Raw genomic sequence first — 55,894 nt, 5'->3', positions numbered from 1 at the left:
GCCGGTCCGGACAGGCCGATCCGCTCAATGGCCTCGATACCGGCGTTGACCACCGGTGACTCGTCCCCGGCCGCGGCGGACCCGTGGAAGATCAGCACTCGTACATTCGCGTCGCCGGGCGGCGACTTGACGGACATCGTTGTCAGGGGTGGTTCCGGGGCCGGGCGCGCGCCCGCGGCGGGCGCGGACAGCAGGCCGGCGACGAGCGTTCCGCACGCCACGGCGGTCACCCGGATCCGTTTTCTCTTGCTCAACCCTCGTAAGTGCATGGGCACCTCCTCGGTCACAGCGACAGCGCCAAGGAAGCTAGACCCCATTTGCACGACTCGCCAATAGCTATGACCGCAATGGCACGAACTTTGTCCTGGGTGTGGAGAAACGGCGGAACCCCCGGTACCGTCTCACAGGTTCATCACAGGCTCGTCTTCTTCATCGTCGCAAATTCCGTACCAGGGCGGGGAGTTCGGCATGGACAGACGCGGGTTCAACCGTCGGGTGCTGCTGGGCGGCGCCGCCGCCGCGACATCGTTGTCTCTCGGTCCGAGGGCCGCGGGCGCCGACGGACCGGCGAGGACCGCGCCGCCGGGGGGAGCGGTCAGACACCTCAAGCTGTTCGCGGAGAGGCTCGCCGACGGGCAACTCGGCTACGGCCTGGAGAAGGGGAAGGCGACCATCCCCGGGCCGCTGATCGAACTCGACGAGGGCGACACCCTCCACATCGAGGTGGAGAACACCCTGGACGTGGCCGCGAGCCTGCACGTCCACGGCCTGGACTACGAAGTGTCCAGCGACGGCACGAGGTTGAACCGCAGTGACGTCGAACCCGGTGGCACGCGCACCTACACCTGGCGCACCCACGCCCCCGGCCGCCGCGCCGACGGCACCTGGCGTGCCGGCAGCGCGGGCTACTGGCACTACCACGACCACGTCGTCGGCACGGAACACGGCACGGGCGGCATCCGCAAGGGTCTGTACGGGCCGGTGATCGTCCGGCGCAAGGGCGACATCCTGCCCGACGCCACCCACACGATCGTCTTCAACGACATGACGATCAACAACAGACCCGCCCACTCGGGTCACCAGGGCCCCGACTTCGAGGCGACGGTGGGCGACCGGGTCGAGTTCGTGGTGATCACGCACGGCGAGTACTACCACACCTTCCATATGCACGGTCACCGCTGGGCCGACAACCGCACCGGCCTGCTCACCGGCCCCGACGACCCCAGCCAGGTCGTCGACAACAAGATCGTGGGCCCGGCCGACTCCTTCGGCTTCCAGGTGGTCGCGGGGGAGGGGGTGGGCGCCGGCGCGTGGATGTACCACTGCCATGTGCAGAGCCACTCCGACATGGGGATGGTCGGGCTGTTCCTGGTGAAGAAACCCGACGGCACGATCCCCGGCTACGAGCCGCACGCGCCGCACGAAGCGCGGAAGTCGCAGGAGCCTCGTGGGACGGACGAGAGCGGCGACACTCACGAGCACTGAGGGGCCGAGGGGATGAGCTCGATCCCGGCGCGGGGAGACCGGGGAACCGTCCTGTGCGCGAAGAGGTCGGAGAGCGCTCTCATCGGGGCCGCACGCCGGAGCTATCCTGATCCGCAGCCGGCCAGGAGGAGCTCCGAAGTGACCGAGACAGCTTCGCGTCCCACGCTGGAGGCCGTGGCCGCACGGGCCGGGGTCTCCCGGGCGACCGTGTCGCGGGTCGTCAACGGCGGGGACGGGGTCCGGGAGCCGCTCGTCGAGCGGGTCCGGCGGGCCGTGGAGGAGCTCGGCTACGTCCCCAACCAGGCGGCGCGCAGCCTGGTGACGAAGCGGCACGACGCGGTCGCCGTGGTCATCGCCGAACCCGAGACGCGGGTATTCGCCGACCCTTTCTTCGCGCTCCAGCTCCGCGGTATCAGCAAGGAACTGACGGCCCACGACAACCAGCTGGTGCTGCTGCTCACCGAGGGCCGCGACGACCACGCCCGGGTCGCCCGCTACCTCGCCGGCGGCCATGTCGACGGGGCACTGGTCTTCTCGCTGCACCTCGACGACCCGCTGCCCGGCCTGATCCAGGGCGCCGGTGTCCCGACCGTCTTCGGCGGCCGCCCGGGCTGGAGCGACGGCACGCGGGACGTGGTCTACGTCGACAGCGACAACCGCGGCGGCGCCCGCGAGGCCGTACGCCTTCTGGCCGGCCTCGGCCGTACCCGCATCGCGCACATCACCGGGCCCCTCGACCAGACCTCCGCGGCGGACCGGCTCGACGGATACCGGGAGGTCATGGGCGACACCGACCCGCGGCTCGTCGTCGAGAGCGACTTCACCCCCGGCGGAGCCGAACGGGCCATGCGGGAGCTCCTCGACCGCTGCCCCGACCTGGACGCCGTGTTCGCGGCCAACGACCTCGCCGCCTCGGGGGCCCTGCGCGTCCTGCGCGCACACGGGCGGCGCGTGCCGGAGGACGTCGCCGTGGTCGGCTTCGACGACATGCTGCCCGTCGCCGAACAGAGCGACCCGCCGCTGACGACGGTCCGTCAGGACATCGAGGAGATGGGCCGGATCATGGCCCGCCTCCTGCTGCGCCGACTCGACCGACACGTCGCCGACGAGGAACCGAGGGGCGTGGTCCTGCCCACCACTCTGGTGCGCCGCGCTTCGGCCTGACCGGGCCCGGCCCCTCCTTCTCGGGCCGGGCCGCTCTTCTCCACATCCTCCCGCACCGCCTCACATTTCCTGCGGCACGCTCCTGATCAGCGCGAAGCGCGCCCCATACGGGTCGGCGAGCCTGGCGATGCGGCCGACGCCCTCGACGTCCGTGGCGGGCATCCGCACCGTGCCGCCCAGCTCCTCCGCCCTGGCCACGACCGCGTCCACGTCGGCGGTTTCGAAGTACGGCAGCCAGAAGGCGCCGGCCCCGGCCTCCGTGGGATCGTCGGCCAGCGGGACGATGCCGCCGAACATCGCGTCCTCCCCGGCACCCGCCGGGTTGAGGCAGGTGTAGGTGCCGCCGGGGAAGGGGGCGGCGGACGTCTCGAGGCCCAGCGTCGCGTGGTAGAAGGCGGCCGCCGCGGCGACGTCCGGCGTGTACAGCTCGACCCAGCACAGCGAACCGGGTTCGCCGGCCACGTCAACGCCCGCGATCCGTCCCGGCTGCCAGAGGCCGAACGGCACGCCCGCCTGATCGGCGAGGACCGCCATCGTGCCCTGGCCCATCACGTCCATCGGCGCGAGCAGGACCCTGCCGTGCGTCTGCTCCGCCGCCTTGGCCGTGGCCTGCGCGTCCGGCGTCCGGAAGTAGACCGTCCACGACGGCGGGCCCTGCGCGGGAGTGGTCTGCATGCCGCCCGCCACGGTCCTCCCGTCCAGCTGGAAGAAGCCGTAGCCGCCGGCATCGGGCCCCGCCGACCGGAACCGCCAGTCGAAGAGAGCACCGTAGAAGGATGTGGCGCCGTCGATGTCGGACGTACCGACGTCGATCCAGTTGGGAGCGCCGTTGACGAAACGGGTGGTGAGCATCATTGCCCTCCTCGAAGGGGTCCCGTTCTCTGCTCTGCCGAGTCTCGCACCGCCCACTGACAATCGCTGCCGGAGTACGGCCACGGGCGCGAACGCGTCGCACGGTCACGGCCGGTCCACGGGGAGACGGCCGGTGCTCGTTCCGTGTCCGTGAGTGTGCCGAGGCGGGCCGAGTGTGCCGAGCCGTGCCGCGCGCCGCCGTGCGCCGGGGTGGCGACAGGAGCATCATCGGGCGGCCGGAGCCCTTGCGACGCCGCGTATATCCGGCGTTGATCGAACGTTTTGCGCCGCCGGGCACGATCCTGGCCATGCACACCGACACGATTCCGACACCCGACCTCGGCTGGCAGCGGGAGGCGCTGTGCGCACAGACCGGGGCGGACTTCTTCTTCCCCGAGCCCGGCAGCTCGGTGCGTGAGGCCAAGCGCATCTGCGGCATGTGCGAGATGCGTACCGCCTGTCTCGATTACGCCCTGGCCAACGATGAGCGCTTCGGCGTCTGGGGCGGCCTGTCCGAGAAGGAGCGCCTGAACCTCCGGCGCACGGCACGCTGACCGTGCGGTCACGGAGACCGGTGCGGTCGCGCCGACCTCTGTGGGAGCGGCGACCCCGAAACCGAGTGACCGCGTCGCGGGGGTGCGGTTAGGATCCGGGGGCGCGTCCGGACGTAGCGCAGAGGCAGGCGCACCACCTTGCTCAGGCGAATCACGCCGGTTCGAATCCGGCCGTCCGGACACGTGCGCGGTCCCGTAGAGCAGAGGCAGACTCGCCACCTTCTCAGGGTGGATACGCCGGTTCGAATCCGGTCGGGACCACGGTACGGCGAACACGGGGCGGGCGGGGCGGGGACGGATGGCCGAGGAAACCCAGGGGGCGGCGTTCCACGCGTCGGTCACCGAGGAGGAGCTGGCGGCCTTCCACCACGTCGTGGGCAAGCTGCGCGCGCTGCCCGTCGACGATCCCGCACGGCTGCGGGCCGAGCAGGTCGCCGCGTCCTTCGCCCGCGACGGACGGCTGCGACGGCGCAAGGAGCGGGGCGCCGAGGTGGCGGCCGCCGACGCGGCGGCGATGGCGGCGACCGCGACCGGTGCCCTGGACCGGCGCGAGGACGCTCCCCTGGCGGACGCGGGACCCGGAGGCCGCTTCCACCGGCCGCGCACCTGCTACGTCTGCAAGTCGCCCTACCGGGAGGTCGACACCTTCTACCACCGGCTCTGCCCCGCCTGTGCCGCCGACAACGCGGCCCGCCGTGCGCTGAGCACCGACCTGAGCGGGCGCCGGGTCCTGCTCACCGGCGGCCGGGTGAAGATCGGCTTCCAGCTGGCCCTCATGATGCTGCGGGACGGCGCGAAGACCGTCGTCACCTCCCGTTTCCCGCACGACACCGTCCGCCGCTTCCGCGCCGAGCCGGGCAGCGCCGCATGGCTGGACCGGCTCACCGTCGTCGCCGTCGATCTGCGCGACCCGCGCCAGGTGCTGGGCCTGTGCGAGGAACTGCGCCAGGAGGGCGAACCGCTCGACATCCTCGTCAACAACGCGGCGCAGACCGTGCGTCGCCCGCCGGAGTCCTACGCCCTGCTGGCCGCGGGCGAGTACGACGCGCTGCCCGAGGGCGCGCGCCGGGCGCCCGGGTTCACCCCGATGCGGATGCTGGAGGGCTTCGGCGGCTCCGTTCCGGCGCTGCCCGCCGCCCTGCGCGAGGCCGACGAGGCCGGACTGCTGCCCGATCCCTCCCCGGAGAACTCCTGGTCGGCCCGGCTCGGCGCGCTCGACCCGGCCGAGCTCCTGGAGACGCAGCTCGTCAACGCCCTCGCGCCCGCGCTGCTGTGCGACCGGCTGCTGCCGCTGCTGCTGGCCTCCCCGCACCCGCGCCGGTACGTGGTCAACGTGACGGCCGTCGAAGGCCGGTTCGCGGTGCGCAACAAGATGCCAGGGCACCCCCACACCAACATGGCCAAGGCCGCCCTCAACATGCTCACCCGCACCAGCGCGGCCGCTCTCGCCGAGCAGGGGGTGCACATGTGCGCCGTGGACACCGGCTGGATCACCGACGAGAACCCGGCGCCGAAGAAGGCCCGGATGGCGGGAGCGGGCTTCCGCACCCCGCTGGACATCGTGGACGGCGCGGCACGCGTGTACGACCCGATCGTGCGGGGCGAGGCCGGCCACCCGGTGTCGGGCGTGTTCCTCAAGGACTACCGGGAGGCGCAGTGGTGAGCGAGGAGAACGCGGCGGGGCCGCAGCCCGGGCCGGGACCGGCCGGATTCGCCGGAGTGCCCCACGTCGTGCCCCGCCCTCTCGCCGAGCTCGCCCCGCTGCTCGACTGGCTGCGCGCCGGTCGGCCGGCGGGGGAGCGGCTGGACTTCGCCGCGGGCACCGCGCTGCCCGACGGGCGGCTCGACCTGTGCAAACAGGCACTGGGGGCCGAGGGCGCGGCCCTGGTCGCCGAGGCCCTGGCCGACGGTCCCTCCCCCGTACGGCATCTGCTGCTCGGCACGGACGCCCTGGGGGACGACGGCGCCGCCACCGTGGCCGGTACGGACGCGCCGGTCGAGACGCTCTACCTCGGCTGCAACGGCATCACCGCGGGCGGCGCCTGCCGCATCGCCGACCAGTTGCGCGCCTCACCGCAGGTGGTCACGGGGGTGTGGCTCAAGCGCAACCCGCTGGGTGGTGGCGGAGGGCGGGCCGCGGCCGAACTCATCGAGTCCGCCCGGAGGTTGCGCACGCTCGACCTGGTGCAGACCGGACTCGACGCGGCCGGCGTCACCGTACTCGCCGACGCGCTGCTGGCCGCAGCGGGCAACGGACGCCGGGTCGAGCGGCTGTTCGCCGGCGGCAACCCGCTGGGCGAGGTAGGCGCGGAGGCGCTCGCGGCCGTGATCGCCGCCGGAGCGATCGACGAACTGTACGTGTCCGCCGCCCGGTTGGGCGACGCGGGCGCACTCCTTCTCGCCGACGCCCTGGAGCGGGCGCCGTACGGACGCCTTACCCGGCTGTCGGTGGCGAGCAACGGCGTCGGACCCTCGGCCGCCGCCCGGCTGGTCGGCGCGGCCGCCGTCGCCGGTGTCACGCTGCTGGACCTCGGCCGGGTCCGCGCGGCGGCCGTCCTCGGCGCCGCGGACAACCGGCTGGACGCGGCGGCCGCCGAGACCATCGGGCGGGCGCTGTCGGCCGGCGAACACCGCCTCGCCCACCTCGTCCTGCGCCACACGGGGCTGCGCAGCCGCGAGGCCCACCGCATCCTCGACCACGCGCCCCGCGCGGCCACGGCCACCCGGTTCGTCCTGGGCCAGGGCATCGCCGCCAGTGTGAAGCGGCGCCTGGCGGCCCTCAGCGCCGCCGTTCCGCCCCCGGCCGTCCCGGCCGACGTGGCGGCCGTACGCAGCGTGCACCGCACGGAAGCGCCGCAGGCACCCGCGGAGGACTGACCCCCGTCCGCCGCCCTGCCCGCTCAGCGCGGTCACGTCTGTTCAGCGCCGCCCTGCCGGCTCAGCGCCGCATCCCCACCGCCGTCGTCGGGATCTGGTGGTGGCACTTGGTGTAGAGCCAGGACGCCACCGCCGACTCGGTCAGCCCGAAGTTCAGCAGCGCGGCCTCCTTGAGCCGCCGTGCCTCGGTGACCGCCCCGGGAGCCGCCGGCCGGTACGCCTCCAGCGCCCTGCGGTCGGACAGGTCGACCACCGGCGGACGCCGCCTCCCGCGCTCCCCGTACCCCATGTCGAGCCCCCCCGTGCCCTTTTTGCCGCGCTTCCCCCAGTGCCTCATTGGTAGCAGGCCCCACTGACATCGGGCCAAGGCATTACGCTCTGGGCAAGGGCGGGGTCGTAGCGCAGAGGCAGCCGCACCGGTCTCCAAAACCGGATCACGCTGGTTCGAATCCAGCCGCCCCGCCCCCCTCGGACGGCATGTGCCTCAGGCGATGGCGCCCGCCGCCGTCACGAGTTCCGGCGCCGTCCCGTGGAAGGTGCCGATGAGCTGCGCCAGCACCGCCCAGGCCTCCTCGCGGCCGCCCAGGTGATCCCGCACGAGCGGGCGCAGGGCGTCCTCGGCGTCACGGACACGTGCCGGGAACAGGACATGGCCCATCCGGGCGCGGCTCGCCCGCGGCCGCTCCCGCCGGGGCAGGCCGGTCCGTGCCCGTATCCGCTCGGCGGTGTCCTCGTCGGCCAGGCCGAGCAGGAAGCCGACCGCCTGCCGGTCCGTGTCGCTGTAACGCATGGCGGCATGATGCCGCAGGCCGCGAACGGCCCGCACCGGGAAATCGGTTCCCTGTGCGAGCCGTCGGGTGAGCGGGTCGTACGGTCAGCCCGCGGCGCGGGCCGCCATGCGGGCCTTGCGTGCGGCCAGTTTCGCGTCGAACTTCGAGGCCTCCTCGTCCAGGCCGCCCATGTACAGGCCGAGTTCCTCCTGGGCCTTGAGGCCCTCGGGGCCGAGGCCGTCGATCTCCATGACCTTCAGGAAGCGCAGCACGGGCTGGATGACGTCGTCGTGGTGGATGCGCAGGTTGTAGATCTCGCCGATCGCCATCTGCGCGGCGGCCCGCTCGAAGCCGGGCATGCCGTGGCCGGGCATGCGGAAGTTCACGATGACGTCGCGCACGGCCTGCATGGTGAGGTCGGGGGCGAGCTCGAAGGCGGCCTTCAGCAGGTTGCGGTAGAAGACCATGTGCAGGTTCTCGTCGGTCGCGATGCGCGCCAGCATGCGGTCGCAGACCGGGTCGCCGGACTGGTGGCCGGTGTTGCGGTGCGAGACGCGGGTCGCGAGCTCCTGGAAGGACACGTACGCGACCGAGTGCAGCATCGAGTGGCGGTTGTCCGACTCGAAGCCCTCACCCATGTGGGCCATGCGGAACTGCTCCAGCTTGTCCGGGTCCACCGCGCGCGAGGCGAGCAGGTAGTCGCGCATCACGATGCCGTGCCGGCCCTCCTCGGCCGTCCAGCGGTGCACCCAGGTGCCCCAGGCGCCGTCCCGGCCGAAGAGCGAGGCGATCTCGTGGTGGTAGCTGGGCAGGTTGTCCTCGGTGAGCAGGTTCACGACCAGCGCGATCCGGCCGATCTCGGTGACCTTGGACTGCTCCTTGTCCCAGGCCTCGCCGTCCTCGAAGAAGCCGGGGAAGTTGCGGCCGTCGCTCCACGGCACGTACTCGTGGGGCATCCAGTCCTTGGTCACCTTCAGGTGCCGGTTGAGTTCCGTCTCGACCACTTCCTCCAGCGCGTGCAGCAGCTTGGCGTCGGTCCAGACGGCGGGGCTGCCGAGGTGAGGGGAAGTGATCGTCACGAGAACTCCAGGGGACGTGAAGCGGAGTGGAACAATCCGGCGAGCGAAGCCGGAACTTACGGGATCGTAGGCTACGTATCCGTAGGTTACGAAGTCGTAGGTTAAGAGCCGTGTAAAGATCGCTGATCAGCCGGGTTGCGCCAGGCAATCCAGGGCATGTCAAACAGCCCCGGGAACCGCAGGTCCCGGCGCCGAAAAGGTGGTCCGATCACCCGGTCAGGCGTACAGCTCACGCAGACGCACCGAGAGGCATGTCACACATCCTTCTAGTTTCTCGAACTCGCCGATGTCGACGACGACGGGCTCGTGACCGAGGTCGGCGAGCAGGTCCGCCGTCTTCGGCGCGGCGGCCGAGATGAGCACCTGCGGGCCGCCGAGCAGGACCACGTGCGAGCCGGCCTCCTCCGGCACCGACAGGAAGCGCGGGAACAGCGACGGCCGGTCCACCTTGGGGATGTGGCCGATCACCGTGCCGTCGGGCAGCGCCGTCACCGCCGACTTCAGGTGCAGCACCTTGCTCACCGGTACGGCCACGACCCGTGCCCCCAGCGGTTCGAAGGCGGCGCGCACCTGCTGGACGCCGGCCGCGTTGGTCCGCCCGCCCCGGCCGACGTAGATCGTGTCGCCGACCTTGAGCACGTCACCGCCGTCCAGTGTGCCCGGCTCCCAGATCCAGTTCACCGAACAGCCCAGACGGGCCACGGCCTCCTCGACCCCGAGGGTCTCGTCGCGCCGGGACTCGGCGCCGGAGCGCGCGATCAGGGCGACGTTCCTGTACATCACCACCGTGTCCTCGACGAACACGGAGTCCGGGCAGTCGTCGGCCGGGTCCACCTCGACGGTCTCCCAGCCGTGGGTGCGCAGGGCCTCGGCGTACGCCTCCCACTGCTCCAGGGCGAGCTCCACGTCGACCTTCTCCCGCTCGACGTGCGTCACCAGGCCTTCGGCGAGGCGCGGGCTGGGGCGGCGGATGAGGGCCTTCTTGCTGGGCACGTCCAGGTCTCCGAATCGGGTGGCGCTGACCGGCGCCTCGGACGCGGCACCGGTCAGCCATCATGCAGGGCGGAACCACCAGGACAAAACCCCCCAGTAACAATGTGCCCCACCTGAGACCGGAAGACGGCCGGCCGCCAGCACCGGAAGACGGCCGGCCGCCAGCACCGGAAGACGGCCGGCCGCCAGCCACCGGCGGCCGACGGCACTAGGCCAGGTCCGCCACCTCCTCCGCCGTCGTCTCCCGCAGCTCTCCGTCCAGCAGCAGCCACCGTGTGATGCCGATGGACTCCAGGAACGGCACGTCGTGACTGGCGACGATCAGGGCGCCCTCGTAGGACTCCAGGGCGGTCGTGAGCTGGCGCACGCTCGCCATGTCGAGGTTGTTGGTCGGCTCGTCCAGCATCAGCAGCTGAGGCGCCGGCTCGGCCAGCATCAGCGCCGCCAGGCTCGCCCGGAAGCGCTCCCCGCCGGACAGTGTGACCGCCTTCTGATCGGCGCGGGCGCCCCGGAACAGGAAGCGGGCGAGCCGGGCCCGGACCCGGTTGTTGGTGGCGCCCGGCGCGAACCCGGCCACGTTCTCGGCGACCGTGAGCTCACCGTCGAGGATGTCGAGGCGCTGCGGCAGGAAACGCAGCGGCACGTGCGCGTGCGCCTCGCCCGCCTCCGGCGCCAACTCCCCGGCGATGGTGCGCAGCAGCGTCGTCTTGCCCGAGCCGTTGCGCCCGACCAGCGCCACCCGCTCGGGACCGCGCAGATCGAGACCGCCGTCCACACGCGCGCCGTGCGCGAGTCGCAGATCCATGAGGGTGAGGACCTCCCGCCCGGGTGGTACGGCTGTGTACGGCAGGTCGACGCGGATCTCGTCGTCGTCCCGTACGGCCTCCACCGCGTCGTCGAGCCGCTCCCTGGCCTCGGCGAGCTTCTCCTCGTGCATGATCCGGTGCTTGCCCGCGGACTCCTGAGCCGAGCGCTTGCGCGCCCCCATGACGATCTTCGGCTCGCGTTTCTGGTCGAACATCTTCTGCCCGTACCGCTTGCGCCGGGCCAGCTTGACCTGGGCGTCGGTCAGTTCGCGTTTCTGCTTGCGCAGGTCGGCCTCCGCGACGCGCACCATGCGCTCGGCGGCGTCCTGCTCGGTGGCCAGGGCCTCCTCGTACGCGGAGAAGTTGCCGCCGTACCAGGTGACCTCGCCGGCCCGCAGGTCGGCGATCTGGTCGACGAGGTCGAGCAGTTCCCGGTCGTGGCTGACCACGACCAGCACGCCGGGCCAGGACGCGACGGCCGCGTACAGCCGCCGCCGGGCGTACAGATCGAGGTTGTTGGTCGGTTCGTCCAGCAGCAGGACGTCCGGCCGGCGCAGCAGCAGCGCGGCCAGCCGCAGGAGGACCGACTCGCCGCCCGACAGCTCGCCGATGGTGCGGTCGAGATCGACGTGGCCGAGCCCGAGCTCGCCGAGGGTGGCCAGGGCGCGCTCCTCGACGTCCCAGCCGTCGCCGACGGTCTCGAAGTGCCGCTCGGACACGTCACCGGCCTCGATGGCGTGCAGCGCGGCCCGTTGTGCGGCGATGCCGAGCACCGCGTCGACCCGCAGCCCGGTGTCGAGAGTGACGCTCTGCGGGAGGTGTCCGACCTCACCGGCCAGACGCACCGTGCCGTCGGAGGGGGAGAGCTCCCCGGAGATCAGCTTCAGCAGGGTCGACTTGCCGGAGCCGTTGACGCCGACGAGGCCGGTCCGGCCGGGGCCGAAGGCGACGTCGAGCCCGTCGAAGACGGGGGTGCCGTCCGGCCAGGAGAAGGCGAGGGAGGTGCAGGTGATGGAGTGAGTCAAAACGGGCCTCGTGGGTGCGTGTGCGGTCAGGGGCGACACGTGTCGAGACACCGGAATGCGGCGACCACCGCGGCAGCGGGGGAGCGCGAAGACATGGAAAGAGCCCTGCTCCGCAAGGACGGCTCGAAGGCCGAGGTCGCACGCGACGCACACACTCCAGAGGTGTGGCGCGGTGTCTCAAGACCTCAGACGAGCAACGTCCTTCTCCTATCGGCGGCAACAGAACCGTTCTACACCGTAGGAGGACCCGGGAAGGCTGTCAACGGATTATCAGGCGTCCCGCATCAGCTCCGCCAGGTCGTGGTCGAGGTCCAGCTGCCGGTACTCCGTGCCGGCGGGCACCAGCTCGTTCGTGGCCAGCAGGAAGCACCGGATCTCCTCCGAGTGGACGTGCACGACGGCGGTGCCCTCGGGCGCGTGGAACTCCAGCACGGTGCGGCCGAACCCGTAGGGCCGCACCCGGACGTCGCCGTGGCCCTCGGCGTCGTGCAGGCCGGCGGCGAGCAGGTCACGGGCGAAGGTCCAGCAGACCTCGACGCCCTCGAGGGTGGCCGGAGCCGGGAAGGTCATGCGGACGGCGAAGGGATCCTGCCGGTCGTAGCGCAGTGTGGCGGGGATGGTCTGCATCCGAGGTGCTGCGGCGACCAGACGTGCCTCTACGGGCTGCTCGATGACGGTGGACAACGCCTTGCTCCCTCGTGACGGCGGGACGATCTTCCGGGCGGTGCGTCCGGACACTGGAAGAGACGCCGGAACCGGCCGATCCGTGCACACCCATTCCTAGTGACCTCGGTCACCGCCTTTCATGCACGGGAGTGACTCACTTCTCCCGGTGTGCCTCCTGAGGGCGGTCGAGGTGATCGCGGGCATCTGGACGGCACCGAAAGCCGTGGGCTAGCTTCGCCCGCCATGAGGCCCTTGGGGAAGACGCGACGCACGGTACGGACAGCACGCACGAGCGGCCGCGTGGCGGCGGCGGCCTGCGGGGCGGCGCTCGCCGTCCTGACCGCCCTGCCCGCCCAGGCGCACACACCGGGGTCCGCGGCGCCGCACTGGGACCTCAAGGACACCGGCACGCCCGCCGTACGGTTCCGGGGCCTCGACGCGGTCGACCGGGACACCGCGTGGGTGGCCGGCACGCAGGGCACCGTCCTGCGCACCACCGACGGCGGCGAGAGCTGGCGGAACGTCTCACCGCCCGGCGCCGCCGACCTCCAGTTCCGGGACATCGAGGCGTTCGACGCACGCCGCGCGGTGGTGCTCGCCATCGGCGAGGGGGAGGCCTCTCGCGTGTACCGCACCGAGGACGGCGGGACGACCTGGACGGAGTCCTTCCGCAACACCGACGCCCACGCCTTCTACGACTGCCTGACCTTCTTCGATCGCCGCCACGGCCTCGCGATGAGCGACCCGGTGGACGGGAAGTTCCGCATCCTGTCGACCGGCGACGGCGGCCGCTCCTGGAAGGTGCTGCCGAACGACGGCATGCCGGCCGCCCTGGCCGGTGAGGCGGGCTTCGCTGCCAGTGGCCAGTGCCTGGTCGCCTCCGGCGCGAAGGACGTCTGGCTGGCCACCGGCGGGGCCGCACGCGCGCGTGTGCTGCACTCGTCGGACCGCGGACTGACCTGGACGGCCACCGACACCCCGGTCCCCGCCGGGGACCCCGCGCGCGGGGTCTTCGCCCTCGCCCTCCGCGACCGCACGCACGGCCTCGCCGTCGGCGGCGACTACCGTGCCGACCAGCCCTCCCCGCGGGCCGCCGCCACGACCGGCGACGCCGGCCGCAGCTGGCGGCCGGCCGCCACACCTCCGCCCGCCTACCGCTCCGGCGTCGCCTGGCTCCCGCGCAGCCGCTCCGCCGCCCTCGCGGTCGGGCCCACCGGAACCGATCTGACCACCGACGCCGGCCGCACCTGGCGCACCCTCGACACGGGCTCCTACGACACCGTGGACTGCACCCCCGACCTCGGCTGCTGGGCCGCCGGCGAACAGGGGCGGGTGGCGCGACTGGAGAGCTGAGCCGTTTTTCGGGGTACCCGGTGGCCACGGACACGGAAGGAGAGCGCACATGCCACGCGGTTCCAGCCCCAAGCGGGAGCGCCAGTACGAGCACATCAAGGAAAGCGCGCAGGACCGGGGGGAGAGCGCCGGCCGCGCGAAGGAGATCGCAGCCCGGACGGTCAACAAGGAACGCGCCCGGTCCGGCGAGTCGGAGACCGCCAGCCGCACCTCGACGCAGGACATGTCGTCCGGCAAGCGGGGCGGTCAGCGGTCCGGGAAGGGCTCCCAGGGGCCCACCTACGACCAGCTCTACGAGGAGGCCAAGCGGCGGGGCGTCAAGGGCCGCTCGGACATGAACAAGAGCCAGCTGCAACGCGCGCTCGGCGACAAGGGCTGACCGCGCCGCTCCGCAACCCGATCGCGGGCCGGTCCCCGGGAGCCGTACGCTCGTCCGCACGATGACGACCGTAGACATTCCCGCGGGCTGGCCCGCGACCGAGGAAGCGGCCCGCGCCGTCCAGGACGAGCTGCGGGCCCGGGTGGTGCTCGGCGAACCGGGGCCACCGCCCGGGAAAGGGCACGTGACGGGCGTCGACGTCGCCTACGACGACGAGCGTGACGTCGTCGCGGCGGCGGCCGTCGTGCTCGACGCGGCGAGCCTCGAAGTCGTCGCCGAGGCCACCGCCGTCGGGCGGATCTCCTTCCCGTACGTGCCCGGCCTGCTCGCCTTCCGCGAGGTCCCCACCGTGCTCGCCGCCCTGGAGGCCCTGTCCCGGCCGCCCGGCCTGGTCGTCTGCGACGGCTACGGACTGGCCCACCCGCGCCGCTTCGGCCTGGCCAGCCACCTCGGGGTCCTCACCGGCCTGCCCACGATCGGCGTGGCCAAGAACCCCTTCACCTTCACGTACGACGATCCGGACGTCCCGCGCGGATCGACTGCCCCGTTGCTGGCGGGCGACGAGGAGGTGGGGCGCGCCCTGCGCACCCGGGCGGGCGTGAAGCCGGTCTTCGTGTCCGTCGGCCACCGCGTCACCCTGGACGACGCCTGCGCCCACACCCTCGCCCTCACCCCGGAGTTCCGCCTCCCGGAAACGACCCGGAGGGCGGACTCACTGTGCCGACGGGCCCTTCAGGAGGCGACCATCCGCCACTGACCGACCTCCTGGTACGCGGAGTCGTGAACCGCCGAGCCGTCCCCGGCTTCCAGGGCGTAGTGCTTCAGGTTGCCGCCCCAGTAGCGCAGGATGCGGCCCAGCTCGCCCACCGGGTCCTGGGCCAACGCGCCCTCGTCGACGGTGACTTCGAGAACGAACTTCATGCCGCTCCCCTCTCGTTCCGGTCAAGTGCGATCAAGTGCTTCCATCGTTTCATTGAAGTCCTTGTTGGCACTTGAGGATCCCCTGCGACTGCTGATCCCTTACGACACCGGGGCAGCGGGGACGGCAAGTCTCAAATCGGGGTGCGGGCGGGGGCCGGGCGCGCCCGTGCCTTTGAGGAAAAGGTCCGCGCACGACCGCCGAGTACGCGGCCCGAGTGCCTCGCCCGAGTGCCCCGCCTGAGTACGTCGTCTGAGTACCCGTACGGATGTGCGTCCCGCCCCTCGCTCGGCAGGCTGGGCCCATGACCACGCACCGTGCTCCCAAGCCCCTCGCCGACCCGAACCGCCCCGTCGAGCGTGCCGTGAACGCCGCGTTGATCCTCGCCGTCCTGGCCGGTCTCGGCTGGATCGTCGGAATGGTCTACACGCTCGCGCAGTGGCCGCTCTGAGGCCGCAGGCGCACGGCGCGCCGGTCCGGCCGGAGGAGGGTCAGCGGCGTGCCGCGACGCGGAAGCGGACACCCGCCCGGGTCAACCGCCCGGTCAGTGTCTCGCCCATCGCCACCGCCGTCGTCACCTGTCCCGCGGTCGGCGGGAGGTCGTCGCAGGCCAGCGCCAGCGCCGCCTCGGCGAACATCTTGGCCGTCTCGTCGTAGCCGGGGTCGCCGCCCGCGACCTCGGTGCACACCCGCCGGCCGCCTCCCTCGCCGACGAACCGCACCGAGAACCAGCTCCGTGCCCGCTTCTCGGCGCTCGGCCCCTCCCCGGGGCTGAGCCGGTCCGACAGCCAGCGCCGCGCGGGCGGCAGCTGGGCCGCGGCGACGAGCGCCCCGACCGCCGCGACCCCGCCCACGGCGACGGGCAGCCGCCGTACGGCCGCGTAGTGCCGGTAGCGGAAGTCGGGCCCGTAGCGCGGCAACGCCCGCGCCGACCGCAGCACGATCTGCGGGTCGATGGTCGGCAGCGGCAGCGCCCAGGCGCCGACCTCGGGGGCGAACCGGGGCGCGCCCACCGGAGCGGCGGCCCGACGGCCCATCAGGCGAGGTTCGTGCCGCCCACGCTCCCTGGCCGCGGACATCATCCGGCGGCCGCGTGCGAACTGGCCCAGCGCGGAGGCGAAGGTGCCGCCCGAGAAGGTGGCGTCGGCGGTCACGAAGCCGTCCACGCTCAGGGGCACGCCCTCGGGAAGCTGCCGGACGGTGAAGTACACGCCCAGGTCGTGCGGGACGGAGTCGAAGCCGCACGCGTGGATCAGCCGCGCACCCGTCTCGCGCGCGCGTGCGTCGTGCCGGACGTACATCAGGTCCACGAACTCCGGCTCCCCGGTGAGGTCGAGGTAGTCGGCGCCGGTGTCCGCGCAGGCCGCCACGAGCCCCTCGCCGTAGGACACATAGGGGCCCACCGTCGTGGCCACCACGCGCGCGTGCTCCGCGAGGACGCGCAGGGACGCCGGGTCCGCGACGTCGGCCCGCAGCACGCCGACGTCCACGCCGAGCCGCTCGCGCAGCTGCTCCAGCTTCTCCTCGCTCCGGCCGGCGATCGCCCAGCGCAGCTCGCCGGGCGCGTGGGCGGCGAGGTACTCCGCGGTGAGCGTTCCCACGAAGCCGGTGGCCCCGAAGAGCACGATGTCGTACGGACGGTCCGACCTTTTCAGCCTGCTCATGACACCCCTTCGTCGTGCAGCCCGCGCCGCTGTCGGTGGCTGAGGCTAGCGTGAGCAGTGCGGAGGCCGACGGCAGGTGCCCCTAAAGTGTCTAAGCGCTTGCTCGCTCACCTCTTGTGTCCACTGGAACACGTTCTTAGCATCACTGGTGTTACATCGGTTGTGTCACAGCAAGGGGGCTGGATGACAACGGGACGGACGACCGGGCACGGCCCGCTGGCGGGCGTGCGCGTGGTGGAACTCGCCGGGATCGGCCCCGGCCCCTTCGCGGGCATGATGCTGGCCGACCTCGGCGCCGACGTCGTCCGCGTGGACCGCCCCGGCGGGGCCGCTCTCGCCATCGATGCCGCCCATGACGTCACCAACCGCAACAAGCGCTCGGTCGTCGTCGACCTCAAGGCACCGGACGGCCCCGCGCGCGTGCTCGACCTCGCCGCCCGCGCCGACGTGCTCATCGAGGGCAACCGGCCGGGCGTCGCCGAGCGCCTCGGTGTCGGCCCCGAGGACTGCCACGCCCGCAACCCCCGGCTGGTCTACGGCCGGATGACCGGCTGGGGCCAGGACGGCCCGCTCGCCGGCCGCGCCGGTCACGACGTCTCCTACATCGCGGTCACCGGCGCACTCGGCATGATCGGCACCCCGGACCGGCCCCCGCCCGCCCCCGCCAACCTGCTGGGCGACTACGCGGGCGGCTCCCTCTACCTCGTCGTGGGCGTCCTCGCGGCCCTGCACCACGCGCGCGTGAGCGGCACGGGCCAGGTCGTGGACGCGGCCATCGTCGACGGCACCGCGCATCTCTCCGCGATGATCCACGGCATGCTCTCCGCCGGCGCCTGGCACGACCGGCGCGCCGCCAACCTGCTCGACGGCGGCTGCCCGTACTACGGCACCTACGAGACGGCCGACGGCGGATACATGGCCGTCGGCGCCCTGGAGCCCCGGTTCTACGACGCGTTCGTGGACCTCCTCGGCCTCGTGGACGTCCGCGAGGCCCGCACGGACTGGACACGCTGGGGAGAACTGCGCGAGGCCGTCGCCGCCCGCTTCAAGTCCCGCACCCGGGACGAATGGACCGTCGTGTTCGAGGGCTCCGACGCGTGTGTGGCGCCCGTGCTGTCGCTGCGCGAGGCCCCGCACCACCCGCATCTCGCCGCCCGCGGCACCTTCACCGACCATGGCGGCATCACCCAGCCGGCCCCCGCTCCCCGTTTCTCCGCGACGCCCACGGCCGTCCGTACCGGTCCGGCGCGACTCGGCGCCGACACGCGCGAGGTGGCCCGTGACTGGAACATACCGGGGCTCCTGACGGACCTGTCGCAGACGCCTGCGGAGCCCCCGCAGGAGACCCTCGCGCAGGCTGGTGCGCGCCCTCCCGCCGACACCCCCGTGAAGGCCGCTGCGGAGCCTCCCGCCAAGACCGCGGCAAAGGACCCCGCGGAGCCCGCCGCGCGGGCCGCTGCGGCACCTCCCGAGACCGTCCCGAGGGCACCTGCGGAGACCCCCGTGGAGGGCCCTGCGGAGACCCCCGCGAAGGCCCCTGCGGAGACCCCCGTGGAGGGCCCCGCGCAGACCCCCGTCAGGACCACCGTGAAGATCCCTGTGAAGGACTTCCCGCTCCAGGGCGACTGACCCCGCCCGGCTCGGCCCACCCTCCCGAAAGGCTTACCAGTGAGCACCGAAGCGTACGTGTACGACGCGATCCGCACCCCGCGCGGGCGCGGCAAGGCGAACGGCGGCCTGCACGGCACGAAGCCCATCGATCTCGTCGTCGGCCTCATCCACGAACTGCGCAGCCGCTTCCCCGGCCTCGACCCGGCCGCGATCGACGACATCGTTCTCGGTGTGGTCGGCCCCGTGGGTGACCAGGGCTCCGACATCGCGCGCATCGCCGCGATCGCGGCCGGCCTGCCGGACACGGTCGCGGGCGTGCAGGAGAACCGCTTCTGTGCCTCGGGCCTGGAAGCCGTCAACCTGGCCGCCATGAAGGTCCGCTCGGGCTGGGAGGACCTCGTCCTGGCGGGCGGGGTGGAGTCGATGTCCCGGGTGCCGATGGCCTCGGACGGCGGTGCCTGGTTCAACGACCCGATGACCAACCTGGCCGTCAACTTCGTGCCGCAGGGCATCGGCGCCGACCTCATCGCCACCATCGAGGGCTTCTCCCGGCGCGACGTCGACGAGTACGCGGCCCTGTCGCAGGAGCGCGCGGCGACGGCCTGGAAGGAGGGTCGCTTCGACCGCTCCGTGGTTCCGGTGAAGGACCGCAGCGGCCTCGTCGTCCTCGACCACGACGAGCACCCGCGCCCCGGCACCACCGCAGACTCGCTCGGCAAGCTGAAGCCGTCCTTCGCCGACATCGGCGAACTGGGCGGCTTCGACGCGGTGGCGCTCCAGAAGTACCACTGGGTGGAGAAGATCGATCACGTCCACCACGCGGGCAACTCCTCCGGCATCGTCGACGGCGCCTCCCTGGTCGCGATCGGCTCCAAGGAGGTCGGCGAGCGCCACGGGCTCACCCCGCGCGCGCGGATCGTCTCCGCCGCGGTCTCCGGCTCCGAGCCGACGATCATGCTCACCGGCCCCGCGCCCGCCACCCGCAAGGCCCTCGCCAAGGCCGGCCTGACCATCGACGACATCGACCTTGTCGAGATCAACGAGGCGTTCGCGGCGGTCGTCCTGCGCTTCGTCAAGGACATGGGCCTGTCCCTGGACAAGGTCAACGTCAACGGCGGCGCGATCGCCCTCGGTCACCCGCTCGGCGCCACCGGCGCGATGATTCTCGGCTCGCTCGTCGACGAACTGGAGCGCCAGGACAAGCGCTACGGCCTCGCGACCCTCTGCGTCGGCGGCGGCATGGGCATCGCCACCATCGTCGAGCGCGTCTGACCACCCCAGCGGAACTCAGAGACTTCTACGGAGACCCCGTCATGACACAGAGCACGACCATCCGCTGGGAACAGGACCGCACCGGCCTCGTCACCCTCGTCCTAGACGACCCCGACCAGTCCGCGAACACCATGAACGCGGCCTTCCGCGCCTCGCTCGCCGCCGTCGCCGACCGCCTGGAGGCCGAGAAGGACTCCGTCCGGGGCATCATCCTCACCTCCGCCAAGAAGACGTTCTTCGCCGGCGGGGACCTGCGCGACCTCATCCGCGTCACTCCCCGAACGGCCCAGGAGCTGCTGGACGGCGGACTGGAGATCAAGCGCAACCTCCGCCGCATCGAGACCCTCGGCAAGCCCGTCGTCGCCGCCCTGAACGGCGCGGCCCTCGGCGGCGGGTACGAGCTCGCCCTCGCCTGTCACCACCGGGTCGCCCTGGACGCGCCCGGCTCGAAGATCGGCTGCCCCGAGGTCACCCTCGGCCTGCTTCCCGGCGGCGGCGGTGTCGTACGCACGGTCCGGCTGCTGGGCATCACCGACGCCCTCCTCAAGGTCCTCCTCAAGGGCACCCAGTACAGCCCGCGGCGGGCCCTGGAGAACGGCCTGGTCGACGAGGTCGCCACCTCGCCCGACGACCTGCTCGCCAAGGCCCGTGCCTTCATCGACGCCAACCCCGAGTCGCAGCAGCCCTGGGACAGGCCGGGTTACCGCATCCCGGGCGGCACCCCGTCGAACCCCCGGTTCGCCGCCAACCTGCCCGCGTTCCCGGCCAGCCTGCGCAAGGAGACCAACGGCGCCCCCTACCCGGCTCCGCGGAACATCCTCGCCGCGGCCGTCGAGGGCGCCCAGGTCGACTTCGAGACCGCGCAGGTCATCGAGGCCCGCTACTTCGTCGAGCTGGCCGCCGGACAGACGTCGAAGAACATGATCCAGGCGTTCTTCTTCGACCTCCAGGCCGTCAACTCCGGCGTCAGCCGCCCCAAGGGCGTCGCACCCCGCCAGGTCCGCAAGGTGGCCGTCCTGGGCGCCGGGATGATGGGCGCGGGCATCGCCTACTCGTGCGCCCGCGCGGGCATCGACGTCGTCCTGAAGGACGTCTCTCTGGAGGCGGCGCTCAAGGGCAGGGCCTACTCCGAGAAGCTGTGTGCCAAGGCCGTCTCCCGGGGCCGTACGACGCAGGAGAAGGCGGACGCGCTGCTCGCCCGGATCACGCCCACCGCCGACCCCCAGGACCTGGCCGGCTGCGACGCCGTGATCGAGGCCGTCTTCGAGGACACCGCCCTCAAGCACAAGGTGTTCCAGGAGATCGAGCAGGTCGTCGCCCCCGACGCCCTCCTGTGCTCGAACACCTCCACCCTGCCGATCACGGCTCTCGCCGAGGGCGTCGAGCGCCAGGACGACTTCATCGGGCTGCACTTCTTCTCGCCCGTGGACAAGATGCCGCTCGTCGAGATCATCAAGGGCGAGCGCACCGGCGAGGAGGCGCTCGCGCGCGCCTTCGACCTGGTCCGGCAGATCAAGAAGACACCGATCGTCGTCAACGACTCGCGCGGCTTCTTCACCTCACGGGTGATCGGCCACTTCATCAACGAGGGCGTCGCCATGGTCGGCGAGGGCATCGAGCCCGCGTCCGTGGAACAGGCGGCGGCCCAGGCGGGCTACCCGGCCCGGGTCCTGTCCCTCGTGGACGAACTGACGCTCACGCTCCCGCGCAAGATCCGGGGCGAGTCGAAGCGGGCCGTGGAGGAGGCGGGCGGCACCTGGCCCGGCCACCCCGCCGAGGCCGTCATCGACCGCATGGTCGACGAGTTCGGCCGCACCGGCCGCAGCGGAGGAGCGGGCTTCTACGAGTACGGAGAGGACGGCAGGCGGGCCGGGCTGTGGCCGGGCCTGCGCGAGCACTTCACGCGCGCGGGCGCCGAGATCCCCTTCAGGGACATGCAGGAGCGCATGCTCTTCGCCGAGGCCCTCGACACCGTCAAGCTCCTCGAAGAGGGCGTCCTGACCTCCGTCGCGGACGCCAACGTCGGCTCCCTCTTCGGCATCGGCTTCCCCGGCTGGACCGGCGGCGTCCTGCAGTACATCAACGGCTACGAGGGCGACGCCGAGGTGGGCACCGGACTCCCCGGATTCGTGGCACGCGCGCGTCAGCTCGCCGAGCGCTACGGCGACCGCTTCACCCCGCCCGCGCTGCTGGTGGAGAAGGCGGAGACGGGGGAGACCTTCACGGACGGCCGCTGAGCCGCCGGGCCCGTCAGGGGGAGCCGTCCGCCGGCGGCTCCCCGAGCCACTCCCGCAGTTCCTCCGTCAGCGACCGCTGGAAAGCCGTCAGCAGTGCCTGGACGACCAGGGGCTGCATGTGCGCCGACAGCGACCTCACCGCCCGGGCGTCCCCCTCCGGCACCTCCTCGCGCAGCAGCCGCGACAGCTCGTGGGCCGCGTCGCGCGCGTGGTCGAGGAGGACGGTCCGGGCCGCGCGGATCGCCTCCGGGGACAGCGGCACGTCGAGGAGCCGCACGCCCAGCCGCAGCAGCCCCGCGTCGACGCGGTACGAGTCCTCGTCGGCCCGGTCCCCGGCGCCGGCCTCCAGCACGCCCATCGCGGTCAGCCGATCCACGTCCTCCTCGCTGAGCGCCCGCCCCGCCCGCCGCCGGAGTTCCTCCCGCTCCACCGTCTCCACGGCGTCCGGTGCCCACGAGGCCACCACGGCCCGGTGCACGGCGAGGTCATGGGCGTCGAGACCGGGTGGCAGCCGGTCCAGATAGCGCTCGATCGCCGCCAGCGTCAGGCCCTGCCCCCGCAGTTCCTCGATCAGCGCCAGGCGCGCGAGGTGCACGGGCCCGTAGTGGCCCACCCGGCGCGCACCGATGACGGGCGGGGGCAGGAGGCCCTTCGTGCCGTAGAAGCGCACCGTCCGCACGGTGACGCCCGCGCGTGCGGCCAGCTGGTCGACCGTGAGGGCCGGCTCCTCGGTCTCGATCGTCATGTGCAGCAGTATCGCTGTCACACCACTGCTCGGAGCACTGTCGGTGGCATCCCCTACGGTGACGTCATGTCGGAGATCACGTATGTCCGGGGCGACGCCACCGTTCCGTCCGTGAAGGGCGTCAAGGTGATCGCCCATGTCTGCAACGACATCGGGGGATGGGGCAAGGGCTTCGTCCTGGCGCTGTCGCGCCGCTGGCCGGAGCCGGAGGCCGCCTACCGCGCCTGGCACCGGGAGCGCGCCTCGAACGACTTCGGTCTCGGCGCGCTCCAGCTCGTCCAGGTGAAGCCCGATGTCTGGGTCGCCAACATGATCGGCCAGCGCGGCACACGCACCGGCAGCAAGGGCGTCCCCGTGCGCTACCCGGCCATCGACACGGCACTGGCCCGCCTCGCCGACCGTGCGATCGAACTCGGAGCGTCGGTGCACATGCCCCGGATAGGCTGCGGTCTGGCCGGCGGCAAGTGGTCCCGCGTCGAACCGCTCGTGACCGAGCGGCTGGTCGGGCGGGGCGTCGCGGTGACGGTGTACGACCACGGGGAGGGGTAGCGCCCATGCGCGCCGACAAGGGGAACACCGAGCACGCCGAGCACCGCGACGGCGCCGGGCACGTCGAGTACTTCGCGGGCACCGACGACGTCGACGTCCTGGTCCTCGGCGGGGCCGGCGTGGACACGATCGTGTACGTGCCCGAGCTGCCGCTTCCGTACGCCGACAGCTACATGATCGACGGCGGGATCCGCGCCCGCGCCGGACAGACCGGTGACTTCGTCGCCCTGGGCCTGGCCGCCCTCGGCCTGCGCGTCCACCACCTCGACTTCCTGGGCGACGACCCCGAGGGAGACCTGGTCCGCGCCCTGCACCGGGAGAAAGGCATCGCGCTCACCGCGATCCCGCAGCCCGCCGGCACCAAGCGCGCGGTCAACCTGGTCGGCCCGGACGGGCGGCGGCTGTCGCTGTACGACAACAGCCGCGGGCGCCCGGACGACCGCTTCCCCCAGGGCACCCTGCGGACCCTGGCCGCCGCGAGCCGCCACGCGCACGTGTCCATCACGCACCCCTGCGCCGAGGCCCTGCCCGTGCTGCGCGAGGCGGGCGTGGGCATCTCAACCGACCTGCACAACTGGGACGGGGAGAACCCCTACCACGAGGCCTTCGCGCACCAGGCGGACGTCGTCTTCGTCTCCGTCGCCGCGCTGACCGACCCGGAGGCGGTCATGCGCCGCATCGCCGCGCGCGGCCGCGCCGAGGTGGTCGTCGCCACGGCCGGTGCGAAGGGCGCGTACCTCCTCACCGACGGCGAGCTGTCCCACATCCCGGCCGCCGCTCCTCCCGGGCCGGTGGTCGACTCCAACGGCGCGGGTGACGCCTTCGCGTCCGCCTTCCTCTTCGGCCGCCTCAACGGTGAGCCGCCGCACCGGTGCGCCGAGTACGGCGCGCTGGCCGGGGCGTACGCGTGCACGGTGCCGTCCACGCACAGCGCCGCCCTGTCGCGCGACGCACTCCTGGCCCGGACGGCTGCCACCGGGCGGTAGCGCCTCCGCGGGCCAGGAGCGAGGGGTCCTGGACGTCGGTCCTTCGAGCGCGGACGACGGTCAGTGCGCGTGCACGTCGTTCGTCGCCGCGATCTTCTTCCAGGACTTCGGCCGCACGGGAGTGACCGACGCCTTCGTGACCGCGGCCGTCCGCGCCGCGGGTGCCGCCGGCTTCTGCGGCTGGAACAGCCAGGTGTCGAACAGGGCGCCCAGTGGCCTGCCGGAGAGCTGCTCGGCGTACTTCTGGAAGTCGGCGACGCTCGCGTTGCCGTACGCGTGCTTCTGCGGCCAGCCCTTCAGGACGGCGAAGAAGGCGTCGTCGCCGATCTCGTCGCGCAGCGCCTGGACCGCAAGCGCGCCCCGGTCGTAGACGGCGATGTCGAACTGGTTCGCCGCGCCCGGGTCGCCCGGCTTCACCGTCCAGAACGCGTCGTCGGCCGGGTGCGAGGCGTACACGTAGTCCGCGAGCTCCTGCGCCGTGCCCTCGCCCTCGTGCTCGGACCACAGCCACTGCGCGTACCGGGCGAAGCCCTCGTTGAGCCAGATGTCCTTCCACCCGGCCACGGACACGTAGTCGCCGTACCACTGGTGGGCCAACTCGTGCACCACCACGGAGACGTTGGAGCCGCCCGCGAACTGCCGGGGGCTGTAGAAGGGCCGGGTCTGCGTCTCCAGCGCGTACCCGGTCGTCGTGTTCGGCACGTACCCGCCGAGCGCGTTGAAGGGATACGGCCCGAAGTACCCGCTCAGCCAGTCGGCGATCTCCCCGGTCCGCTCGACGCTCGCCCGCGCCGCACCGGCGTTGTCGCCCAGGTCCTCGCTGTAGGCGTTGACCACCGGGATGCCGCTCTCGGTCGTCCCGGTCGTGATGTCGAACTTCCCGACGGCGAGGGTGGCCAGATAGGTGGCCTGGGGCTTGTTGGAACGCCAGTTGTAGCGGGTCCAGCCGAGGCGCGAACTCGTCGACTGGAGGGTGCCGTTGGAGATGGCCTGTGAGCCGTCGGGGACCTGCACCGACACGTCGTAGGTGGCCTTGTCGAGCGGGTGGTCGTTGCTGGGGAACCACCACCAGGCCGCCTCGGGCTCGTTGGCGCCGACCCCGCCGTCCGGAGTGCGGTGCCAACTGGTGAAGCCGTACGCCTGTTTCGACGACGGGATCCCGCTGTAGCGCACCACGACGGTGACCGTCGCGCCCTTGGCCAGCGGCGTCTTCGGCGTGATCTCCAGCTCGTGCTCGCCCGAGGCCGCGAACGCCGCCACGGCGCCGTTGACCCGCACCTCGCTCACGTCGAGCAGGAAGTCCAGGTCGAACCTCGACAGGTCCTGTGTGGTCTTCGCCAGGATCGTCGCCGTCCCCTCCAGCTCGTCCGTGGCCGGCTGGTACTTCAGCCGCAGGTCGTAGTGGGAGACGTCGTATCCGCCGTTGCCGTACGCCGGGTAGTAGGGGTCGCCGATGCCCGGGGCGCCGGGGGAGGCACTCGCGGCCGATGCCGGGATCGCCAGCAGGACGGACGCGGCAGCGAGTGCGCCCGGCGCGATGATTCTGCGGTGCACGAAAGCTCCAAGTCGTAGGGTCACGCGGTCTGTTCGGAGCCTATTGACTCCCTGTGTCCCAGGGCCTGCCCACCGCCACCCCTGTCACACGATCGCCATTCGGCCGTCACGGGCAGCCCATTTCCATGGGCGCGTTTCGGCCACAGCGGACCCACAGCTGCCCTCTTCTGTACGGGAGTTGACCGGGGTAGCGTCCCGCGCATGTCGACACGCACGCGCTTCCCGATCCGGAGACCGCTCGCGACCGCCGCCATCACCCTTCTCGTGGCCGCCTTCCTCACCCCGGCCACGGCCCACAGCACCCCGCGAGAGAGCCGGCCCGTCCACTCCTACGAGAACGCCGTCCGCGAGGCCGTCTGGGTGGACACCGGGCTCGACGGCGACAGCGACGGGAAGGCGGACCGCGTCGCCGTCGACATCGTCCGCCCCCGCGAACCCGCCGCCCAGGGCCGCAAGGTGCCCGTCATCATGGACGCCAGCCCCTACTACTCCTGCTGCGGGCGCGGCAACGAAAGCCAGCGCAAGACGTACGACGCGGCCGGAGACGTCGTCCGGATGCCGCTCTTCTACGACAACTACTTCGTGCCGCGCGGCTACGCCTTCGTCGGCGTCGATCTCGGCGGAACCAACCGCTCCGACGGCTGTGCCGACGTAGGAGGACGCTCCGACATCCAGTCCGCGAAGGCCGTCGTCGACTGGCTGAACGGCCGCGCCAGGGCCTACACCACCCGCACCGGCGCCACGACGGCCAGGGCGAGCTGGACCAACGGCAGAACCGGCATGATCGGCAAGAGCTGGGACGGCACCATAGCCAACGGCGTGGCCGCCACCGGCGTGCAGGGCCTGAAGACCATCGTCCCGATCGCCGCCATCTCCTCCTGGTACGACTACTACTTCGCCCAGGGCGCCCCCCTCTACGGCTCCGGGCCCGACTGGCTCGCCGACTACGTCGACAGCCCCGAGGCCCGTGCCAAGTGCGCCGCCGTCCAGCGGAAACTCGTCGACGAGGCCCCGCGGACCGGTGACCGGACGCCGCTGTGGACCGAGCGCGACTACGTCAAGGACACGCGCAAGGTGAAGGCGAGCGTCTTCCTCATCCACGGCCTGCAGGACCTCAACGTCCGCACCAACCACCTCGGCCCGTGGTGGGACGCCCTCGCGAAGCACGGCGTCGAGCGCAAGATCTGGCTCTCCCAGACCGGCCACGTCGATCCCTTCGACTTCCGCCGGGCCGCCTGGGTGGACACCCTGCACCGCTGGTTCGACCACGAACTCCTCGGCTACGACAACGGCATCGACCGCGAGCCCATGGCCGACGTCGAACGCCACCCCGACCAGTGGGTCACCTCCGCAGTCTGGCCGCCGCACGGCACCCGGACCGCCACCCTGCGTCCCGCCACGGGCGACCGACCCGGCGTCGGAGCCCTCGGCCTGCGCAAGGGCACGGGCACCGCCGCCTTCACCGACGACCCGCGGCTGAGCGAGACCGAGTGGGCCGCGCGGATCGACACCCCGACCCCCGAGAAGGCCGGGTTCGTCACCGGGCCCCTCACCCGTGGCCTGCGCCTGTCCGGCTCCTCCCGGGTCACCGTCACCGCCACCCCCACCACCGCGACGGCCCATCTGACCGCCGTCCTCGTCGACGTCGGACCCGACACCGTCCGTGACTACGCGGCGAGCGGCGAGGGCATCAGCACGCTCACCGACCGCACCTGCTGGGGCGGGAGCACCACGGGCGACAGCGCGTGCTTCAGGGAGACCGCCGCCCTGACCGCCGACGTCGGCCAGACGGTCGTCAGCCGTGGCTGGGCCGACCTCGGCACCTACGCCGACCCGGGCAGGGGCGCCCCGCTCACCCCGGGCAGGGCGTACACCCTCACCATCGACCTGGCGGCCACCGACCACGTCGTCCCGGCAGGTCACCGGCTCGCGCTGATCGTCGCGGGCACCGACAGGGACCTCATCGACCCGCCGGCCGACACCCCGACCCTCACCCTGGACCTGGCCCGCACCTCGGCCCGCGTCCCGCTCGTCGGAGGCGCCGACGCCTTCGCCCGCGCCACGTCCGGCTCGGCGGAGTCCACCCCCGGCGCCCGGCCCCTGGACGGCGTACGGACACCGCACCACACGTACCGGATCCCGTGATCCCGGCCCGGTGCAACCGGAGCGGTATCAGGAGGAGGCGGCCTGCGGCACCAGCCCGGCCGCCTCCTCCGCACACCCCCACGCCACCGTGACGCCGGCCCCGCCGTGCCCGTAGTGATGCACCACCACCCGCCCGTCCGGCAGCTCCGCCCGCTCCAGCCGTACCGTGCCCCGGACCGGCCGCAGCCCCACCCGGTGCTCCAGGATCCGCGCCCCGGCGACCTCCGGCCGCAGGGCCGCGCAGCGCCGCACGATCGCCGCGGCCACCTCCGGATCCGGCTCCAGCGACCACACGTCGTCCTCCGCCGTGCCGCCCAGCAGCAACCGCCCGGCATGCGGGAAGAGGTAGGCCATCTCGCCGTCCGGACCGGTGGAGACGAGCCAGGTGTCGACGCCGGGGTTCTCCACGACGACGAGTTGCCCCCGCACGGGCCGCACCGACGGGTCCGCCACCAGCTCCCCGGCGCCCAGCCCGGTGCAGTTGACCACCACCGGCGCCTCGGCCTTGGCCAGGTCGGTCACCGTGCGCTCCTCGACCGTGCCGCCCGCCCGCAGCAGCCGCTGCCCGAGCCAGGACAGATACGTCGACATGTCGATCAGCGGCAGCCGCGCCCGGACGCCGGTCCCCGCGCCGTACTCGTGGGCCGTGGTCCGGCGCAGCCCGGCCAGCCGGCCCGCCGCCCAGCTCTCGACCTCGTCCAGGTCCGTCTCGCCGAGTATCCCGTCGACCAGACGCACGCCCGTCTCCCCGGGCCGCTCGGCCAGCTCCTCGTAGACCTCCAGCGAGCGCAGCGCCCACGCCCGCGCCCGCGCGATCGGCTCGACGTGGTACGGCCACCACAGCGCACCGGCCACGGCCGAGGTGGTGCGCTCGGCCGGCTCGCGCGTCCAGACCCGGACCCGCCGGCCCCGCTCGGCGAGCACGACGGCCGTCGTCAGCCCGACGACCCCGCCGCCGACCACGATCACATCGCTGTTCCACCGGGTGTCCACGCCCGGACGGTAACCGACCGCACCGCCGGACAGCGAGATCACGGGGAATCCGGCGCGACCGCACCACGGGACGACCACTAGGATCTACGACCTGATGACTGCCACCCTCGTCGCCAAGAACCTCGCCGCCGGCCACGGCGACCGCTCCCTCTTCTCCGGGCTCGACCTCGTCGTCGCCCCCGGGGACGTGATCGGGCTGGTCGGCGCCAACGGCGCGGGCAAGTCCACCCTGCTGAAGCTGCTCGCCGGGCTCGCCGCGCCCGAGCAGGGCGAGCTCAGGCTCTCGCCGCCGACCGCGACCGTCGGCCATCTGCCCCAGGAACCGGAACGCCGCCCCGGTGAGAGCGTGCGCGACTTCCTGGCCCGCCGCACCGGCGTCGCCGAGGCACAGCGCACGATGGACGAGGCCACCCAGGCCCTGGTCGACGGAGCGCCCGGCGCCGACGACGCCTATGCGACGAGCCTGGAGCGCTGGCTCGACCTCGGTGGCGCCGACCTCGACGAGCGGGCCGAGGAGGTCGCCGACTCCCTCGGCCTCGGAGTCGGCCTCGACCAGCCGATGACCTCCCTGTCCGGCGGTCAGGCCGCCCGCGCGGGCCTCGCCTCCCTCCTCCTCTCCCGCTACGACGTCTTCCTCCTCGACGAGCCGACCAACGACCTCGACCTCGACGGTCTGGAGCGCCTGGAACGCTTCGTGAAGGGTCTGCGCGCCGGCACCGTCGTCGTCAGCCACGACCGCGAGTTCCTCACCCGCACGGTCACCAAGGTCCTCGAACTCGATCTCGCCCAGCAGCAGGTCAACCTCTTCGGCGGCGGCTACGACGCCTACCTGGAGGAGCGGGACGTGGCCCGTCGGCACGCCCGTGAGGACTTCGAGGAGTACGCCGACAAGAAGGCGGCCCTCCAGGACCGCGCGCAGACACAGCGTTCCTGGATGGACAAGGGCGTGAAGAACGCGCGCCGCAAGGCGGGCAACGACAACGACAAGATCGGCCGCAAGTTCCGCAGCGAGGCCAGCGAGAAGCAGGCGGCGAAGGCCCGGCAGACCCAGCGCATGATCGAACGCCTCGAGACCGTCGAGGAGCCGCGCAAGGAGTGGGAACTGCGCATGGAGATCGCGGCCGCCCCGCGGTCCGGCTCGGTCGTCGCCACCCTGCGCGACGCCGAGGTACGGCGCGGCGACTTCACCTTCGGGCCGGTGACCCTCCAGATCGACTGGGCCGACCGGGTCGCGGTGACCGGCGCGAACGGCGCGGGCAAGTCGACCCTCCTCGGCGCGCTCCTCGGCCGGATCCCGCTGGACGCCGGCCAGGCCTCCCTGGGGTCCGGCGTCCTGGTCGGCGAGGTCGACCAGGCGCGGCAGCTGTTCCACGGCTCCGAGGCACTGCTGGACGCGTTCCGCGCGGCCGTACCCGACACCGAACCGGTCGAGGTGCGCACCCTGCTGGCCAAGTTCGGCCTGAAGTCGGACCACGTGATGCGTCCGGCGGCCAGCCTGTCACCCGGCGAACGCACCCGCGCCGCCCTGGCACTGCTCCAGGGCCGGGGCGTCAACCTGCTCGTCCTCGACGAGCCGACGAACCACCTCGACCTCCCGGCCATCGAGCAGCTGGAGTCGGCCCTCGACGCCTACGAGGGCACACTGCTCCTGGTCACCCACGACCGGCGCATGCTGGACGCGGTCCACGTCACGCGCCGGCTGGAGGTCGCGGACGGCAAGGTGACGGAGCGCTAGGACGTCCGGTGCCCGGCGTCGGCCGTCGGGCGGGGTCCCGCCTCGCCCCCCCCCGCGCCGTGCCGGACCCGGCCCGCCCCGCGTGTCGCGGGGCGGGCCGTCTCACGAGGGCTGCCGGGCCCGGCGGGGCCGGGTCGCCCTCGTGCGGCTCCCCGTCCTGCCGGGCCCCTCGGGGTCGCCCTCGGTCAGCGCCTGCCCTTCTTCGGGTCGACGAGGCCCGCTCGGCGCAGTGCGTCGGCCATCGCGCTGTTGGCCGGCGGGGGAGCCTGGCGCGAACCGCCGCCGCCACCGGCGCCTCCGCCTCCACCGCGCTGCCCGCCCTGCTGTCGCTGCTGCGGCGGACGTCCGCCGCCGCGCTGCGGACGTCCGCCGCCGGAGGACTGGCCCTGGCCGCCCTGCGGGGCCGCCTCGTCGTCCAGCCGGAGCGTCAACGAGATCCGCTTGCGCGGGATGTCGACGTCCAGGACCTTCACCTTGACGATGTCACCGGGCTTGACGACGTCCCTGGGGTCCTTGACGAACGTCTTCGACAGCGCCGAGACGTGTGCCAGACCGTCCTGGTGGACACCGACGTCGATGAACGCCCCGAAGGCCGCCACGTTGGTCACGACACCCTCCAGAACCATCCCGGAGGAAAGGTCGGAGATCTTCTCCACCCCCTCCTTGAAGGTGGCCGTCTTGAAGGCGGGCCGCGGGTCACGCCCGGGCTTCTCGAGCTCCTTGAGGATGTCCGTGACGGTCGGCAGACCGAACGTCTCGTCCACGAACTCCGTCGGCCGCAGCGAGCGCAGGACACCCGTGTTGCCGATCAGGGATGCCACCTCCTGCCCGGAGGTCTTCACCATGCGCCGCACCACCGGGTAGGCCTCCGGGTGCACGCTGGAGGCGTCCAGGGGGTCGCTGCCGCCGCGGATGCGCAGGAAGCCCGCGCACTGCTCGTACGCCTTCGGGCCGAGCCTGGCGACCTTCTTCAGCTCGGAGCGGGAGGTGAAGGGCCCGTTGGTGTCCCGGTGCGCCACGATGTTCTCGGCGAGGCCGGAGGAGATGCCGGACACCCGCGAGAGGAGCGGCGCCGAGGCCGTGTTGACGTCCACGCCCACGCCGTTCACACAGTCCTCCACCACCGCGTCCAGCGAACGCGACAGCTTCACCTCGGACAGGTCGTGCTGGTACTGGCCGACACCGATCGACTTGGGGTCGATCTTCACCAGTTCGGCGAGCGGGTCCTGGAGCCGGCGCGCGATCGACACGGCGCCACGCAGCGACACGTCCATCTCGGGCAGCTCCTGGGAGGCGAAGGCGGAGGCCGAGTACACGGAGGCGCCCGCCTCGGACACCATCACCTTGGTGAGCTGCAACTCCGGGTGCTTGGTGATGAGTTCACCGGCGAGTTTGTCGGTCTCGCGGGACGCGGTGCCGTTGCCGATGGCGATCAGGTCGACCGCGTGCTCCTTGGCCAGCCGGGAGAGCCTGGCGATCGCCTCGTCCCACTTGTTCGCCGGGACGTGCGGGTAGATCACGTCCGTGGCGACCACCTTGCCGGTCGCGTCGACGACGGCGACCTTCACGCCCGTGCGGAAGCCGGGGTCCAGGCCCAGCGTCGCGCGCGTGCCGGCCGGGGCGGCGAGCAGCAGGTCGCGGAGGTTGGCGGCGAACACGTCGACGGCCTCGTCCTCGGCGGCCGTCCGCAACCGCAGCCGCAGGTCGATGCCGAGGTGGACGAGGAGGCGGGTGCGCCAGGCCCAGCGGACCGTGTCCGTCAGCCACTTGTCACCGGGACGGCCCCGGTCGGCGATGCCGAACCGGCCGGCGACGATGCCCTCGTACGACGAGGGACCGGGCTGCTCGGAGGGATCCTCCGGCTCCAGGACGAGGTCGAGGACCTCCTCCTTCTCGCCGCGCAGCATCGCCAGGACGCGGTGCGAGGGCAGCGCGGTGAACGGCTCGGTGAAGTCGAAGTAGTCGGCGAACTTCGCGCCCGACTCCTCCTTGCCGTCGCGCACCTTGGCGGCGAGGCGCCCACGCACCCACATGCGCTCGCGCAGCTCGCCGATCAGGTCGGCGTCCTCCGAGAACCGCTCGGTGAGGATCGCCCGCGCGCCGTCCAGCGCGGCCTGCGGATCGGCGACGCCCTTGTCGGCGTCGACGAACGCGGCGGCCGCCGCGAGCGGATCGACCGTCGGGTCGCCGAGCAGCCCCTGGGCGAGCGGTTCGAGGCCCGCCTCGCGAGCGATCTGTGCCTTGGTGCGCCGCTTGGGCTTGTACGGGAGGTAGATGTCCTCCAGCCGCGCCTTGGTCTCGGCGCCGAAAATCTGCGCCTGGAGCGCGTCGGTGAGCTTGCCCTGCTCACGGACCGACTCCAGGATCGCCGTGCGCCGCTCCTCCAGCTCCCGCAGGTAGCGCAGCCGCTCCTCGAGCGTGCGCAGCTGCGCATCGTCGAGCATCTCGGTCGCTTCCTTGCGGTAGCGGGCGATGAAGGGCACCGTCGAGCCGCCGTCGAGCAGCTCCACGGCGGCCTTCACCTGCCGCTGCCGTACGCCGAGTTCCTCGGCGATCCTGCTTTCGATGGACCCTACTTCGATGGACCCGGGTGTCGTCACGATCCCGTACCGCCTTCTCCACTGAGGTTGCGCGGCAATTGTGGCAGGTGACACCGACACTCGGGGATCAGGGCGCGGGGATCGGGGGCGGGGATCGGGGCGGGATCGGGGCGCGCGGATCAGGGCCCGTGGTCCTCAGGCCCGGCGGCTCCCGGTGGAGCCGGAGGCTCCGCCGAAGAGGCGGGCCAGCGCCCGGAAGGGCAGCGTCACCACGGTGGCGACGGCGCCACCGATCTGCCTCAGCACGTCTGCGATCGCGCGGAACACGTCCATCCCCTTTCACGCCGTTCACCCTCGGGTCCCTTTCGGGCTTCCCGCGGGCATGTCGTCGACCGGGTACCGCGTTCCCGGCCGACCATGCCCGCGGGAAGCCCGCCCGCCGTCCGGCGCGGATCCACCGCATGGCAGGAAAGGTGGGGAACCCGTCATTGCCGCCATGCGTCGGCTCGCGAAGAATCGTCCGCATGGCGCAGCGAACCGTTCTCGTCGTCCTCTTCGACGGCGTGCAGAGTCTGGACGTGACGGGCCCCGTGGAGGTCTTCGCGGGGGCCGAGCGGCACACCCCGGGCACCTACCGGGTCCGCACGGCCTCCCTGGACGGCGGTGCCGTGCGCACCTCCAGCGGCCTGACCCTCGTACCGGACGAGGCCCTCACGCGCGTGTGCGACCCGCACACGCTGCTCGTACCGGGCGGCCGGGGCACCCGCCGCCCGGACACCGCGCCGCTGACGGACTGGCTGCGCGTGAACGCCCCGCGCGCGGAGCGCCTCGTGTCCGTCTGCACCGGCGCGATCCTGCTCGCCGCCGCGGGTCTGCTGGACGGCCGCCGGGCGACGACCCACTGGGCGTACTGCGACAGGCTCGCCCACGACCACCCGGCCGTGGAGGTCGACCCCGACCCGATCTACGTCCGGGACGGGCAGGTCTTCACCTCGGCCGGCGTCACCTCCGGCATCGACCTGGCCCTCGCCCTGGTCGAGGAGGACCTCGGCCGTGACGCGGCGCTGGTCATCGCCCGTCACCTGGTCGTCTTCCTGCGCCGGCCCGGCAACCAGGCCCAGTTCAGCGTGCAGCTGGCCGCCCAGACGGCCGAGCGCGCGCCGCTGCGGGAGGTCCAGCACTGGATCACCGAGCATCCCGCCGCCGACCTGAGCGTCGAGTCGCTCGCCGCCCGCGCCCTGCTCTCCCCGCGTCACTTCGCGCGCGCCTTCCGCGACGAGACCGGGATGACGCCCGGCCGCTACGTCGATCGCGTCCGCCTGGAACACGCCCGCCGCCTGCTGGAGGACACGGTCGAGGGCGTCGAGGAGATCTCCCGCGCCAGCGGCTACGGCACCCCCGAGGCCATGCGGCGCGCCTTCGTCAAGGCGCTCGGGACACCCCCGGCGGAGTACCGCCGCCGGTTCCGTCCCGCACCCGTCCACTGAAGCCCCTTCAGCCCGGTGAGAGGAACCCATGCAGATCGCCGTCGTCGTCTACGACCGCTTCACCGCCCTCGACGTCGTGGGCCCGTACGAGATGCTCTCCCGCGCCCCGGGCGCGGAGACCGTCTTCGTGGCGGAGGAGAGAGGGCCCGTCCGCACGGAGACCGGCTTCCTGGCCGTCACCGCCGACCGGGCGCTGTCCGAAGTCCCCGCCCCCGACATCGTGATCGTCTCCGGGGGGCCCGGACAGAGCGCGCTGATGGACCACGAGCCCCTGCTCGACTGGCTCCGGACCGCCGACGCCACCAGCACCTGGACGACGTCCGTGTGCTCCGGCTCCCTGCTGCTCGCCGCCGCGGGTCTCCTCGAAGGCCGCCGGGCCACCTCCCACTGGCTGGCCCTCGGGCAGCTCGAGGCGTTCGGCGTCGAGCCGACCGGGGAACGTGTCGTCTTCGACGGCAAGTACGTCACCGCGGCCGGTGTCTCCTCCGGTATCGACATGGGACTCGCCCTGCTCGGCCGGATCGCGGGCGACGACCACGCCCGGGCAGTCCAGCTGGGCACGGAGTACGACCCGCAGCCGCCCTACGACGCGGGCGCCCCGCACAAGGCGCCCGCGCACCTCGTCGAGAACCTGCGGGCCCGCAGCCGCTTCATCCTGACGTAGTCCAGGTGAAGCGCGGCTCCCGGCGCTCCAGGAACGCGGCGACGCCCTCCGCTGTGTCGCTGCTGCCGCGTGCCTGCGCGCTCCAGTGGGCGTCCCGGTCCCCGCGTCCGTTCGCGAACTCCTTCGCGGCGGCCTGCGTGAGCCGGGAACGGGACACCAGCACGCGGGTGAACTCCGCGACGCGCTCCTCGAGTCCGTCGACGGGCAGCACCTCGTCGACCAGGCCCGTGCGCAGCGCCCGCTCCGTGCCGATCAACTCACCGGAGAACAAAAGGTACTTGGCGGTGGCCGGGCCCACCAGCGACACCAGCCGCCGGGTGGCGGTGGACGGGTAGACGATCCCGAGCCTGGCCGGCGTCACCCCGAACAGCGCGCCCTCCTCGGCGAACCGCAGGTCGCACGCCGCGGCGAGCTGGGCGCCACCGCCGACGCAGTGCCCCCGGACCGCCGCAAGGGTCGGCTTCGGGAACGCCGCCAGGGCCTCCTCGGCCCGCACCGCCAGCCCCTGCGCCTCGTCCGGCGACCCCTGGAGCGTGGAGATGTCGGCCCCCGCGCAGAAGGTGCCGCCCGCGCCGGTCAGCACCAGCGCCCGCACGGCCGGGTCGGCGGCCAGGGTGTCGAGCAACGGGGGCAGCGCCGCCCACATCGCGGCTGTCATGGCGTTGCGCTTCGCCGGGTGGTGCAGGACGACGGTGGCGACCGCGTCGGTGACGCCGTGCAGCAGTTCGGGCTCCATGGTCCGGATGCTAACCACCAGGTCGCCCGCATGATCAGGGAGGCCGATGTGAGAGGGGCGACATCGGTGGCAAAGAGCGCCGAAAGGGAAGAGCGGCGCCGCCGAACCCGTACAACCCGAAGAGTGCGCGAAGACGGCGCGGATACGACAGAAACGGTCCTGCGGTCGACTCCGTCATCCGCGCCCGGTCGGAAACGCTCGATACCCGCTGACTTCTGTTCAATTATCCGGTGGCGGGTGTGTTGTTGCCAACACTTCACGTGTGGTGACAATCGAGCGCGAGGGCGGCGACCGGACGATGGACGATCAAGGGCGCGGGCCCGACCCCCGCCCAGAGGGCGCTCCGGGCGAACCTCCCGAATCCGTGGCGGAAACCGTGCCGCGACCGCTGCCCTACGAAGGCGTCTGGCGGTTCACCGCGTCCGCCGTGGACGCCTCGGTCCCGCAGGCGCGACACGCCGTGCGGGACCTGCTGTACCGCCAGGGAGTGCCGGTCTCCGACGATCTGGCCCAGGGGCTCCTGCTGATCGTCTCCGAGCTGGTGACCAACGCCGTCCGGCACGCGGCGGTGCTGTCGCCGGTGCTCGCCGTGGAGGTCGCCGTCGGAGCCGAGTGGGTGCGGGTGTCGGTGGAGGACAACCACCCCTACCGCCCGACCGCCCTGGAGGCCGACCACGGCCGGACGGGCGGCCGTGGGCTGCTGCTGGTGCGGGAGATCACCAGGGAGGCGGGCGGGGTCTGCGACATCGAGCACACCTCGGGCGGCGGCAAGGTGGTCTGGGCCGCCCTGCCGCTCAAGCCCGTGCGGGTGCCGTGAGGGTCACCAGCCGGCCGAGGGTCCCGTCAGCTCCCTGACCGCCGGGCGCGCCGCGTCCAGCACGGTCATGAACCAGGACGAGAACGTGCCCTTCGCGTGCAGCTCCGCCAGCTCGGCGGGCGTCACGAAGGCCGTGTCGCCGACCTCGTCCGCGTCCGGCCGCAGCGCCGACTGCACCAGCCCGACGAACAGGTGGTTGTACTCCTGCTCCACCAGGCCCGAGTCCGGGTCCGGGTGGTTGTAGCGGACCGTGCCCGCCTCGGCGAGCAGCGAGGGGGAGACGCCCAGTTCCTCGAAGGTGCGCCGCGCGGCCGCCGCGAACGGCGCCTCACCGGGGTAGGGGTGACCGCAGCAGGTGTTGGACCACACGCCGGGCGAGTGGTACTTGCCGAGCGCCCGCTGCTGGAGCAGCAGCCGGCCCCGCTCGTCGAAGAGGAACACGGAGAACGCGCGGTGCAGCTGCCCCGGCGGCTGATGGGCGGCGAGCTTCTCCGCCGTGCCGATCGTGACGCCGTTCTCGTCGACCAGCTCCAGCAAGATCGCGTCCGCGGTGCCGTTCGACAAGGTGTGTGTCGCGGTGGCAGGTGTGATCGGCATACCCATCCTTAGCATCGGTCCTCGCGTCCCCAGTCTGCCGTACGCGTCCGGCACTCCCGGCACTTCACACGAAAGCGCGCATGTTCCGCGCGGCAAGGGGCCCGGTGGGTGATCTTGCCCGTGGCCGGAGGCGGGGAACCGTCCGGAACGCCTGTGCGGATCACCCGGCGCCTCCGGTCGCGAGCTCAGTGACAGAGCCGCGCCTCGTGCTCCGCGTGCCCGCTCGGCTCCAGCTGGAAGGTGCAGTGCTCCACGTCGAAGTGGTGGCCCAGACAGCCCTGGAGCTCGTGCAGCATCTTCTCGTGGCCGATCGCGTTCAGTACGTCCGAGCGCACCACGACGTGCGCCGACAGCACCGGCATCCCGGAGGTGATCGTCCACGCGTGCAGATCGTGGACGTCCTGCACCCCGTCCAGGGCGAGGATGTGGGACCGCACCTCCGCCATGTCGACGTCCTTGGGGGCCGACTCCAGCAGCACGTCCAGTGTCTCGCGCAGCAGCTTCATGGTCCGCGGCACGATCATCAGGCCGATCACCAGCGAGGCGATCGGGTCGGCGGGCTGCCAGCCGGTGGTCAGGATCACCACCGCCGAGATCAGCACCGCGACCGACCCCAGCGCGTCCGCCGCCACCTCCAGGAACGCCCCGCGCACGTTCAGGCTCTCCGCCTGTCCCCGCATCAGCAGCGACAGGGAGACCATGTTCGCGACCAGACCGATCGCGCCGAACCAGATCATCAGCCCGCCCTCGGTGGCGGCCGGCGTGAAGAACCGCTGGACCGCCTCGTACAGGACGTAGCCGCCCACCCCGAGCAGCAGCAGACAGTTGGCGAGGGCGGCCAGGATCTCGGCGCGGGCGAGCCCGAAGGTGCGGTTCTCGCTCGGCGGCCGGTTGGCGAACCGGATGGCGAGCAGCGCCATGCCCAGGCCCAGCGCGTCCGTCGCCATGTGCGCCGCGTCCGCGACCAGCGCGAGGGAGTCGGCGAGCACCCCGCCGACGATCTCGACCACCATGACGCCGAGCGTGATCGACAGCGCGACGCGCAGCCTGCCCCGGTACGCCGCCGCGGCCGTGCCGGTGGTCGGCGCGTGCGTATGGCCGTGGTCGTGCCCAGCCCCCATGGAAGCAGCCCTTCTGTGGTCCGTAGCGGGCCGTCGCGTTCTGCCCCGGGATCACAGTGAACTACGGGTGGGGGGTACCCGGCAACGCGGCACTGAACACCGTTGTCATGTGCCCTGACCTGCGCAAACGAATCGCAGGTCAGGGCATCCTCACCCGCTCAGGAGTGATGCAGCAGCCAGCCCTGCCACGCCGACTCGATCATCTCGCGCACATCGCGTCGGGCCGTCCAGCCCAGCTCCCGCGCCGCCAGGTCCGCCGCGGCCACCGCGCGCGGCGCGTCCCCCGGCCTGCGCCCCTCGACGACCGGCGGCCGGGTGTCTCCGGTGACCTCGCCGATGAGGGACACCAGCTCGCGCACCGAGACGCCCACGCCCCGGCCGACGTTCACCGTCAGATCGCCCGCCGCGTCCGTCGCGGTCAGCCGTCGGACCGCCGCGAGATGTGCCTCGGCCAGGTCGGCGACGTGAATGTAGTCACGGACGGTGGTGCCGTCCGGTGTCGGGTAGTCGTCGCCGAAGATCCGCGGGGCCTCGTCCCGGGTGAGCCGGTCGAAGACCATCGGGACGATGTTGAAGACCCCGGTGTCGGCCAGTTCGGGCGCCGCCGCTCCGGCCACGTTGAAGTAGCGCAGGCAGGTCGTGGCGATGCCGTGCGCCTGCCCCGCCGCCCGGACCAGCCACTCCCCGGCGAGCTTGGTCTCGCCGTACGGGTTCACCGGCGCGCACGGGGTCTTCTCCGTGATGAGGTCCACGTCCGGGTTGCCGTAGACGGCGGCGGAGGAGGAGAAGAGGAAGCGCCGGACCCCGGCCGCGGCGACCGCGTCGAGGAGGGTGGCCATGCCGCCCACGTTCTCCCGGTAGTAGCGGGTGGGCTGCGCCACGGACTCGCCGACCTGCTTGTGCGCGGCCAGGTGCACCACGCCCGTCACGGCGTGCTCGGCCAGGACCCGCTCGAGCAGACCGGCGTCGAGCGCCGAACCCCTCACGAGCGGTACGTCGGCCCCCAGTCGCGCGGCGGCGCCGGTGGAGAGATCGTCCAGTACGACGACGTGCTCCCCGGCCCCCGTCATCACCCGTGCCACATGCGCCCCAATGTATCCGGCTCCACCGGTAATCAGCCACGTCATGGCTGTAGACCCTATGCCGACCGGGGACGGCCTCCCGGCCCTGTAGGCAATGTCCCGGATGTCGGCTTCGGGCGCCGCGGTTTGTCCCCCGGGCCGCCGATCACCGATGATGATCTCGGCAAAGGGCGGTTCAAACCGAGTTCAAGCCGTGCTGTCGGACCAGGTCGATCACGCCTCAACGGGCGGTGAACACGCCCTTCCCGGCATCCGATAGCCTCTGCCGACATGCCGCCCGCCTGGTGCGGCCACCGGTGAAGCCGCCGGTGCGGCCCAGGGGCGCCTCCACCATGTACATGACCGGCGTCAACGCGCCGGACCCAGGGAGTGAGTTCGGTTGTCGACCGCCATCCTCACCGGCTCGCCGGTCCCCGGATCGTCGATCGAGGGCGATCTGCGGTCCCTCGGCTTCGACGTGCGGACCGCCTCCGACGCCGGTGACGCCGAGGCCCTCCTCGCCGCCGTCCCCGGTGACCAGCGCGTCGCCGTCGTGGACGCCCGCTTCGTGGGTCACGAGCACGCGCTGCGCCTCGGTCTCACCGACCCCCGCTTCCCGCTCGCCGCGATCCCGGGCGCGGTGACCGCGCAGCCCGCCGGCCGCCAGGCCCTGACCCGCGCGATGGCCCGGGAGCACTCGGCGAGCGGCGGCACCGCCCACGGGGGTGCCCCCGCGCTAGCGACGTCGAGCGTGGGGGACGTCGACAGCCTCGCCGACCGGGTCGTCACCGCCCTCGACGCCGACGGCGTCGACGTGCACCGCCCCGAACTGGGCAGCCTGGTCGCGGAGGTACCCCCCGACCCGCAGGCCCGCAACGAGGCACGCCAGGCCGTCGCCGCCGTCGACGACGAGGCCGTCCGCCTCAAGTCGGCCGTGAAGGCCCGCGACGGTTTCTTCACCACGTACTGCATCAGCCCCTACTCGCGTTACCTCGCCCGCTGGTGCGCCCGCCGAGGCCTCACCCCGAACCAGGTCACCACCGCCTCGCTGATCACCGCGCTGATCGCGGCGGCCTGCGCCGCCACCGGCACCCGGGGCGGGTTCGTCGCGGCCGGCGTCCTGCTGATCGCGTCCTTCGTCCTGGACTGCACCGACGGCCAGCTCGCCCGCTACTCCCTGCAGTACTCCACGCTCGGCGCCTGGCTCGACGCCACCTTCGACCGGGCCAAGGAGTACGCCTACTACGCGGGTCTCGCGCTCGGCGCGGCCCGGGGCGGCGACGACGTGTGGGCTCTCGCGCTGGGCGCGATGGTCCTCCAGACCTGCCGGCACGTCGTGGACTTCTCCTTCAACGAGGCCAACCACGACGCCGCCGCCAACACCAGCCCCACCGCCGCCCTCTCCGACAAGCTCGACAGCGTCGGCTGGACGGTCTGGGTGCGGCGGATGATAGTCCTGCCCATCGGCGAACGATGGGCCATGATCGCCGTTCTCACCGCCGCCACCACCCCCCGCATCACCTTCTACGCGCTGCTCGTCGGCTGCGCGTTCGCGGCGGCCTACACCACGGCGGGCCGGGTCCTGCGCTCACTGACCCGCAAGGCCAGGCGGACGGACCGGGCGGCCCAGGCACTGGCGGACCTCGCCGACAGCGGCCCGCTCACCGAGCTCCTGGTCCGCACGCTTCCCGCCGGCATCCGCATTCCGGCCCCGCTCGGCGCGGTCGTCGGCGTCCTGCTGCTGGTCCTCGCGGCCTCGCTCGACGGGCCGGGCTTCTCGCTCCTGCTGGCCGCCGTCCTGTACGTCCTGCTCTCCGCCGACGCCGTCCTCCGCCCCCTCAAGGGCGCCCTCGACTGGCTGGTCCCGCCGCTCTTCCGGGCCGGCGAGTACTGCACGGTCCTCGTCCTCGCGGCCCGGGCCGACGTGGACGGAGCGCTTCCCGCGGCTTTCGGGCTGGTCTCCGCCGTCGCCTACCATCACTACGACACGGTGTACCGCATCCGCGGCGACGCCGGAGCGCCGCCGGCCTGGCTGGTGCGCGCCATCGGGGGGCAGGACGGGCGCACGCTGCTCGTCGCCGCGCTGGCCGTGCTGCTCACCGCCTCGCAGTTCACGGTCGCGCTCACGGTCCTCGCCGTGGTCGTCGCCGTGGTGGTGCTCTTCGAGAGCATCCGCTTCTGGGTCGCCGCCCACCGGGCAGGCGCCCCGTCCGTACACGATGAAGGAGAACCCGCATGATCGGCCTCGTGCTGGCGGCCGGCGCCGGACGGCGTCTGCGCCCCTACACCGACAGCCTGCCCAAGGCGCTGGTGCCGGTGGGGCCCGCGGGTATAGAGGGCGAGCCCACGGTGCTGGACCTGACGCTCGGGAACTTCGCCGAGATCGGTCTGACCGAGGTCGCGGTCATCGTCGGCTACCGCAAGGAGGCCGTGTACGAGCGCAAGGCCGCGCTGGAGGCGAAGTACGGCCTCAAGCTCACCCTCATCGACAACGACAAGGCCGAGGAGTGGAACAACGCCTACTCCCTGTGGTGCGGCCGTGACGCCCTCAAGGACGGTGTGATCCTCGCCAACGGCGACACGGTCCACCCGGTCTCCGTCGAGCGGACGCTGCTCGCCGCCCGTGGCGAGGGCCGGCGGATCATCCTCGCCCTCGACACCGTGAAGTCCCTCGCGGACGAGGAGATGAAGGTCGTCGTCGACCCCGAGAAGGGCATGACGAAGATCACCAAGCTGATGGACCCGGCCGAGGCCACCGGCGAGTACATCGGCGTCACCCTCATCGAGGGCGACGCGGCCCCCGAACTGGCCGATGCCCTCAAGGCCGTGTGGGAGACCGACCCGCAGCAGTTCTACGAGCACGGGTACCAGGAACTGGTGAACCGGGGCTTCCGCATCGACGTGGCGCCGATCGGCGACGTCAAGTGGGTCGAGATCGACAACCACGACGATCTCGCCCGTGGACGGGAGATCGCATGCCAGTACTGACCCGGCTGATCCCCTCACCGGTCGTCGTCGACATCCGCCCGGGTGCCCTCGACGACCTGGTCGGGGTCCTGGCCGACGAGCGCATCTCGCACTCGGGCAAGCTCGCCATCGCCGTCAGCGGTGGCTCGGGCGCCCGGCTGCGCGAGCGCCTCACCCCGGCCCTGCCCGGCGCCACCTGGTACGAGGTCGGCGGCGGAACCCTCGACGACGCCGTCCAGCTGGCCACCGACATAAAGGCCGGCCACTTCGACGCGGTCGTCGGCCTGGGCGGCGGCAAGATCATCGACTGCGCCAAGTTCGCCGCGGCACGGGTCGGCCTCCCGCTGGTCGCCGTGCCGACGAACCTCGCGCACGACGGTCTGTGCTCGCCGGTCGCCACTCTCGACAACGACGCGGGGCGCGGCTCCTACGGGGTGCCGAACCCGATCGCCGTCGTGATCGACCTGGACGTCATCCGCGAGGCCCCGGTCCGCTATGTGCGGGCCGGCATCGGCGACGCCGTCTCCAACATCTCCGCCATCGCGGACTGGGAGCTCGCCAACCGGATCAAGGGCGAGAAGATCGACGGCCTCGCCGCCGCCATCGCCCGGCAGGCCGGCGAGGCGGTGCTGCGCCACCCGGGCGGCATCGGCGACACCGACTTCCTCCAGGTGCTGGCCGAGGCGCTGGTGCTCAGCGGTGTCGCGATGTCGGTGTCGGGCGACTCCCGCCCGTCCTCCGGCGCGTGCCACGAGATCAACCACGCCTTCGACCTGCTCTTCCCCAAGCGGGCGGCCGCCCACGGCGAGCAGTGCGGACTCGGCGCGACCTTCGCGATGTACCTGCGCGGGGCCCACGAGGAGTCGGCCTACATGGCCCAGGTGCTGCGCCGGCACGGACTCCCGGTCCTGCCCGAGGAGATCGGCTTCACGGTGGACGAGTTCGTCCGCGCGGTGGAGTTCGCTCCCGAGACCAGGCCCGGCCGTTACACGATCCTCGAACACCTCGACCTCAAGACCGAACAGATCAAGGACATCTACGCCGACTATGTCAAGGCCATCGGTAGCTGAACTCAGACCGGTCGTCCACCCCCCGGGGGTGAAGGACCGGCGCAGCGGTGAGCACTGGATGGGACGCCTCTACATGCGTGAGGTGTCCCTGCGGGTCGACCGCTACCTGGTCAACACCAGGGTCACGCCCAACCAGCTCACGTACCTGATGACCGTCTTCGGAGTGCTCGCGGCCCCGGCCCTGCTGGTGCCGGGGATCACGGGCGCGGTGCTCGGCGTGGTGTGCGTCCAGATGTACCTGCTGCTGGACTGCGTCGACGGCGAGATCGCCCGCTGGAAGAAGCAGTACTCGCTCGGCGGGGTCTATCTGGACCGGGTCGGGGCGTATCTCACCGACGCCGCCGTCCTCGTCGGCTTCGGCCTGCGCGCCGCCGATCTGTGGGGCACCGGGCGGATCGACTGGCTCTGGGCCTTCCTCGGCACGCTGGCCGCGCTCGGCGCGATCCTGATCAAGGCCGAGACCGACCTCGTCGGCGTCGCCCGGCACCAGGGCGGCCTGCCGCCGGTCAAGGAAGCGGCGTCCGAACCCCGTTCCTCCGGCATGGCGCTGGCCCGCCGGGCCGCCTCGGCGCTCCAGTTCCACCGGCTGATCCTCGGCATCGAGGCGTCCCTGCTGATCCTGGTCCTGGCGGTCGTCGACCAGGTGCGCGGCGACCTGTTCTTCTCCCGGCTCGGGGTCGCCGTCCTGGCCGGCATCGCGCTGCTCCAGACTCTGCTGCACCTGGTGTCCATCCTCGCGTCGAGCAGGCTGAAGTGAGCGCGCCCGGCAAGGTCGGCGCCGTCGTCATCACCATGGGCAACCGCCCCGACGAGCTGAGGGCCCTGCTCGACTCGATCGCCAAGCAGGACGGCGAGCGGGTCGAGGTGGTCGTGGTCGGCAACGGCTCGCCCGTCCCGGACGTCCCCGAGGGCGTCAGGACGATCGAACTGCCCGAGAACCTCGGCATCCCCGGCGGCCGCAACGTCGGCATCGAGGCCTTCGGCCCCAGTGGCCGCGACGTCGACGTCCTGCTGTTCCTGGACGACGACGGTCTGCTGGCCCACCACGACACGGCCGAGCTGTGCCGCCGGGCCTTCGACGCCGATCCGAGGCTGGGCATCGTCAGCTTCCGGATCGCCGACCCGCAGACCGGTGTCACCCAGCGCCGCCACGTACCCCGGCTGCGCGCCTCCGACCCGATGCGCTCCTCCCGGGTGACCACCTTCCTCGGGGGCGCCAACGCCGTGCGTACGAAGGTCTTCGCGGAAGTGGGCGGACTCCCGGACGAGTTCTTCTACGCCCACGAGGAGACCGACCTCGCGTGGCGGGCCCTCGACGCGGGCTGGATGATCGACTACCGGTCCGACATGGTGCTGTACCACCCGACGACCGCGCCCTCGCGGCACGCGGTGTACCACCGCATGGTCGCCCGCAACCGGGTCTGGCTCGCCCGCCGCAATCTTCCCGCTCCGCTGGTCCCCGTCTACCTCGGGGTCTGGCTGCTGCTCACGCTGGCACGGCGCCCCTCGGGGTCCGCGCTGAAGGCCTGGTTCGGCGGTTTCCGGGAAGGCTGGAGCACTCCGTGCGGACCTCGTAAACCCATGAAGTGGCGTACGGTGTGGCGGCTGACCCGACTGGGCCGGCCCCCGGTGATCTGACAAGCTCGTCCCTGAGGGCACCCCGGGCCTTACCGCGGGCCCCCCGGCTCATGCCGGCCTCGTCAAGGCTGCGCATCCCGAAGACGAAAGTTCCTACTTGTGAGTGAGACAACGCATGACGTCGGAGTCGTGGTGACTGCGCCTCCGTCGCCCGACGAGGGCCTCACGGCGGCGCAGCTGGCCGCCAAGTACGGGCTGGCCGTGAGCGGCGCCCGGCCTGCGCTGCGGGAGTACGTCCGGCAGCTCTGGGGACGCCGGCACTTCATCATGGCGTTCTCCCGGGCGAAACTGGCATCCCAGTACAGCCAGGCCAAGCTCGGCCAGCTGTGGCAGGTGGCCACGCCGCTGCTGAACGCGGCCGTGTACTTCATGATCTTCGGCCTGCTCCTCAACGCCGGCCGCGGCATGACGAAGGAGGTGTACATCCCCTTCCTCGTCACGGGCGTCTTCGTGTTCATGTTCACGCAGAGCTCGGTGATGACCGGCGTCCGGGCGATCTCGGGCAACCTCGGCCTGGTCCGCGCCCTGCACTTCCCGCGTGCCTCGCTGCCGATCTCGTTCGCTCTCCAGCAACTCCAGCAGCTGCTGTACTCGATGCTGGTGCTGTTCCTGGTGGTGATCGGCTTCGGCAGCTACCCGGACGCCTCCTGGGCGCTGATCGTCCCGATCCTCGCCCTCCAGTTCTGCTTCAACTCCGGTCTGGCGCTGATCTTCGCCCGGGCCGGCGCGAAGACCCCGGACCTGGCGCAGCTGATGCCGTTCGTGATGCGGACGTGGATGTACGCGTCCGGCGTGATGTTCTCCATCCCCGTCTTCCTCGCGGACAAGCCGCAGTGGGTGGCCAACGTCCTCCAGTGGAACCCGGCCGCCATCTACATGGACCTGATGCGCTTCGCGCTCATCGAGGAGTACGGCGCCGAGAACCTCCCCGCGCACGTCTGGGCGGTCGCGGGCGGCTGGGCCGTGCTCTTCGCCCTCGGCGGCTTCGTGTACTTCTGGCAGGCGGAGGAGAGGTACGGCCGTGGTTGAGCCGCTCCCGGGGCAACGGGTCCCGACCGTCATCGCCGACGACGTGCACATCGTCTACCGGGTCAACGGCGCCAAGAGCGGCAGGGGCAGCGCCACCGCCGCGCTCAGCCGCATCGTCAAGCGCGGTTCCGACGAGACGACTCGCGGGGTGCGCAAGGTGCACGCCGTGCGCGGCGTCTCCTTCGTCGCCCACCGCGGCGAGGCCATCGGTCTGATCGGCTCCAACGGCTCGGGCAAGTCCACGCTGCTGCGCGCCATCGCCGGTCTGCTGCCGCCCGAGAGCGGCAAGGTCTACACCGACGGCCAGCCCTCGCTGCTCGGCGTCAACGCGGCCCTGATGAACGACCTCACGGGCGAGCGCAACGTCACCCTCGGCGGCCTGGCGATGGGGATGTCCCGGGAGCAGATCAAGGAGCGCTTCCAGGAGATCGTCGACTTCTCCGGCATCAACGAGAAGGGCGACTTCATCACCCTGCCGATGCGCACCTACTCCTCCGGTATGCAGGCCCGGCTGCGCTTCTCCATCGCCGCCGCGAAGGACCACGACGTCCTGATGATCGACGAGGCCCTGGCCACCGGCGACGCCAAGTTCCGCAGACGGTCCGAGGCGCGGGTGCGGGAGCTGCGCGAGCACGCCGGCACGGTGTTCCTGGTCAGCCACAGCAACCAGTCCATCCGCGACACCTGCGACCGGGTCCTGTGGCTGGAGCGGGGCGAACTGCGCCTGGACGGCCCGACCGAAGAGGTCATCCGGGAGTACGAGAAGTTCTCGGGCAAGTAGTGCGATTCGGCCAGGGCCCCGCCGGAACTGTCCGGTGGGGCCCTGCGTCTGCAAAGGAAACGTCAACTCCGGGCCTGCCCAGGAATCTTGACGCCAATCGGTGTGTTGTTGTGATGTCCAGGACACCCCCGCGAACCCCGCCGCGTTGTACAACGTAAGCTGGACCGGCTCCCGAAACGCGTCAAGTGGGGCGAAAACACGCAGCGCCCACCGTAGGGGTCACCGCGCGAGCGGCTGGGCGGCGTGTCCGAAATAGTGTGTATTAGGTCGGCAGTGTAGAACGGGAGATGTGACGGCGATGGCTACGGAAACTCCCCAGCTCGACGCAGGCCGTGCCGTCCCCGCCCCGGGCGGGCGACGATGACGGCACCCGCCGTGCCACGCGTCGGCGACCCGGAGCGCGGCACGCTCGCCAAGGCCGCGGACGAGAACTTTCCCGTGGCCCCCTTTTTCCTGCCCAGGGCCTGGCGTGACGATCTGATGGCCGTGTACGGCTTCGCCCGGCTCGTCGACGACATCGGCGACGGCGATCTCGCCCCCGGCGGCGCCGACGCCCGCCTGCTCGGCATGTCGGCCACCGAGGCCGAGGACCGACTCGCCCTGCTGGACGCCTTCGAGACCGACCTGCGCCGGGTCTTCGACGGCACGCCCCGCCATCCCCTGCTGCGCCGCCTCCAGGCGACCGTCCGCAGCCGCTCGCTCGGCCCCGAGCCCTTCCTAGGCCTGGTCGCCGCCAACCGCCAGGACCAGCTCGTCACGCGCTACGAGACCTACGACGACCTCCTGGCCTACTGCGAGCTGTCCGCCAACCCCGTCGGCCGCCTGGTCCTCGCCGTCACCGGTGCCGCCACCCCCGAGCGGATCCGCCGCTCCGACGCGATCTGTACCGCCCTCCAGATCGTCGAACACCTCCAGGACGTGACCGAGGACCTCGGCCGCGACCGCGTCTATCTGCCCGCCGCGGACATGAGGCGCTTCCACGTTGGGGAATCGGACCTGGCCACGCGGACCGCGGGCGCGTCGGTGCGCGCACTGATCGCGTACGAAGCGCAACGCGCCCGCGATCTCCTGAATGAAGGCGCCCCCCTGGTGGGTAGCGTTCACGGCAGGCTGCGGCTGCTGCTGGCAGGTTTCGTGGCGGGGGGAAGGGCGGCGGTCAAGGCGATCGCCGCCGCCGGTTACGACGTCCTTCCCGGCCCGCCCAAGCCAGGCAGGCTCCAGTTGCTGCGCGAGGTGGGCGTGACCCTGCGAGGAGAGGGGTGATCCGGGCCGTGGAGTCGTCACCGCACGTGTCCGCACCGGTTCTCGCCGCCTACAGCTACTGCGAGACCGTCACCGGCCAGCAGGCCCGCAACTTCGCGTACGGCATCAGGCTGCTGCCGACGCCCAAGCGCCGCGCGATGTCGGCGCTGTACGCCTTCTCGCGCCGCGTCGACGACATCGGCGACGGCGCGTTGGACGGCGAGGTCAAGACCGCCAGGCTCGAGGAGACCCGGGCACTGCTCGCCCGGGTCCGCGCGGGCGAGGTCGAGGAGGACGACACCGACCCCGTCGCGGTCGCCCTCGCGCACACGGCGCGTGCCTTCCCGATCCCGCTGCGCGGCCTGGACGAGCTGATCGACGGCGTGCTGATGGACGTGCGCGGCGAGGCCTACGAGACCTGGGACGACCTGAAGGTGTACTGCCGCTGCGTGGCGGGCGCCATCGGGCGGCTCTCGCTCGGCGTGTTCGGCACCGAACCGGGGGCGCGTGGCGCCGAACGCGCGCCGGAGTACGCCGACACGCTCGGGCTCGCGCTCCAGCTCACGAACATCCTCAGAGACGTCCGCGAGGATGCCGAGGGCGGCCGCACCTATCTGCCCGCCGACGACCTCGCGAAATTCGGCTGCTCGGCCGGGTTCGACGGACCGGAGCCGCCGGACGGCTCCGACTTCGCGGGCCTCGTGCACTTCGAGGTGCGGCGGGCCCGCGCCCTGTTCGCCGAGGGTTACCGCCTGCTCCCCATGCTCGACCGGCGCAGCGGCGCCTGTGTCGCCGCCATGGCCGGCATCTACCGTCGTCTCCTCGACCGCATCGAGCGCGACCCCGAGGCGGTGCTGCGCGGCCGGGTCTCGCTGCCCGGACGGGAGAAGGCCTACGTCGCCGTACGGGGCCTGTCCGGTCTGGACGCCCGGCATGTGTCGCGGCAGACCGTCAGGAGGCACACCTGATGGACGCGACGGGTGACAAGGTGGGCCAAGGTGATTCCACCGGCGAAAAGCGGCACGCAACCCTCCGGTGCGGCGCGGCGTCCCTGACTGCGACGGCCAGCGGTGCAGCATTCAAACACCATGGTCGGCCCGCACGGGAGGGTGCAGGATGAACGACGAGCAGCTCGCGGACGCCTCGCAGGCGTCCGGCTTCGCAGGCCGTACCGCCGTGGTCGTCGGGGGCGGGCTCGCCGGCGTGACGGCCGCGCTCGCGCTCGCCGACGCCGGCGTACGCGTCTGCCTGCTCGAAGGCCGGCCCCGGCTGGGCGGCCTGGCCTTCTCCTTCCAGCGCGGCGAACTGACCGTCGACAACGGACAGCACGTGTACCTGCGCTGCTGCACCGCCTACCGCTGGTTCCTCGACCGCATCGAGGGCAGCGCGCTGGCACCGTTGCAGGATCGTCTCGACGTGCCCGTCGTCGACCTCGGCAGGCCCGAGGGACGGCGGCTCGGCAGACTGCGGCGCGACGCGCTGCCCGTACCCCTGCATCTGGGACGCAGCCTCGCCACGTATCCGCATCTCTCGCTCGCCGAACGCGCCAGGGTGGGCCGTGCCGCGCTCGCGCTCAAGGGGCTCGACCTCGCCGATCCGGCCCTGGACACGCAGGACTTCGGCAGCTGGCTGACCGCGCACGGTCAGTCGGCACGCGCCATCGAGGCCCTCTGGGACCTGGTCGGGGTCGCCACCCTCAACGCGGTCGCGGGCGACTCCTCGCTGGGGCTCGCCGCGATGGTGTTCAAGACCGGTCTGCTGTCCGACCCGGGCGCCGCCGACATCGGCTGGGCGCATGTCCCGCTGGGCGAACTGCACGACCGGCTCGCCCGCAAGGCGCTCGACTCCGCGGGCGTGCGTACCGAGGTCCGTACACGCGTCACCTCCCTCTCTCTTGACGGGAACGGGACGTGGAGCGTTCAGGTTCCCGGCGAAACGCTCCGCGCGGACACGGTCGTCCTCGCCGTCCCGCAGCGCGAGGCGTACGACCTGCTGCCCGAAGGGGCGCTCGACGACCCCGAGCGGCTGCTGGAGATCGGCACCGCGCCCATCCTGAACGTGCACGTCGTCTACCACCGCAAGGTGCTCGACAAGCCGTTCTTCGCGGCCCTCGGCACGCCTGTGCAGTGGGTCTTCGACCGCACCGGCGCCTCCGGGCTGCGCGAGGGCCAGTACCTAGCCCTGTCCCAGTCCGCCGCGCAGGACGAGATCGACGAACCCGTCGCCGCCCTGCGTGAGCGCTATCTGCCCGAACTGGAGCGGCTGCTGCCCGGCACGCGCGGCGCCGAGGTGAGGGACTTCTTCGTGACCCGGGAGCGCACGGCGACGTTCGCCCCCGCCCCCGGCGTCGGGCGCCTTCGGCCCGGCGCCCGCACCGAAGCCCCCGGCCTGTACCTGGCCGGAGCGTGGACCGCCACAGGGTGGCCCGCGACCATGGAGAGTGCGGTCCGCAGCGGTGTGAGTGCGGCGGACGCCGCACTGAGCGCCCTGGGCCGGCCCCGCCCCCGCCACCTCTTCGAGTTCGAGGAGGCGGCCTGATGCTCGATCAGCACGGCTCGGCACACCCCCGCACCCTCTCCAGCACCGCAACAAGAGGAGAAACTGTGCCCACTGTGCCCCCGGCCACGCCGGCCGCTCGGAGGACCGCGGTGGACGTCACCGCGCTCCTGGAGCGTGGCCGCACCCTGGCCACACCGGTGCTGCGGGCGGCCGTGGACCGTCTGGCGCCGCCCATGGACACGGTCGCCGCCTACCACTTCGGCTGGATCGACGCCCAGGGCAACCCGACCGCCGGCGACGGCGGCAAGGCCGTGCGCCCCGCTCTCGCCGTGCTGTCCGCCGAGGTCACCGGATCCGCTCCCGAGGTCGGCGTCCCCGGCGCGGTCGCCGTCGAACTGGTCCACAACTTCTCGCTGCTGCACGACGACCTGATGGACGGCGACGAGCAGCGCAGGCACCGCGACACCGTCTGGAAGGTGCACGGCCCCGCCCAGGCGATCCTGGTCGGCGACGCACTCTTCGCGCTGGCGGGCGAGATCCTCCTCGAACTCGGCACGGCCGAAGCGGCCCGCGCGACGCACCGCCTGACCGTCGCCACCCGTGCCCTCATCGACGGGCAGGCCCAGGACATCTCCTACGAGCACCGCGACCGGGTCAGCGTCGAGGAGTGCCTGGAGATGGAGGGCAACAAGACCGGAGCCCTGCTGGCCTGCGCCAGTTCCATCGGCGCCGTGCTCGGCGGTGCCGACGGGCACACCGCCGACGCCCTGGAGAAGTACGGCTACCACCTCGGCCTGGCCTTCCAGGCCGTCGACGACCTCCTCGGCATCTGGGGCGACCCGGGGGCCACCGGCAAGCAGACCTGGAGCGATCTGCGCCAGCGCAAGAAGTCCCTGCCGGTGGTGGCCGCGCTCGCGGCGGGCGGTTCGGCCTCCGAGCGGCTCGGGGAGATCCTCGCCGCCGACGCCAAGAGCAGCGAGTTCGACACCTTCTCCGAGGGGGAGTTCGCGGCCCGCGCGGCGCTGATCGAGGAGGCCGGCGGCCGGGACTGGACCGCCGAGGAGGCGCGCCGCCAGCACGCCGTCGCCCTGGACGCCCTGGACGCCGTCGACATGCCCGAGCAGGTGCGGGACCGCTTCACGGCGCTCGCCGACTTCGTCGTCGTACGAAAGAGATGATCCCTATCGGTCGAATAGCCCTCGCGTAGTCGCCGGCCGGTGTGCGAGGAGAGAGCACCGGCCGACGGCGGACCCACAGCAGACGCAACGCCATGCACACTGCACGAAGGGGAAGCCATGACAGCGACGACCGACGGAAGCACCGGGGCTCTGCCGCCCCGCGCTGCCGCGGCCAGCGAAACCCACATCACCATCCCCGTGCCGGCCGGGGTACAAGAAGCCGCCGCACGTGCGATGCAACGCGCCACCGACCATCTGCTCGCCGCGCAGGACGCCGAAGGCTGGTGGAAGGGCGACCTCGAGACGAACGTCACGATGGACGCCGAGGACCTGCTGCTCCGTCAGTTCCTGGGTATCCGCGACGAGGCCACCACCCACGCCGCCGCGCTCTTCGTCCGCGGCGAGCAGCGCGAGGACGGGACATGGGCCACGTTCTACGGCGGCCCACCCGACCTCTCCGCCACCATCGAGGCGTATGTCGCCCTGCGGCTGGCGGGCGACGAGCCGGACGCGACTCACATGCGCCGGGCCTCCGGGTGGGTCCGCGAACAGGGTGGCATCGCCTCCGCCCGTGTCTTCACCCGGATCTGGCTGGCCCTGTTCGGCTGGTGGAAGTGGGAAGATCTGCCCGAACTCCCGCCGGAACTCTTGTTCTTTCCTAAATGGTTTCCGTTGAGCATCTACAACTTCGGCTGCTGGGCACGGCAGACGATCGTGCCGCTCACCGTCGTGTCGGCGAAGCGACCGGTGCGTCCGGCGCCGTTCCCGCTCGACGAGCTGCACGCCGACCCCTCCAACCCCAACCCGCCCAAGCCCCTCGCCCCGGTGAACAGTTGGGACGGACTCTTCCAGCGGCTCGACAAGGTGGTGCGCGGCTACCGGTCGGTGGCGGTGCGCAGGCTGCGCAAGGCGGCACTGAACTCCGCCGCCCGCTGGATCATCGAGCGGCAGGAGAACGACGGCTGCTGGGGAGGGATCCAGCCGCCCGCCGTGTACTCGGTGATCGCCCTGCACCTGCTCGGCTACGACCTCGAACACCCGGTGATGCGGGCCGGGTTGGAGTCCCTCGACCGCTACACCGTGTGGCGCGAGGACGGCGCACGGATGATCGAGGCCTGTCAGTCGCCGGTGTGGGACACCTGTCTGGCGACCATCGCGCTCGCCGACGCCGGACTTCCCGCCGACCACCCGCAACTGGTCAAGGCCGCCGACTGGATGCTCGGCGAGCAGGTCGTCCGGCCCGGCGACTGGTCCGTGCGCAGACCACAGCTCCCGCCCGGCGGATGGGCCTTCGAGTTCCACAACGACAACTACCCCGACATCGACGACACCGCCGAGGTCGTCCTCGCGCTGCGCCGCGTCAAGCACCACGACCAGGAGCGGATGGACCGGGCCATCGCACGCGGAGTGCGCTGGAACCTCGGGATGCAGTCGAGGAACGGGGCCTGGGGCGCCTTCGACGTCGACAACACCAGCCCGTTCCCCAACCGGCTGCCGTTCTGCGACTTCGGCGAGGTCATCGACCCGCCGTCCGCCGACGTCACCGCGCACGTCGTCGAGATGCTGGCGATCGAGGGGCTCTCGCACGACCCGCGCACCCGGCGCGGGATCGAGTGGCTGCTGGCCGAACAGGAGCCGGACGGGTCGTGGTTCGGACGCTGGGGCGTCAACTACGTCTACGGCACGGGGTCGGTGGTGCCCGCCCTCACCGCCGCGGGGATGCCCGGCAAGCACCCCGCGATCCGGCGGGCGGTCGGCTGGCTGGAGCGGGTACAGAACGACGACGGTGGCTGGGGCGAGGACCTGCGCTCCTACCAGGACGCCGCCCGCTGGAGCGCCCGGGGCGCCTCGACGGCCTCGCAGACGGCATGGGCGCTGATGGCGCTGCTGGCGGCCGGGGAGAAGGACTCCAAGGCGGTCGAGCGGGGTGTCGCCTGGCTGGCGCAGACGCAGCGGGAGGACGGCTCCTGGGACGAGCCCTACTTCACCGGCACCGGCTTCCCGTGGGACTTCTCGATCAACTACCACCTCTACCGGCAGGTCTTCCCGTTGACCGCGCTCGGCCGGTACGTCCACGGAGAGCCGTTCAGCAAGAAGCCCGCCACGCACGCGGCCGCCACCGAGGCCGAGGGGAGCTGATGAACACGCCGCCCGTCCCGGCCCCGCTGCTGATCGCCTGCGCGCTCGGCATCGAGCACCTCGCCCTGCGCATGGGCGACCGCGGCGGAGCCGACGGGCCGGTCACCGTCCTGCGGACGGGCATGGGACCCAAGGCGGCGGAGCGTGCCGTCACCCGCGTCCTGGCCGACCCGGTGTTCGGCGGGGCGGCCGTTCTGGCCACCGGGTTCTGCGCCGGGCTGGCCCCCGGCATGCACCCTGGTGACCTCGTCGTCGCCGAGGAGACCCGCGACCCGCGCGGCAGTGTCCCCTGCGTCGGCACCGAACTGCTCGTCAAGGAGCTCGTGCGCACCCTGCCCGGGCGCACCGTCCACACCGGCCCCCTCACCGGCTCCGACCACGTCGTTCGCGGTCATGAGCGGGCCGACCTGCTCGCGACCGGCGCGATCGCCGTCGACATGGAGTCGGCGGCCACCCTTCTGAGCGCCGTGCGCGCTGAGCTGCGCCCGGTTGCGGCCGTACGGGTGGTCGTGGACGCTCCTGAACATGAACTCGTCCGGATCGGCACGGTACGCGGTGGAATATCGGCTTTCCGCGTTCTTCGCTCCGTCCTGCCTGCTTTTTTCGAATGGCACCGTAATGTTCTGCTCCCCCGGAGGTGAGCCACATGGCCATGCCGCTGCGCCAGTCCATCAAGGTCGCTACATATCTGGTTGAACAGAAGCTCCGCAAGCGGGACAAGTTCCCGCTCATTGTCGAGCTGGAACCCCTCTTCGCCTGCAACCTCAAGTGCGAGGGCTGCGGCAAGATCCAGCATCCGGCGGGAGTGCTCAAACAGCGCATGCCGGTCGCCCAGGCCGTGGGCGCGGTACTGGAGTCCGGCGCGCCGATGGTGTCGATCGCGGGCGGCGAGCCCCTGATGCACCCCCAGATGGACGAGATCGTGCGGCAGCTGGTGGCGAAGAGGAAGTACGTCTTCCTCTGCACCAACGCGATGCTGCTGCGCAAGAAGATGGACAAGTTCAAGCCCTCTCCCTACTTCGCCTTCGCCGTGCACATCGACGGGCTGCGGGAGCGGCACGACGAGTCGGTGGCCAAGGAGGGCGTGTTCGACGAGGCCGTGGCGGCCATCAAGGAGGCCAAGCGGCGCGGCTTCCGGGTGACCACCAACTCGACCTTCTTCAACACCGACACCCCGCAGACCATCATCGAGGTGCTCAACTTCCTCAACGACGACCTCAAGGTCGACGAGATGATGATCTCGCCCGCCTACGCCTACGAGAAGGCTCCCGACCAGGAGCACTTCCTCGGTGTGGAGCAGACCCGGGAGCTGTTCAAGAAGGCCTTCTCGGGCGGCAACCGGCGGCGCTGGCGGCTCAACCACTCGCCCCTGTTCCTCGACTTCCTCGAGGGCAAGGTCGACTTCCCGTGCACGGCGTGGGCCATCCCCAACTACTCGCTCTTCGGCTGGCAGAGGCCCTGCTACCTGATGAGCGACGGGTACGTGCCGACGTACCGCGAGCTGATCGAGGAGACGGACTGGGACAAGTACGGGCGCGGCAAGGACCCGCGCTGCGCCAACTGCATGGCGCACTGTGGCTACGAGCCCACCGCCGTCCTCGCCACCATGGGCTCGCTGAAGGAGTCCCTGCGCGCCATGCGCGAGACCGTCAGCGGGAACCGGGAGTGACGGCATGACCGCCATCTCCCTGGGCGTCCCCGGGATGCCGGTCCGGCCGGTGGCGTCGCGGCGTGAGTCGCGGCGGATCCAGGTCGGGCCGGTGGCGGTCGGGGGCGGGGCCCCGGTGTCGGTGCAGTCGATGACGACGACCCGTACGTCGGACATCGGCGCCACCCTGCAGCAGATCGCCGAGCTCACCGCGTCCGGCTGCCAGATCGTCCGGGTCGCCTGTCCCACCCAGGACGACGCCGACGC

General features: G+C 72.0%; 52 protein-coding genes, 3 tRNA genes and 2 pseudogenes (1 of these 57 cut by a window edge). 38 read left to right on the top strand and 19 right to left on the bottom strand.

The features are described from left to right. Positions 1 to 269: the 5' portion of a ThuA domain-containing protein gene (locus ACIPFH_RS06680; RefSeq protein ID WP_401823877.1), read on the bottom strand. 2,209 nt of this gene lie to the left of the window's left edge; only the first 269 of its 2,478 coding nucleotides appear in the window; its start codon is at positions 267 to 269; its stop codon lies off the left edge, out of view. A gap of 199 nt (positions 270 to 468) precedes the next feature. Between ACIPFH_RS06680 and ACIPFH_RS06675 the strand changes: the two genes are divergently transcribed. Both ACIPFH_RS06675 and ACIPFH_RS06670 read left to right on the top strand, forming a co-directional pair. Continuing rightward, on the top strand, positions 469 to 1,485 hold the full coding sequence (locus tag ACIPFH_RS06675) for a multicopper oxidase domain-containing protein (protein ID WP_401823875.1): 1,017 nt from the start codon (positions 469 to 471) through the stop codon (positions 1,483 to 1,485). Between the two features lie 138 nt (positions 1,486 to 1,623). After that, positions 1,624 to 2,649 (top strand): LacI family DNA-binding transcriptional regulator, encoded by a 1,026-nt coding sequence (locus ACIPFH_RS06670; protein ID WP_401823873.1) that lies wholly within the window; start codon positions 1,624 to 1,626, stop codon positions 2,647 to 2,649. 60 nt (positions 2,650 to 2,709) lie between these two features. Here the strand turns inward: ACIPFH_RS06670 and ACIPFH_RS06665 are convergent, their stop codons facing one another. Further along, positions 2,710 to 3,501 (bottom strand): VOC family protein, encoded by a 792-nt coding sequence (locus ACIPFH_RS06665; protein ID WP_401825071.1) that lies wholly within the window; start codon positions 3,499 to 3,501, stop codon positions 2,710 to 2,712. A gap of 308 nt (positions 3,502 to 3,809) precedes the next feature. Between ACIPFH_RS06665 and ACIPFH_RS06660 the strand changes: the two genes are divergently transcribed. From ACIPFH_RS06660 to ACIPFH_RS06640, 5 genes are all read left to right on the top strand, one after another. Beyond that, complete coding sequence (locus ACIPFH_RS06660) at positions 3,810 to 4,055, top strand: WhiB family transcriptional regulator (RefSeq protein ID WP_356262687.1); 246 nt, start codon at positions 3,810 to 3,812, stop codon at positions 4,053 to 4,055. A 107-nt stretch (positions 4,056 to 4,162) separates the two neighbouring features. After that, positions 4,163 to 4,235: transfer RNA gene (locus ACIPFH_RS06655), tRNA-Ser, on the top strand. Positions 4,236 to 4,244: 9 nt separating this feature from the next. Next, a tRNA-Glu gene (locus ACIPFH_RS06650) sits at positions 4,245 to 4,316 on the top strand. Positions 4,317 to 4,353: 37 nt separating this feature from the next. Beyond that, positions 4,354 to 5,718: an SDR family NAD(P)-dependent oxidoreductase gene (locus ACIPFH_RS06645; RefSeq protein ID WP_401823871.1), complete on the top strand. Its 1,365-nt coding sequence runs from the start codon at positions 4,354 to 4,356 to the stop codon at positions 5,716 to 5,718. Further along, positions 5,715 to 6,932, top strand: coding sequence for a ribonuclease inhibitor (locus ACIPFH_RS06640; RefSeq protein WP_401823868.1), 1,218 nt, complete (start codon positions 5,715 to 5,717; stop codon positions 6,930 to 6,932). The genes ACIPFH_RS06645 and ACIPFH_RS06640 overlap by 4 nt, the downstream gene beginning before the upstream one ends. A 76-nt stretch (positions 6,933 to 7,008) precedes the next feature. Here the strand turns inward: ACIPFH_RS06640 and ACIPFH_RS06635 are convergent. Next, positions 7,009 to 7,221 (bottom strand): annotated as a pseudogene (locus ACIPFH_RS06635) (hypothetical protein); the annotation flags it as partial. 99 nt (positions 7,222 to 7,320) lie between these two features. Here ACIPFH_RS06635 and ACIPFH_RS06630 point away from each other — a divergent pair. Continuing rightward, positions 7,321 to 7,396: transfer RNA gene (locus tag ACIPFH_RS06630), tRNA-Trp, on the top strand. A 20-nt stretch (positions 7,397 to 7,416) separates the two neighbouring features. On the opposite strand, the gene ACIPFH_RS06625 is transcribed toward ACIPFH_RS06630, so the two are convergent. The 5 genes from ACIPFH_RS06625 to ACIPFH_RS06605 form a co-directional block, all read right to left on the bottom strand. Further along, complete coding sequence (locus ACIPFH_RS06625) at positions 7,417 to 7,722, bottom strand: hypothetical protein (RefSeq protein ID WP_401823867.1); 306 nt, start codon at positions 7,720 to 7,722, stop codon at positions 7,417 to 7,419. A gap of 84 nt (positions 7,723 to 7,806) precedes the next feature. Beyond that, positions 7,807 to 8,781, bottom strand: a complete 975-nt coding sequence (locus ACIPFH_RS06620) for an acyl-ACP desaturase (protein WP_401823865.1) — start codon at positions 8,779 to 8,781, stop codon at positions 7,807 to 7,809. Positions 8,782 to 8,997: 216 nt separating this feature from the next. Next, the gene (gene ddaH / locus ACIPFH_RS06615; RefSeq protein ID WP_356264522.1) at positions 8,998 to 9,774 is read right to left on the bottom strand and encodes a dimethylargininase; all 777 of its coding nucleotides are present in this window, start codon (positions 9,772 to 9,774) and stop codon (positions 8,998 to 9,000) included. Positions 9,775 to 9,982: 208 nt separating this feature from the next. After that, positions 9,983 to 11,605, bottom strand: a complete 1,623-nt coding sequence (locus tag ACIPFH_RS06610) for an ABC-F family ATP-binding cassette domain-containing protein (RefSeq protein ID WP_401823862.1) — start codon at positions 11,603 to 11,605, stop codon at positions 9,983 to 9,985. Positions 11,606 to 11,875: 270 nt separating this feature from the next. Continuing rightward, entirely contained in the window at positions 11,876 to 12,289 is a 414-nt protein-coding gene (locus ACIPFH_RS06605) for an SsgA family sporulation/cell division regulator (protein ID WP_356264516.1), read from the bottom strand. A gap of 225 nt (positions 12,290 to 12,514) precedes the next feature. Between ACIPFH_RS06605 and ACIPFH_RS06600 the strand changes: the two genes are divergently transcribed. From ACIPFH_RS06600 to ACIPFH_RS06590, 3 genes are all read left to right on the top strand, one after another. Further along, a complete protein-coding gene (locus ACIPFH_RS06600; protein ID WP_401823859.1) occupies positions 12,515 to 13,624 on the top strand; it encodes an oxidoreductase in 1,110 nt (369 codons plus the stop codon). Between the two features lie 49 nt (positions 13,625 to 13,673). Further along, positions 13,674 to 14,003 (top strand): plasmid stabilization protein, encoded by a 330-nt coding sequence (locus ACIPFH_RS06595; RefSeq protein WP_401823856.1) that lies wholly within the window; start codon positions 13,674 to 13,676, stop codon positions 14,001 to 14,003. Between the two features lie 61 nt (positions 14,004 to 14,064). Continuing rightward, entirely contained in the window at positions 14,065 to 14,760 is a 696-nt protein-coding gene (locus ACIPFH_RS06590) for an endonuclease V (RefSeq protein WP_401823855.1), read from the top strand. Here ACIPFH_RS06590 and ACIPFH_RS06585 read toward each other — a convergent pair. After that, positions 14,736 to 14,924: a hypothetical protein gene (locus ACIPFH_RS06585; RefSeq protein ID WP_401823852.1), complete on the bottom strand. Its 189-nt coding sequence runs from the start codon at positions 14,922 to 14,924 to the stop codon at positions 14,736 to 14,738. The two genes, ACIPFH_RS06590 and ACIPFH_RS06585, sit on opposite strands and share 25 nt — an antisense overlap. A 302-nt stretch (positions 14,925 to 15,226) precedes the next feature. Here ACIPFH_RS06585 and mmpA point away from each other — a divergent pair, with 302 nt between their 5' ends. After that, positions 15,227 to 15,373 carry a morphogenic membrane protein MmpA gene (mmpA, locus tag ACIPFH_RS06580; protein ID WP_401823850.1) on the top strand — a complete coding sequence of 49 codons (147 nt, stop codon included), beginning with the start codon at positions 15,227 to 15,229 and terminating at the stop codon, positions 15,371 to 15,373. Positions 15,374 to 15,413: 40 nt separating this feature from the next. Here mmpA and ACIPFH_RS06575 read toward each other — a convergent pair whose 3' ends face one another. Beyond that, positions 15,414 to 16,586: a saccharopine dehydrogenase family protein gene (locus ACIPFH_RS06575; protein ID WP_401823848.1), complete on the bottom strand. Its 1,173-nt coding sequence runs from the start codon at positions 16,584 to 16,586 to the stop codon at positions 15,414 to 15,416. A gap of 183 nt (positions 16,587 to 16,769) precedes the next feature. Between ACIPFH_RS06575 and ACIPFH_RS06570 the strand changes: the two are divergent. From ACIPFH_RS06570 to ACIPFH_RS06560, 3 genes and pseudogenes are all read left to right on the top strand, one after another. Beyond that, positions 16,770 to 17,921, top strand: a pseudogene (locus ACIPFH_RS06570) (CaiB/BaiF CoA transferase family protein); the annotation flags it as partial. A gap of 333 nt (positions 17,922 to 18,254) precedes the next feature. Beyond that, complete coding sequence (locus tag ACIPFH_RS06565; RefSeq protein ID WP_401823846.1) at positions 18,255 to 19,469, top strand: acetyl-CoA C-acetyltransferase; 1,215 nt, start codon at positions 18,255 to 18,257, stop codon at positions 19,467 to 19,469. A gap of 41 nt (positions 19,470 to 19,510) precedes the next feature. After that, complete coding sequence (locus ACIPFH_RS06560; RefSeq protein ID WP_356260570.1) at positions 19,511 to 21,706, top strand: 3-hydroxyacyl-CoA dehydrogenase NAD-binding domain-containing protein; 2,196 nt, start codon at positions 19,511 to 19,513, stop codon at positions 21,704 to 21,706. Positions 21,707 to 21,719: 13 nt separating this feature from the next. On the opposite strand, the gene ACIPFH_RS06555 is transcribed toward ACIPFH_RS06560, so the two are convergent. Next, complete coding sequence (locus ACIPFH_RS06555; protein WP_401823844.1) at positions 21,720 to 22,451, bottom strand: MerR family transcriptional regulator; 732 nt, start codon at positions 22,449 to 22,451, stop codon at positions 21,720 to 21,722. 66 nt (positions 22,452 to 22,517) lie between these two features. Here ACIPFH_RS06555 and ACIPFH_RS06550 point away from each other — a divergent pair, with 66 nt between their 5' ends. Further along, positions 22,518 to 23,000 (top strand): macro domain-containing protein, encoded by a 483-nt coding sequence (locus ACIPFH_RS06550; protein ID WP_401823842.1) that lies wholly within the window; start codon positions 22,518 to 22,520, stop codon positions 22,998 to 23,000. Between the two features lie 5 nt (positions 23,001 to 23,005). Then, complete coding sequence (locus ACIPFH_RS06545; RefSeq protein WP_401823839.1) at positions 23,006 to 23,986, top strand: adenosine kinase; 981 nt, start codon at positions 23,006 to 23,008, stop codon at positions 23,984 to 23,986. Positions 23,987 to 24,046: 60 nt separating this feature from the next. On the opposite strand, the gene ACIPFH_RS06540 is transcribed toward ACIPFH_RS06545, so the two are convergent. Next, entirely contained in the window at positions 24,047 to 25,540 is a 1,494-nt protein-coding gene (locus ACIPFH_RS06540) for a M1 family metallopeptidase (RefSeq protein ID WP_401823838.1), read from the bottom strand. Positions 25,541 to 25,741: 201 nt separating this feature from the next. Between ACIPFH_RS06540 and ACIPFH_RS06535 the strand changes: the two genes are divergently transcribed. Next, on the top strand, positions 25,742 to 27,685 hold the full coding sequence (locus ACIPFH_RS06535) for a Xaa-Pro dipeptidyl-peptidase (protein ID WP_401823835.1): 1,944 nt from the start codon (positions 25,742 to 25,744) through the stop codon (positions 27,683 to 27,685). Between the two features lie 27 nt (positions 27,686 to 27,712). On the opposite strand, the gene ACIPFH_RS06530 is transcribed toward ACIPFH_RS06535, so the two are convergent. After that, positions 27,713 to 28,678, bottom strand: a complete 966-nt coding sequence (locus ACIPFH_RS06530; protein WP_401823834.1) for an FAD-dependent oxidoreductase — start codon at positions 28,676 to 28,678, stop codon at positions 27,713 to 27,715. Between the two features lie 94 nt (positions 28,679 to 28,772). On the opposite strand from ACIPFH_RS06530, the gene ACIPFH_RS06525 reads away from it, so the two are divergent. Continuing rightward, positions 28,773 to 30,413: an ABC-F family ATP-binding cassette domain-containing protein gene (locus ACIPFH_RS06525; protein WP_401823831.1), complete on the top strand. Its 1,641-nt coding sequence runs from the start codon at positions 28,773 to 28,775 to the stop codon at positions 30,411 to 30,413. Between the two features lie 185 nt (positions 30,414 to 30,598). On the opposite strand, the gene ACIPFH_RS06520 is transcribed toward ACIPFH_RS06525, so the two are convergent. Both ACIPFH_RS06520 and ACIPFH_RS06515 read right to left on the bottom strand, forming a co-directional pair. Continuing rightward, positions 30,599 to 33,013: a Tex family protein gene (locus ACIPFH_RS06520; RefSeq protein ID WP_401823830.1), complete on the bottom strand. Its 2,415-nt coding sequence runs from the start codon at positions 33,011 to 33,013 to the stop codon at positions 30,599 to 30,601. A 135-nt stretch (positions 33,014 to 33,148) separates the two neighbouring features. Then, entirely contained in the window at positions 33,149 to 33,280 is a 132-nt protein-coding gene (locus ACIPFH_RS06515; protein ID WP_401823828.1) for an LPFR motif small protein, read from the bottom strand. Between the two features lie 197 nt (positions 33,281 to 33,477). On the opposite strand from ACIPFH_RS06515, the gene ACIPFH_RS06510 reads away from it, so the two are divergent. Both ACIPFH_RS06510 and ACIPFH_RS06505 read left to right on the top strand, forming a co-directional pair. After that, on the top strand, positions 33,478 to 34,440 hold the full coding sequence (locus ACIPFH_RS06510; RefSeq protein ID WP_401823825.1) for a GlxA family transcriptional regulator: 963 nt from the start codon (positions 33,478 to 33,480) through the stop codon (positions 34,438 to 34,440). 28 nt (positions 34,441 to 34,468) lie between these two features. Continuing rightward, positions 34,469 to 35,104, top strand: coding sequence for a DJ-1/PfpI family protein (locus ACIPFH_RS06505; RefSeq protein ID WP_356256899.1), 636 nt, complete (start codon positions 34,469 to 34,471; stop codon positions 35,102 to 35,104). Here ACIPFH_RS06505 and ACIPFH_RS06500 read toward each other — a convergent pair. Next, positions 35,091 to 35,840 carry an enoyl-CoA hydratase/isomerase family protein gene (locus ACIPFH_RS06500; protein ID WP_401823823.1) on the bottom strand — a complete coding sequence of 250 codons (750 nt, stop codon included), beginning with the start codon at positions 35,838 to 35,840 and terminating at the stop codon, positions 35,091 to 35,093. The two genes, ACIPFH_RS06505 and ACIPFH_RS06500, sit on opposite strands and share 14 nt — an antisense overlap. Positions 35,841 to 36,138: 298 nt before the next feature. Here ACIPFH_RS06500 and ACIPFH_RS06495 point away from each other — a divergent pair, with 298 nt between their 5' ends. Next, a complete protein-coding gene (locus tag ACIPFH_RS06495; protein ID WP_401825068.1) occupies positions 36,139 to 36,657 on the top strand; it encodes an ATP-binding protein in 519 nt (172 codons plus the stop codon). 3 nt (positions 36,658 to 36,660) lie between these two features. On the opposite strand, the gene idi is transcribed toward ACIPFH_RS06495, so the two are convergent. From idi to galE, 3 genes are all read right to left on the bottom strand, one after another. After that, positions 36,661 to 37,254 carry an isopentenyl-diphosphate Delta-isomerase gene (gene idi, locus ACIPFH_RS06490; RefSeq protein WP_356256904.1) on the bottom strand — a complete coding sequence of 198 codons (594 nt, stop codon included), beginning with the start codon at positions 37,252 to 37,254 and terminating at the stop codon, positions 36,661 to 36,663. Between the two features lie 185 nt (positions 37,255 to 37,439). Beyond that, positions 37,440 to 38,375 (bottom strand): cation diffusion facilitator family transporter, encoded by a 936-nt coding sequence (locus ACIPFH_RS06485; protein WP_401823820.1) that lies wholly within the window; start codon positions 38,373 to 38,375, stop codon positions 37,440 to 37,442. 158 nt (positions 38,376 to 38,533) lie between these two features. Further along, entirely contained in the window at positions 38,534 to 39,502 is a 969-nt protein-coding gene (gene galE, locus ACIPFH_RS06480) for a UDP-glucose 4-epimerase GalE (RefSeq protein WP_401823818.1), read from the bottom strand. A gap of 334 nt (positions 39,503 to 39,836) precedes the next feature. On the opposite strand from galE, the gene ACIPFH_RS06475 reads away from it, so the two are divergent. The 16 genes from ACIPFH_RS06475 to ACIPFH_RS06400 form a co-directional block, all read left to right on the top strand. Next, complete coding sequence (locus ACIPFH_RS06475; protein ID WP_401823816.1) at positions 39,837 to 41,675, top strand: DUF5941 domain-containing protein; 1,839 nt, start codon at positions 39,837 to 39,839, stop codon at positions 41,673 to 41,675. After that, the gene (locus tag ACIPFH_RS06470) at positions 41,672 to 42,424 is read left to right on the top strand and encodes a phosphocholine cytidylyltransferase family protein (RefSeq protein ID WP_356256916.1); all 753 of its coding nucleotides are present in this window, start codon (positions 41,672 to 41,674) and stop codon (positions 42,422 to 42,424) included. The genes ACIPFH_RS06475 and ACIPFH_RS06470 overlap by 4 nt, the downstream gene beginning before the upstream one ends. After that, entirely contained in the window at positions 42,412 to 43,473 is a 1,062-nt protein-coding gene (locus tag ACIPFH_RS06465) for an iron-containing alcohol dehydrogenase family protein (protein WP_401823815.1), read from the top strand. The genes ACIPFH_RS06470 and ACIPFH_RS06465 overlap by 13 nt, the downstream gene beginning before the upstream one ends. Continuing rightward, the gene (locus tag ACIPFH_RS06460; RefSeq protein WP_401823813.1) at positions 43,451 to 44,230 is read left to right on the top strand and encodes a CDP-alcohol phosphatidyltransferase family protein; all 780 of its coding nucleotides are present in this window, start codon (positions 43,451 to 43,453) and stop codon (positions 44,228 to 44,230) included. The genes ACIPFH_RS06465 and ACIPFH_RS06460 overlap by 23 nt, the downstream gene beginning before the upstream one ends. After that, positions 44,227 to 45,111, top strand: a complete 885-nt coding sequence (locus tag ACIPFH_RS06455) for a glycosyltransferase family 2 protein (RefSeq protein WP_401823811.1) — start codon at positions 44,227 to 44,229, stop codon at positions 45,109 to 45,111. Before ACIPFH_RS06460 ends, ACIPFH_RS06455 begins: the two co-directional genes overlap by 4 nt. A gap of 99 nt (positions 45,112 to 45,210) precedes the next feature. Further along, on the top strand, positions 45,211 to 46,140 hold the full coding sequence (locus ACIPFH_RS06450) for an ABC transporter permease (protein ID WP_401823809.1): 930 nt from the start codon (positions 45,211 to 45,213) through the stop codon (positions 46,138 to 46,140). After that, complete coding sequence (locus tag ACIPFH_RS06445; RefSeq protein WP_401823807.1) at positions 46,133 to 46,921, top strand: ABC transporter ATP-binding protein; 789 nt, start codon at positions 46,133 to 46,135, stop codon at positions 46,919 to 46,921. The genes ACIPFH_RS06450 and ACIPFH_RS06445 overlap by 8 nt, the downstream gene beginning before the upstream one ends. 360 nt (positions 46,922 to 47,281) lie before the next feature. Continuing rightward, positions 47,282 to 48,184, top strand: a complete 903-nt coding sequence (gene hpnC, locus ACIPFH_RS06440; protein ID WP_401823805.1) for a squalene synthase HpnC — start codon at positions 47,282 to 47,284, stop codon at positions 48,182 to 48,184. After that, positions 48,181 to 49,131, top strand: a complete 951-nt coding sequence (hpnD, locus tag ACIPFH_RS06435) for a presqualene diphosphate synthase HpnD (protein WP_401823803.1) — start codon at positions 48,181 to 48,183, stop codon at positions 49,129 to 49,131. The genes hpnC and hpnD overlap by 4 nt, the downstream gene beginning before the upstream one ends. Further along, positions 49,131 to 49,283 carry a DUF6380 family protein gene (locus ACIPFH_RS06430; RefSeq protein WP_356256940.1) on the top strand — a complete coding sequence of 51 codons (153 nt, stop codon included), beginning with the start codon at positions 49,131 to 49,133 and terminating at the stop codon, positions 49,281 to 49,283. The genes hpnD and ACIPFH_RS06430 overlap by 1 nt, the downstream gene beginning before the upstream one ends. Beyond that, positions 49,280 to 50,701: a hydroxysqualene dehydroxylase HpnE gene (gene hpnE / locus ACIPFH_RS06425; protein ID WP_401823800.1), complete on the top strand. Its 1,422-nt coding sequence runs from the start codon at positions 49,280 to 49,282 to the stop codon at positions 50,699 to 50,701. The genes ACIPFH_RS06430 and hpnE overlap by 4 nt, the downstream gene beginning before the upstream one ends. Before the next feature lie 110 nt (positions 50,702 to 50,811). Beyond that, a complete protein-coding gene (locus tag ACIPFH_RS06420) occupies positions 50,812 to 51,840 on the top strand; it encodes a polyprenyl synthetase family protein (protein WP_401825067.1) in 1,029 nt (342 codons plus the stop codon). Positions 51,841 to 51,957: 117 nt separating this feature from the next. Continuing rightward, positions 51,958 to 53,979 carry a squalene--hopene cyclase gene (gene shc / locus ACIPFH_RS06415; RefSeq protein WP_401823799.1) on the top strand — a complete coding sequence of 674 codons (2,022 nt, stop codon included), beginning with the start codon at positions 51,958 to 51,960 and terminating at the stop codon, positions 53,977 to 53,979. Beyond that, on the top strand, positions 53,979 to 54,620 hold the full coding sequence (locus ACIPFH_RS06410; protein WP_356256950.1) for a 1-hydroxy-2-methyl-2-butenyl 4-diphosphate reductase: 642 nt from the start codon (positions 53,979 to 53,981) through the stop codon (positions 54,618 to 54,620). Before shc ends, ACIPFH_RS06410 begins: the two co-directional genes overlap by 1 nt. A 5-nt stretch (positions 54,621 to 54,625) precedes the next feature. After that, on the top strand, positions 54,626 to 55,648 hold the full coding sequence (gene hpnH / locus ACIPFH_RS06405; protein WP_401823797.1) for an adenosyl-hopene transferase HpnH: 1,023 nt from the start codon (positions 54,626 to 54,628) through the stop codon (positions 55,646 to 55,648). Positions 55,649 to 55,652: 4 nt separating this feature from the next. Continuing rightward, on the top strand, positions 55,653 to 55,894 hold a 242-nt coding region (locus ACIPFH_RS06400), incomplete at its 3' end, for a flavodoxin-dependent (E)-4-hydroxy-3-methylbut-2-enyl-diphosphate synthase (RefSeq protein WP_401823795.1).

The sequence above is a fragment of the Streptomyces sp. NPDC088157 genome (assembly GCF_044741545.1).
Classification (GTDB): Bacteria; Actinomycetota; Actinomycetes; order Streptomycetales; family Streptomycetaceae; genus Streptomyces.
The sequence above is the reverse complement of the archived record's forward strand: the minus strand, read 5'-3'. Positions and strand labels throughout refer to the sequence as shown.

What these genes read in the sequence shown, in the direction of transcription:
- ACIPFH_RS06675 (WP_401823875.1), top strand. Translation starts at nt 469, where the DNA reads ATGGACAGACGCGGGTTCAACCGTCGGGTGCTGCTGGGCGGCGCCGCC.
- ACIPFH_RS06665 (WP_401825071.1), bottom strand. Translation starts at nt 3,501, where the DNA reads ATGCTCACCACCCGTTTCGTCAACGGCGCTCCCAACTGGATCGACGTC.
- ACIPFH_RS06660 (WP_356262687.1), top strand. Translation starts at nt 3,810, where the DNA reads ATGCACACCGACACGATTCCGACACCCGACCTCGGCTGGCAGCGGGAG.
- ACIPFH_RS06645 (WP_401823871.1), top strand. Translation starts at nt 4,354, where the DNA reads ATGGCCGAGGAAACCCAGGGGGCGGCGTTCCACGCGTCGGTCACCGAG.
- ACIPFH_RS06625 (WP_401823867.1), bottom strand. Translation starts at nt 7,722, where the DNA reads ATGCGTTACAGCGACACGGACCGGCAGGCGGTCGGCTTCCTGCTCGGC.
- ACIPFH_RS06600 (WP_401823859.1), top strand. Translation starts at nt 12,515, where the DNA reads ATGAGGCCCTTGGGGAAGACGCGACGCACGGTACGGACAGCACGCACG.
- ACIPFH_RS06595 (WP_401823856.1), top strand. Translation starts at nt 13,674, where the DNA reads ATGCCACGCGGTTCCAGCCCCAAGCGGGAGCGCCAGTACGAGCACATC.
- ACIPFH_RS06590 (WP_401823855.1), top strand. Translation starts at nt 14,065, where the DNA reads ATGACGACCGTAGACATTCCCGCGGGCTGGCCCGCGACCGAGGAAGCG.
- ACIPFH_RS06585 (WP_401823852.1), bottom strand. Translation starts at nt 14,924, where the DNA reads ATGAAGTTCGTTCTCGAAGTCACCGTCGACGAGGGCGCGTTGGCCCAG.
- mmpA (WP_401823850.1), top strand. Translation starts at nt 15,227, where the DNA reads ATGACCACGCACCGTGCTCCCAAGCCCCTCGCCGACCCGAACCGCCCC.
- ACIPFH_RS06575 (WP_401823848.1), bottom strand. Translation starts at nt 16,586, where the DNA reads ATGAGCAGGCTGAAAAGGTCGGACCGTCCGTACGACATCGTGCTCTTC.
- ACIPFH_RS06560 (WP_356260570.1), top strand. Translation starts at nt 19,511, where the DNA reads ATGACACAGAGCACGACCATCCGCTGGGAACAGGACCGCACCGGCCTC.
- ACIPFH_RS06555 (WP_401823844.1), bottom strand. Translation starts at nt 22,451, where the DNA reads ATGACGATCGAGACCGAGGAGCCGGCCCTCACGGTCGACCAGCTGGCC.
- ACIPFH_RS06550 (WP_401823842.1), top strand. Translation starts at nt 22,518, where the DNA reads ATGTCGGAGATCACGTATGTCCGGGGCGACGCCACCGTTCCGTCCGTG.
- ACIPFH_RS06545 (WP_401823839.1), top strand. Translation starts at nt 23,006, where the DNA reads ATGCGCGCCGACAAGGGGAACACCGAGCACGCCGAGCACCGCGACGGC.
- ACIPFH_RS06535 (WP_401823835.1), top strand. Translation starts at nt 25,742, where the DNA reads ATGTCGACACGCACGCGCTTCCCGATCCGGAGACCGCTCGCGACCGCC.
- ACIPFH_RS06525 (WP_401823831.1), top strand. Translation starts at nt 28,773, where the DNA reads ATGACTGCCACCCTCGTCGCCAAGAACCTCGCCGCCGGCCACGGCGAC.
- ACIPFH_RS06510 (WP_401823825.1), top strand. Translation starts at nt 33,478, where the DNA reads ATGGCGCAGCGAACCGTTCTCGTCGTCCTCTTCGACGGCGTGCAGAGT.
- ACIPFH_RS06505 (WP_356256899.1), top strand. Translation starts at nt 34,469, where the DNA reads ATGCAGATCGCCGTCGTCGTCTACGACCGCTTCACCGCCCTCGACGTC.
- ACIPFH_RS06500 (WP_401823823.1), bottom strand. Translation starts at nt 35,840, where the DNA reads ATGGAGCCCGAACTGCTGCACGGCGTCACCGACGCGGTCGCCACCGTC.
- ACIPFH_RS06495 (WP_401825068.1), top strand. Translation starts at nt 36,139, where the DNA reads ATGGACGATCAAGGGCGCGGGCCCGACCCCCGCCCAGAGGGCGCTCCG.
- idi (WP_356256904.1), bottom strand. Translation starts at nt 37,254, where the DNA reads ATGCCGATCACACCTGCCACCGCGACACACACCTTGTCGAACGGCACC.
- ACIPFH_RS06485 (WP_401823820.1), bottom strand. Translation starts at nt 38,375, where the DNA reads ATGGGGGCTGGGCACGACCACGGCCATACGCACGCGCCGACCACCGGC.
- galE (WP_401823818.1), bottom strand. Translation starts at nt 39,502, where the DNA reads ATGACGTGGCTGATTACCGGTGGAGCCGGATACATTGGGGCGCATGTG.
- ACIPFH_RS06470 (WP_356256916.1), top strand. Translation starts at nt 41,672, where the DNA reads ATGATCGGCCTCGTGCTGGCGGCCGGCGCCGGACGGCGTCTGCGCCCC.
- ACIPFH_RS06465 (WP_401823815.1), top strand. Translation starts at nt 42,412, where the DNA reads ATGCCAGTACTGACCCGGCTGATCCCCTCACCGGTCGTCGTCGACATC.
- ACIPFH_RS06460 (WP_401823813.1), top strand. Translation starts at nt 43,451, where the DNA reads ATGTCAAGGCCATCGGTAGCTGAACTCAGACCGGTCGTCCACCCCCCG.
- hpnC (WP_401823805.1), top strand. Translation starts at nt 47,282, where the DNA reads ATGACGGCACCCGCCGTGCCACGCGTCGGCGACCCGGAGCGCGGCACG.
- ACIPFH_RS06430 (WP_356256940.1), top strand. Translation starts at nt 49,131, where the DNA reads ATGGACGCGACGGGTGACAAGGTGGGCCAAGGTGATTCCACCGGCGAA.
- hpnE (WP_401823800.1), top strand. Translation starts at nt 49,280, where the DNA reads ATGAACGACGAGCAGCTCGCGGACGCCTCGCAGGCGTCCGGCTTCGCA.
- shc (WP_401823799.1), top strand. Translation starts at nt 51,958, where the DNA reads ATGACAGCGACGACCGACGGAAGCACCGGGGCTCTGCCGCCCCGCGCT.
- ACIPFH_RS06410 (WP_356256950.1), top strand. Translation starts at nt 53,979, where the DNA reads ATGAACACGCCGCCCGTCCCGGCCCCGCTGCTGATCGCCTGCGCGCTC.
- hpnH (WP_401823797.1), top strand. Translation starts at nt 54,626, where the DNA reads ATGGCCATGCCGCTGCGCCAGTCCATCAAGGTCGCTACATATCTGGTT.